General features: G+C 71.2%; 37 protein-coding genes and 1 rRNA gene. 15 read left to right on the top strand and 23 right to left on the bottom strand.

Translation table 11 applies throughout. The features are described from left to right. Positions 1–75: 75 nt before the first annotated feature. The 6 genes from ACWEVN_RS15000 to ACWEVN_RS14975 form a co-directional block, all read right to left on the bottom strand. Positions 76–1,371 carry a sensor histidine kinase gene (locus ACWEVN_RS15000; protein ID WP_452051598.1) on the bottom strand — a complete coding sequence of 432 codons (1,296 nt, stop codon included), beginning with the start codon at positions 1,369–1,371 and terminating at the stop codon, positions 76–78. Between the two features lie 2 nt (positions 1,372–1,373). Continuing rightward, positions 1,374–2,084, bottom strand: a complete 711-nt coding sequence (locus ACWEVN_RS14995) for a response regulator transcription factor (protein WP_452051597.1) — start codon at positions 2,082–2,084, stop codon at positions 1,374–1,376. A 47-nt stretch (positions 2,085–2,131) separates the two neighbouring features. After that, complete coding sequence (locus ACWEVN_RS14990) at positions 2,132–2,794, bottom strand: IclR family transcriptional regulator (RefSeq protein WP_449686377.1); 663 nt, start codon at positions 2,792–2,794, stop codon at positions 2,132–2,134. A gap of 51 nt (positions 2,795–2,845) precedes the next feature. Continuing rightward, the gene (locus tag ACWEVN_RS14985) at positions 2,846–3,658 is read right to left on the bottom strand and encodes a sugar phosphate isomerase/epimerase family protein (protein WP_452051596.1); all 813 of its coding nucleotides are present in this window, start codon (positions 3,656–3,658) and stop codon (positions 2,846–2,848) included. Then, positions 3,658–4,791 carry a DUF993 family protein gene (locus ACWEVN_RS14980; protein WP_452051595.1) on the bottom strand — a complete coding sequence of 378 codons (1,134 nt, stop codon included), beginning with the start codon at positions 4,789–4,791 and terminating at the stop codon, positions 3,658–3,660. Before ACWEVN_RS14980 ends, ACWEVN_RS14985 begins: the two co-directional genes overlap by 1 nt. Before the next feature lie 82 nt (positions 4,792–4,873). After that, the gene (locus ACWEVN_RS14975; RefSeq protein WP_449686380.1) at positions 4,874–5,914 is read right to left on the bottom strand and encodes a LacI family DNA-binding transcriptional regulator; all 1,041 of its coding nucleotides are present in this window, start codon (positions 5,912–5,914) and stop codon (positions 4,874–4,876) included. Positions 5,915–6,131: 217 nt separating this feature from the next. Here ACWEVN_RS14975 and ACWEVN_RS14970 point away from each other — a divergent pair, with 217 nt between their 5' ends. From ACWEVN_RS14970 to ACWEVN_RS14935, 8 genes are all read left to right on the top strand, one after another. Beyond that, entirely contained in the window at positions 6,132–6,536 is a 405-nt protein-coding gene (locus ACWEVN_RS14970) for a nitroreductase family deazaflavin-dependent oxidoreductase (protein WP_310971327.1), read from the top strand. Positions 6,537–6,605: 69 nt separating this feature from the next. Beyond that, positions 6,606–7,376: a lysophospholipid acyltransferase family protein gene (locus ACWEVN_RS14965; protein WP_449686381.1), complete on the top strand. Its 771-nt coding sequence runs from the start codon at positions 6,606–6,608 to the stop codon at positions 7,374–7,376. 31 nt (positions 7,377–7,407) lie between these two features. Further along, positions 7,408–8,271: an alpha/beta fold hydrolase gene (locus ACWEVN_RS14960; RefSeq protein ID WP_452051594.1), complete on the top strand. Its 864-nt coding sequence runs from the start codon at positions 7,408–7,410 to the stop codon at positions 8,269–8,271. A gap of 95 nt (positions 8,272–8,366) precedes the next feature. Next, positions 8,367–9,758 carry a dihydrolipoyl dehydrogenase gene (lpdA, locus tag ACWEVN_RS14955; RefSeq protein WP_452051593.1) on the top strand — a complete coding sequence of 464 codons (1,392 nt, stop codon included), beginning with the start codon at positions 8,367–8,369 and terminating at the stop codon, positions 9,756–9,758. A gap of 296 nt (positions 9,759–10,054) precedes the next feature. After that, entirely contained in the window at positions 10,055–10,951 is an 897-nt protein-coding gene (locus ACWEVN_RS14950) for an NADP-dependent oxidoreductase (RefSeq protein WP_452051592.1), read from the top strand. Positions 10,952–11,087: 136 nt separating this feature from the next. Further along, complete coding sequence (locus ACWEVN_RS14945) at positions 11,088–12,995, top strand: S8 family peptidase (protein ID WP_449686385.1); 1,908 nt, start codon at positions 11,088–11,090, stop codon at positions 12,993–12,995. 58 nt (positions 12,996–13,053) lie between these two features. Further along, positions 13,054–13,788 carry an SDR family oxidoreductase gene (locus ACWEVN_RS14940; RefSeq protein ID WP_452051591.1) on the top strand — a complete coding sequence of 245 codons (735 nt, stop codon included), beginning with the start codon at positions 13,054–13,056 and terminating at the stop codon, positions 13,786–13,788. Between the two features lie 21 nt (positions 13,789–13,809). Beyond that, on the top strand, positions 13,810–14,802 hold the full coding sequence (locus ACWEVN_RS14935; RefSeq protein WP_452051590.1) for an AraC family transcriptional regulator: 993 nt from the start codon (positions 13,810–13,812) through the stop codon (positions 14,800–14,802). A 102-nt stretch (positions 14,803–14,904) separates the two neighbouring features. Here the strand turns inward: ACWEVN_RS14935 and ACWEVN_RS14930 are convergent, their stop codons facing one another. Beyond that, complete coding sequence (locus ACWEVN_RS14930; protein ID WP_452051589.1) at positions 14,905–15,912, bottom strand: SDR family oxidoreductase; 1,008 nt, start codon at positions 15,910–15,912, stop codon at positions 14,905–14,907. Between the two features lie 70 nt (positions 15,913–15,982). Here ACWEVN_RS14930 and ACWEVN_RS14925 point away from each other — a divergent pair, with 70 nt between their 5' ends. Together ACWEVN_RS14925 and ACWEVN_RS14920 are read left to right on the top strand one after the other, a co-directional pair. Next, a complete protein-coding gene (locus ACWEVN_RS14925) occupies positions 15,983–16,861 on the top strand; it encodes a LysR family transcriptional regulator (RefSeq protein WP_449686389.1) in 879 nt (292 codons plus the stop codon). A 133-nt stretch (positions 16,862–16,994) separates the two neighbouring features. Continuing rightward, on the top strand, positions 16,995–17,873 hold the full coding sequence (locus ACWEVN_RS14920; protein ID WP_452051588.1) for a bile acid:sodium symporter family protein: 879 nt from the start codon (positions 16,995–16,997) through the stop codon (positions 17,871–17,873). 374 nt (positions 17,874–18,247) lie between these two features. Here the strand turns inward: ACWEVN_RS14920 and ACWEVN_RS14915 are convergent, their stop codons facing one another. Continuing rightward, positions 18,248–19,693 (bottom strand): peptide ABC transporter substrate-binding protein, encoded by a 1,446-nt coding sequence (locus tag ACWEVN_RS14915; RefSeq protein WP_452051587.1) that lies wholly within the window; start codon positions 19,691–19,693, stop codon positions 18,248–18,250. Between the two features lie 104 nt (positions 19,694–19,797). Here ACWEVN_RS14915 and ACWEVN_RS14910 point away from each other — a divergent pair, with 104 nt between their 5' ends. After that, on the top strand, positions 19,798–21,132 hold the full coding sequence (locus ACWEVN_RS14910) for an LVIVD repeat-containing protein (RefSeq protein ID WP_452051586.1): 1,335 nt from the start codon (positions 19,798–19,800) through the stop codon (positions 21,130–21,132). Here ACWEVN_RS14910 and ACWEVN_RS14905 read toward each other — a convergent pair. Further along, positions 21,027–21,311 carry an MmyB family transcriptional regulator gene (locus tag ACWEVN_RS14905; protein ID WP_452051585.1) on the bottom strand — a complete coding sequence of 95 codons (285 nt, stop codon included), beginning with the start codon at positions 21,309–21,311 and terminating at the stop codon, positions 21,027–21,029. The two genes, ACWEVN_RS14910 and ACWEVN_RS14905, sit on opposite strands and share 106 nt — an antisense overlap. 250 nt (positions 21,312–21,561) lie before the next feature. Here ACWEVN_RS14905 and ACWEVN_RS14900 point away from each other — a divergent pair, with 250 nt between their 5' ends. Continuing rightward, complete coding sequence (locus ACWEVN_RS14900; protein WP_452051584.1) at positions 21,562–21,984, top strand: VOC family protein; 423 nt, start codon at positions 21,562–21,564, stop codon at positions 21,982–21,984. Between the two features lie 49 nt (positions 21,985–22,033). On the opposite strand, the gene ACWEVN_RS14895 is transcribed toward ACWEVN_RS14900, so the two are convergent. From ACWEVN_RS14895 to ACWEVN_RS14865, 7 genes are all read right to left on the bottom strand, one after another. Then, on the bottom strand, positions 22,034–23,605 hold the full coding sequence (locus tag ACWEVN_RS14895; RefSeq protein ID WP_452051583.1) for a glycoside hydrolase family 13 protein: 1,572 nt from the start codon (positions 23,603–23,605) through the stop codon (positions 22,034–22,036). A gap of 31 nt (positions 23,606–23,636) precedes the next feature. Further along, on the bottom strand, positions 23,637–24,506 hold the full coding sequence (locus tag ACWEVN_RS14890) for a carbohydrate ABC transporter permease (RefSeq protein ID WP_452051582.1): 870 nt from the start codon (positions 24,504–24,506) through the stop codon (positions 23,637–23,639). After that, the gene (locus ACWEVN_RS14885; protein ID WP_449686397.1) at positions 24,503–25,471 is read right to left on the bottom strand and encodes a carbohydrate ABC transporter permease; all 969 of its coding nucleotides are present in this window, start codon (positions 25,469–25,471) and stop codon (positions 24,503–24,505) included. Before ACWEVN_RS14885 ends, ACWEVN_RS14890 begins: the two co-directional genes overlap by 4 nt. Beyond that, positions 25,449–26,825: an ABC transporter substrate-binding protein gene (locus ACWEVN_RS14880; RefSeq protein WP_452051581.1), complete on the bottom strand. Its 1,377-nt coding sequence runs from the start codon at positions 26,823–26,825 to the stop codon at positions 25,449–25,451. The genes ACWEVN_RS14885 and ACWEVN_RS14880 overlap by 23 nt, the downstream gene beginning before the upstream one ends. A 181-nt stretch (positions 26,826–27,006) precedes the next feature. Further along, complete coding sequence (locus ACWEVN_RS14875) at positions 27,007–28,014, bottom strand: LacI family DNA-binding transcriptional regulator (protein WP_449686399.1); 1,008 nt, start codon at positions 28,012–28,014, stop codon at positions 27,007–27,009. 77 nt (positions 28,015–28,091) lie between these two features. Continuing rightward, positions 28,092–30,272 carry a discoidin domain-containing protein gene (locus tag ACWEVN_RS14870; protein ID WP_452051580.1) on the bottom strand — a complete coding sequence of 727 codons (2,181 nt, stop codon included), beginning with the start codon at positions 30,270–30,272 and terminating at the stop codon, positions 28,092–28,094. 6 nt (positions 30,273–30,278) lie between these two features. Further along, the gene (locus ACWEVN_RS14865; RefSeq protein ID WP_452051579.1) at positions 30,279–32,525 is read right to left on the bottom strand and encodes a discoidin domain-containing protein; all 2,247 of its coding nucleotides are present in this window, start codon (positions 32,523–32,525) and stop codon (positions 30,279–30,281) included. Between the two features lie 198 nt (positions 32,526–32,723). Between ACWEVN_RS14865 and ACWEVN_RS14860 the strand changes: the two genes are divergently transcribed. After that, complete coding sequence (locus ACWEVN_RS14860) at positions 32,724–33,506, top strand: class I SAM-dependent methyltransferase (protein ID WP_449678957.1); 783 nt, start codon at positions 32,724–32,726, stop codon at positions 33,504–33,506. A gap of 32 nt (positions 33,507–33,538) precedes the next feature. Here the strand turns inward: ACWEVN_RS14860 and ACWEVN_RS14855 are convergent, their stop codons facing one another. The 5 genes from ACWEVN_RS14855 to ACWEVN_RS14835 form a co-directional block, all read right to left on the bottom strand. Continuing rightward, a complete protein-coding gene (locus ACWEVN_RS14855; protein ID WP_452051578.1) occupies positions 33,539–35,275 on the bottom strand; it encodes a choline/carnitine O-acyltransferase in 1,737 nt (578 codons plus the stop codon). Then, positions 35,272–36,081 (bottom strand): class I SAM-dependent methyltransferase, encoded by an 810-nt coding sequence (locus ACWEVN_RS14850; protein WP_452051577.1) that lies wholly within the window; start codon positions 36,079–36,081, stop codon positions 35,272–35,274. The genes ACWEVN_RS14855 and ACWEVN_RS14850 overlap by 4 nt, the downstream gene beginning before the upstream one ends. A gap of 11 nt (positions 36,082–36,092) precedes the next feature. Beyond that, on the bottom strand, positions 36,093–36,947 hold the full coding sequence (locus tag ACWEVN_RS14845; protein ID WP_452051576.1) for a HalD/BesD family halogenase: 855 nt from the start codon (positions 36,945–36,947) through the stop codon (positions 36,093–36,095). Between the two features lie 90 nt (positions 36,948–37,037). Further along, positions 37,038–37,436, bottom strand: a complete 399-nt coding sequence (locus ACWEVN_RS14840; RefSeq protein WP_452051599.1) for a DUF4232 domain-containing protein — start codon at positions 37,434–37,436, stop codon at positions 37,038–37,040. 174 nt (positions 37,437–37,610) lie between these two features. Beyond that, positions 37,611–40,208: a bifunctional FO biosynthesis protein CofGH gene (locus ACWEVN_RS14835; RefSeq protein ID WP_452051575.1), complete on the bottom strand. Its 2,598-nt coding sequence runs from the start codon at positions 40,206–40,208 to the stop codon at positions 37,611–37,613. A gap of 153 nt (positions 40,209–40,361) precedes the next feature. Between ACWEVN_RS14835 and ACWEVN_RS14830 the strand changes: the two genes are divergently transcribed. Then, positions 40,362–41,939 (top strand): IS1634 family transposase, encoded by a 1,578-nt coding sequence (locus tag ACWEVN_RS14830; protein ID WP_452051574.1) that lies wholly within the window; start codon positions 40,362–40,364, stop codon positions 41,937–41,939. 76 nt (positions 41,940–42,015) lie between these two features. Here ACWEVN_RS14830 and ACWEVN_RS14825 read toward each other — a convergent pair whose 3' ends face one another. Together ACWEVN_RS14825 and ACWEVN_RS14820 are read right to left on the bottom strand one after the other, a co-directional pair. Beyond that, the gene (locus ACWEVN_RS14825) at positions 42,016–42,777 is read right to left on the bottom strand and encodes an SDR family oxidoreductase (RefSeq protein WP_452051573.1); all 762 of its coding nucleotides are present in this window, start codon (positions 42,775–42,777) and stop codon (positions 42,016–42,018) included. A 30-nt stretch (positions 42,778–42,807) separates the two neighbouring features. Continuing rightward, positions 42,808–43,593 (bottom strand): alpha/beta fold hydrolase, encoded by a 786-nt coding sequence (locus ACWEVN_RS14820; protein WP_452051572.1) that lies wholly within the window; start codon positions 43,591–43,593, stop codon positions 42,808–42,810. A 449-nt stretch (positions 43,594–44,042) separates the two neighbouring features. On the opposite strand from ACWEVN_RS14820, the gene ACWEVN_RS14815 reads away from it, so the two are divergent. Continuing rightward, positions 44,043–44,221 (top strand): 16S ribosomal RNA (locus ACWEVN_RS14815); the annotation flags it as partial.

Here is a 44,221-nt window from a genome sequence, read left to right as displayed (position 1 = left end):
GTGAGTGGTAAGGAGGGTTCTAACCCTCCTTACCACTCACGACCAGCCGCGGCAGGCCACCTGAACCGTGGCCTGTCACTCCGGGTCGGTGGGTGGGGCGGCGGGGAGGAGGAGGGTGAACGTGGGTGGGGCGGGGCGGCTGAGGCGGAGGCGGCCGCCCTCGGCTTCGGCGAGGCTGCGGGCCAGGCGGAGGCCGATGCCGTGGCCGCGGGGCGTCGTCGCGAACGGGTCCGTTTCGCCCAGGTCCGGGCCTTCGTCGGTGACGTCGATCGCCAGCGCATCCCCGGCGTCGCGGGCCAGGACCGTGACCGTGCCGCGGCCGTGCGTCACGGCGTTGTCCAGCAGGACGCCGAGCACCTGCCGGACCGCCGCGGCCGCCACGCGGGCCGCCGGGGGGTCCTGACGGCTGATCCGCAACTCCCGCCCCTGCGGCCCGAGCAGCGCTTCGCCCGTCTGCCGGACTTCCTCGAGGAGCGCGCCGAGGTCCAGCTCGGCCCGCGGCGCGCGGCGTTCGCGGCCCAGCGCCAGGAGGTCCTCGATGGTGCGTTCCAGCCGGTCGGCGGACGCGATACCGGCGCGGATGGCCGCGTACGGGTCCGCCGCCGGTGTCTCCAGCGCGGCTTCGAGCTGCAGGCGCAGCCCGGTCAGCGGCGTGCGCAGCTGGTGGGACGCCTCCGCGGAGAACGCGCGCTCGCGCTCCAGGGTCTCGCCGATCCGGGCCGCGGTGGTGTCCAGCGTCTCGCCGACCTGGTCGATCTCGGGGATGCCCGCGCGCGGCGACCGGGCCGTGAAGTCGCCGTCGCCGAGCCGCTCGGCCGTGACGGCGAGCTCCTCCAGGGGCCGGACGAGCCGCCTCGTGAACCGCCGGGCCAGCAGCCAACTGACCCCGGTCGTCACGACCGCGAGCCCGGTCATGCCGACCCAGGTCAGGATGATCTGCAGCCGCAGCTGGGACAGCGGCCGCGCGGCGCGGACCACGCCCGTCACCCGGGAGCCGCTGACCACCGGCACCGCCAGCGCCATTTCGTCGTCCTCGCGGCCGATGACGACGTCCACCGTGGCCTTGGCGGCCTGCCGCTCGACCGCGCCGGCGACGGCGGGCCCGTGCCCGGCGAGGAGCCGCCCGTCCGGGCTGTAGACCGCGACGTCGGCTTCGGCTTCGTCCTCGTCCTCGGCTCGCGGCACCACGGGCGGCAGGCCGGCGTTCAGCTCGTGGGACACGGAGAGTGCGGCGGCGTCCGCCGCCCGCTCCAGGTCACCCTTCGCGTCGTCGTGGTAGTACTGCCACACCGCGAAGCCCAGCGGCAACGCGAACAGCAGGGTGGCGACGAGTGCGGCCAGCACCGTCAGCGAGGTGATCCGGCGGCGCACGGCTACCCCTCGGCGGCGGTCCGGGCCGGGTCTTCCAGCCGGTAGCCGTGCCCGCGCAGGGTGGCGATCCGCGGCACCTCGTCCTCGGGCCCGGCGGCCGCCGACAGCTTGCGGCGCACCGCCGCGATGTGCACGTCCAGCGTCTTCGTCGAGCCGTACCAGTGCGCGTCCCAGACCTCGGACATCAGCGTCTCGCGGCTGACCGCGACGCCGGGCTGCTCGGCGAGCCGGGCCAGCAGGTCGAACTCCTTGGCGCGCAGCACCACCTCGCGCCCGCCCAGGGTGGCGCGGCGGCCGGCGATGTCGACGGTCAGCCCGCCGACGATCACCGGCGGCCGGGCCCCGGCCGGCGCGCCGCGCCGCAGGTGCGCCCGCACCCTGGCCAGCAGCTCGCCCAGCCGGATCGGCTTGGTGAGGTAGTCGTCCGCCCCGGCGTCGAGGCCGACGACGACGTCCATCTCCTCCTGCCGCGCGGTGAGGATGACGAGCACCGCGGCCGGCAGCGTGGCCCGCAGCCGGCGGCAGACTTCGACGCCGTCGAGGTCGGGCAGGCCGAGGTCGAGCAGCACGAGGTCGAAGTCGCCGGACTCGGCGGCCTGCAGGGCGCTCCGCCCGTCGCGGCACCAGCACACCTGGTGACCGTGCAGCCGGAGGGTCGATTCGAGCACGCTGCCGATCGCGGCGTCGTCTTCCACCACCAGCAGGTTCGGCATGCCGGGAAGCCTAACCAACGACGCGCCGGATTCCGTCCGGCTGTGGCCTATTCCGCCCGCGTGGCGAGGCCGATCTGCGATATCCGCACCGAAGCGGCGGCCAGGGCTTCGGTGAACGCAGCGACTTCGCCGGGCCCGAACCGGCTGCTGGGCCCGGTGATCGCGAGCGCGGCCAGCAGCCGCCCGTCGCCGTCGTGCACCGGCGCGGCAACGCTGGACGCGCCCGCCTCCGGCTCACCGTGGCTGACCGCAGCTCCCTCGGTGCCGTCGAGGACCCGCCCGGCGGCCCCGGATCCGAGCGGCAGCTCGTCCCCGACGCGGCCGACGTGCCGGATCGCCAGCGGCCCCTCCTGCTGCGCCACGCAGACCAGCACGGAGGTGCTGCGGACGTAGAGGTTCACGGTTTCGCGGCATTCCCGGGCCAGCTCCCGCAGCACCTGGCGGACCGGCTCGGGCAGCTGCCACGCCGTGTTCGCCAGCTGCGCCCACCGCAGCATCCCGGGCCCGACGGTGATCCGCCCGTCCGGCCGCGTCCACAGCAGGCCGCGCTGCTCGCAGGTGGCGACCAGCCGCAGCACGGTCGTCTTCGCCAGCCCGCTGGCCGCGGTGAGGTCCTTGACCGCCCAGACCCGGCGGTGTTCCGTGAAGAGGGCGAGCAGGTCGAACGCGCGAAGCACGCTCCGCACCGAACCGTCGTCGTCTGCCTTCATGAGCGACCCCCGTCCGCCTGATGGACCCAGAGTACCGCCAGGCGGACCGGCTCAGCCCACGTATCGCTCGAACGCCGCAACGGTCTCCGCGAGCACCTCCGCCCCCGGCCGGGCCCAGAGGTCCGCGTTGAACACCTCGACCTCGATCGGCCCGGCGTACCCCGCCGCCTCGACGGCCGTGCGCAGGTGGCGGTGGTCGATCGGGCCGTCGCCGGGCAGCGCCCGGCCGAGCAGCGGGTCCGGGAGCGGCACCAGGACGTCGCACACGTGGAACCCGGCGATGCGCCCGGCGGCCGCGGCGATCGACTCCTCGATCCGGGGGTCCCACCACACGTGGAACTCGTCCACGATCACCCCGACCTGCTCGGCCGGGTGCTCGAGCGCGACCGCCAGCGCCTGGTCCACAGTGGACAGCACCGACCGGTCCGCGCACTGCATCGGGTGCAGCGGCTCCAGGCCCAGCCGGACCCCGCGCTCGCCGGCGTACGGCGCCAGCTCGCCCACCGCGTCGGCGACGCGCTGCCGGGACGCGGCCAGGTCGTTGCCCGCGATTCCGCCCACCACCAGCACCAGCACGTCGGCGCCGAGCGTGGCGGCTTCGTCGATCGCCTCCCGGGTCTGCGCCACTCCGTCCACAGGGGACCCTTCCGGTGTCACGCCGGTGAAGAACCCACCGCGGCACAACGACGACACCCGCACACCGTGTTCCTCGAGCAGCCGCGCGGCCTCGTCGGCGCCGGTTTCGGCGACCTTGTCCCGCCACAGCCCGATCCAGCCGACGCCCGCCTCGGCGCAGCCGGCCACCGCCTCGGGCAGCGACCAGGACTTCGTGGTGATCTGGTTGAGGCTCAGCCGGGGATCCATCACGCCACCCCCGCCACCTGCAGCAGCGGCCGCATCCGGACCTCGGCCAGGTCGGGGTCGGCCAGCACACCCGCCTCGTCGGCCAGCCGCAGCAGCGTCGCCAGGTGGGTGATCGTGCGGGCGGACTCCTGGCCGGCGATCATCCGGAAGTGGTCCTGGTGGCCGTTGAGGTGGGCCAGGAACACGACACCGGTCTTGTAGTGCCGGGTCGGCGCGCGGAAGATCTCGCGCGACAGCGGCACGGTGGGGTCGAGCAGCGCGCGGAACCCGGCCTGGTCGCCGGCGTCGAGGCGGGCCAGCGCCGCCGCGGCGACCGGGGCGAGCGGGTCGAAGATGCCGAGCAGGGCTTCGCTGTGGCCTTCGGCGTCCCCGGCGATCAACGACGGGTAGTTGAAGTCGTCGCCGGTGTAGCAGGCGACGCCGTCCGGGAGCGCCCGGCGGAACTCGACCTCGACCTCGGCGTCGAGCACCGACACCTTGACCCCGGCGATCGCGTTCGCGTGCTCGGTGCAGAGCGCCGCCAGCTCGCGGGCAGCGGCGCGGACGTCGGCGTGACCCCAATAGCCGGCCAGCGCCGGGTCGAACTGCTCGCCGAGCCAGTGCAGCAGCACCGGGCCGCCCGCTTCGGACAGCAGTTTCCCGTACGCCGCGTGGTAGTCGTCCGGGCCCGTGGCCGCCGCGGCCAGCGCGCGGCTGGCCATCACGACCGGGACCGCGCCCGCGCCGGCGACCAGGGCGAGCTGCTCGCGCCAGGCGTCCACAATGGACGCGACGGTGGCCGGTCCTGGCGGCAGCTGGTCGGTGCCGACCCCGGCGCACCAGCGCCGCCCGGCCGCGACCGCGCCGGTGCGGGTCACCAGCTCCCGCGTCGTCGCCCAGTCGAGGCCCATGCCGCGCTGGGCGGTGTCCATCGCCTCCGCGACGCCGAGCCCGGATGACCAGAGGTGCTCGCGGAAGGCCAGCGTCTTGTCCCAATCCACGGCGTACGGCTCGTCGGCCCGCGCGTCCGCGACGACGTGCGCGGCGGCGTAGGCGGTGCGCGAGGCCGGCGGAGTCTTCGGGGGCGCGGGGGGCCGTGGCCCGGACGGCGACCAGTTCAGCAGCTCGCCGCCGGGCGCCGGGAGCACGAGCATCGAAGACCTCCGGAAGGGTCAGAAAGCGCTTTCTCAACCCACGGTAGGGCCTGTGCCGCGCCCGCGGCAAGGCCCGGTGGGGTCACCGCTTGGGGCGGCCGGTGCTTTCGCGCAGGACGACTTCGCCGGACAGCCGGACCGTCCGCGGCCGGGCACCCGCGGAACCCTTGATCGCCAGGTCCATCGCGCGTTCGCCGAGTTCCTCCAGTGGCAGCCGCACGGTGGTCAGCGCCGGGGCGAGGTCGCGGACCACCGGGATGTCGTCGAACCCGGCCACCGAGATGTCGCCGGGCACCGACAGGCCTTCCTCGCGCAACGCCGTCAGCGCGCCGATGGCCATCACGTCGGTGACGGCGAACAGGCAGGTCGGCAGCTTGCGCTTGCGGCCGGCGAGCAGCCGTTTCGTCGCCTCGTAGCCGCCGTCGCGGCTGAACGCGGCCTCGACGACGTCCTCTTCGCGCAGCTCGATGCCGTGCGCGGCGAGCTCGCCGGAGAACCCGGCCAGCCGGTCGATCACGGTGCTCAGCCGCCGCGGCCCGGCCAGCACGGCGAACCGCTTGTGGCCGAGGCCGGCCAGCTCCTTCGCCAGTGCCGCGGCGCCGCCCTTGTTGTCCGGCTGCACGGTGTCGATCTTGAGGCCGCGGTGCCTGCTGACCGCCGCGACCTGGCCACCGCCGCGCCGGTAGGGCTCCAGCTCGGCGGCCATCGCGCGTTCCCACGCCCGGTCTTCGAACGCCGAGCCGATGAGCAGGATGGCCGCGGCCCGCTGCGCCCGCAGCGTCGAGACGTAGGCGACTTCGCGGTCCGGGTCGCGGAACGTGCCGGCCAGCATGACGAGCAGCCCGTTGTCGGTCGCCACCCGCATCACCCCGCCGGCGATGGCCGCGAAGTACGGGTCGCTGACGTCGTGGCAGATCACGCCGACCGTGCGGTGCGTGCCGCCGGCGAGGGCCTGGGCGTGCGCGTTGGGGGCGTAGGCCAGTTCGGCCGCGGCGGCGGACACCCGCTCCCGCAGGTCGGCGCGGACGGACGCGGTGCCGTTGAGCACCCGCGACGCCGTCGCGAGCGAGACGTTCGCGCTGCGTGCCACGTCTTCGAGTGTCACGTGCGGCCGGGCCTTCATGGCTGGCTCCTCCAAGATCGGTCTCGAGTGTCTCGGCGTGCTCGGTCGGTGCAATCTACTGGGAGGGGGGTGTGCCGGGAGAAGCCGCTGCTCGGGGGACCTCCCCCGAACGAGTGAAAACCGGCGGGAAGATCGCGCGCTTTGCGTGTGTTGCAAACAAGGAGAACCTTCAAGTGGTGAGCCCGCCACTGCCGACGACCACGAAAGGAAGCACCGCATGTTGTTCGGTGACGAGCACGTCCGCCGCTACGAGGAGACCGATGGCGAGGTCGGCCACGAGTGGAAGGAAGGCGTCCCGACACTGGTCTTGACCACCACCGGCCGCAAGACCGGGCAGGAGCGCAAGTTCGCGCTGATCTACCAGGAAGTCGACGGGAACGCGGTGATCGTGGCCTCCAAGGGCGGCGCGCCGAACCACCCCGGCTGGTACTTCAACCTCGTCGAGCACCCCGAGGTCGGCGTCCAGATCAAGGCGGACAAGTTCAAGGCCCGCGCCCGCACCACGTCCGGCGAGGAGCGCGCGAAGCTGTGGGACAAGCTGGCCGCCGTCTGGCCGGACTACAACGAGTACGCCAAGAAGACCGACCGTGAGATCCCCGTCGTGGTGCTCGAGCGGCTCTGAAAGTTTTCGCTGTGATCTGCGCCGCGTTCGGCGCGGGCGGGGGCCGATCCGGCCGGTCGTGGGCTACGAATGACACTCATGGACCGCTGGACCGCCCTGGACCTCGAGGGTGAACTGCTCACCCGACGCCAGATGATCGCCTACGGCCGGCGCTTCGCCCGCGCCGGCCGTGGCGCCTGGTACAGCTTCGCCATCGAGGTGGTCTGGCAGTTCCTGGTCCAGTCCACCCGGTTCCGCGTGCGGGGCTCGCGCCACCTTCCCAAGACCGGCGGCGTGCTGGTGGCGTCCAACCACCTGTCGTTCGCCGACCCGACGACGCTCACGGCGTTCTGCCTCGCCGCCGGCCGCGTGCCGCGCTACCTGGCGAAGGCGTCGCTGTGGAAGGTGCCGGTGGTCGGCCGCGTGATGCGCTCGGGCCGCCACATCCCGGTCTACCGCGGCGCGGCGACGGCCGCGGAGGCCTACCGCGATCTCGTGGCGTCGGTGCGGGCGGGCGAATGCGTCGCGATCTTCCCGGAAGGCACGTTCTCGAACGACCCGGACGGCTGGCCGATGCGCGGCAAGACCGGCGTCGTGCGGGCGGCGCTGGAGACCGGGGCCCCGGTGATCCCGGTGGCCAACTGGGGGACCCACCACCTGCTGCCGTCGACGGCGAAGTTCCCGCGGGTGCTGCCGCGCAAGACCGTGGAGCTGCTCGCCGGGCCGCCGGTCGACCTCTCCGACCTCGTCGGGCGGGAGCTGACGCGCGAGGTGCTGGAGGAGGCCACGGCCCGGATCATGGCCGCGATCACCGAGCTGCTGTCCTCCCTTCGGGGGAAGCGGCCGCCGCTGGCTGCCTGATTTTGTCGGTGGTGGGTGAGAGCCTGCCGGCATGACGATTTCCGGGTTCTCCTACGAGCGGATCCCCGTCGGGGATGTGCACCTCGGCGTCGCGCAGTGCGGCGCCGGGCCACCCGTGGTGCTGCTGCACGGCTTCCCGCAAACCCACCTCGCCTGGCGCGAGGTGGCGGTGCCGCTGGCGCGCGACCACCGGGTGATCTGCCCCGACCTGCGCGGCTACGGCGGCAGCGACAAGCCACCGGGCGACTACTCGAAGCGGCGGCTGGCGGCGGACGTCGTCGAGCTGGCCCGTGCGCTGGGGCACGAGCGGTTCGCGCTGGCCGGCCACGACCGGGGTGCGCTGGTGGCGTTCCGGGCGGCGCTCGACCACCCGTCGGCGGTCGGTCACCTGGCGGTGCTCGACGTGCTCCCGGCCGTGGACCTGTGGGAGTCGCTGACGGGCACCGGCGGCGTGTTCGCGTTCCACCTGTTCCTGCTCGCGCACCCGCCGCCGCTGCCGGAGCGGATGCTGGGCGCGGCGCCGTCGGTGTTCTTCGGGCACTTCCTCGACGCCTGGGTGCGCGACCCCGCGGCGATCCCGCCGGAGGTCCGGGCGGCGTACCTCGAGGCGGCCTCGACGCCGGAGGCGATCGCGGCGGTGTGCGCGGACTACCGGGCGAGCGCGACGGTGGACGCGGAGCACGACGCGGCCGATCGCGCCGCCGGGCGGCGGCTGGCGATGCCGGTGGCCGCGCTGTGGCAGCGGCCGGTGGGCGAGCTGCCGTTCGACCCCGCGGCGGTGTGGGGCTCGTGGGCGCCCGACCTGCGGACGCACGTGCTGGATGGCAGGCACTTCCTGCCCGAGGAACGGCCGGAGGAGGTGGTCGCCGCCCTGCGCGAGCTCATCGCCGCGTGAGGTGCGGGCCGGGCGCCGTGTGAGGTGCGGGCCGGGGCGCCGTGTGAGGTCCGGGTCACCCCGCCCGACGCGGCCCGGAAGGGTAGCTTCGAGGCATGAGTGCACAACACTTTGATGTCGTCGTGCTGGGGGCCGGGGTGGGCGGCTACGTCGCGGCGATCCGCGCGTCCCAGCTGGGGCTGAGCGCCGCGGTGGTCGAGGAGAAGTACTGGGGTGGCGTCTGCCTGAACGTCGGGTGCATCCCGTCGAAGGCGCTGCTGCGCAACGCCGAGCTGGCGCACGTCGTCACGCAGGAGGCGAAGGCGTTCGGCATCTCCTCCGACAGCCCGATCAAGGTCGACTACACGGCCGCGTACGAGCGGAGCCGGAAGGTCGCCGAGGGGCGCGTCAAGGGCGTGCACTTCCTGATGAAGAAGAACAAGATCACCGAGTTCGACGGGCACGGCACGTTCGTCGACGACCACACCCTCGAGGTCAACGGCTCGCGGATCACGTTCGATCACTGCGTCATCGCGACGGGTGCGACCACCCGGCTGCTGCCGGGGACTTCGCGCAGTGAGCGCGTGGTGACCTACGAAGAGCAGATCCTGTCGAGCGAGCTGCCGTCGAGCATCGTCATCGCCGGCGCGGGCGCGATCGGTGTCGAGTTCGCCTACGTGCTGCACAACTACGGTGTCGACGTCACGATCGTCGAATTCCTCGACCGGATGGTGCCCCTGGAGGACGCCGAGGTGTCGGCGGAGCTGGCGCGCCGGTACCGCAAGCTCGGCATCAAGGTGCTGACGTCGACCCGCGTGGAGTCGATCGACGACTCGGGCTCGTCCGTGCGCGTGACGGTGTCCTCGGAGAAGAACGGCGAGCAGGTCCTCGAGGCCGACAAGGTCCTGCAGGCGATCGGCTTCCAGCCGCGCGTCGAGGGCTACGGCCTGGAGAAGACGGGCGTCGCCCTGACCGACCGCGGCGCGATCGCGGTGGACGGCCGCGGCCGCACGAACGTCGAGCACATCTTCGCGATCGGCGACGTGACGGCGAAGCTGATGCTGGCGCACGCGTCGGAGTCGATGGGCGTGGTGGCGGCGGAGACGATCGCGGGCGCCGAGACGATGGAGCTCGACTTCCCGATGATCCCGCGCGCGACGTACTGCCAGCCCCAGATCGCCAGCTTCGGCTGGACGGAGGAACAGGCCCGCGAGAAGGGCTTCGACGTCCAGGTGGCGAAGTTCCCGTTCACGGCCAACGGCAAGGCCCACGGCCTCGGCGACGCGGCCGGTTTCGTGAAGCTGATCAGCGACGCGAAGTACGGCGAGCTGATCGGCGGCCACCTGATCGGCCCGGACGTGACGGAGCTGCTGCCGGAGCTGACGCTGGCCCAGCAGTGGGACCTGACGGTGCACGAGGTTTCCCGCAACGTCCACGCCCACCCGACGCTGGGCGAGGCGGTCAAGGAAGCGATCCACGGCCTCGCGGGCCACATGATCAACATGTAGGGACGTCGAAGCGGAGCTCCGGCCGGTCCCAGCCGACCTTCGGTGGGTTGGCGGGGATCGTGCCGGTGCGCCGCGCGCCCATCCGCACGTGGCAGAAATCGAAATCCGCCGTGCCACGCCGGACCAGGCGCTCGCCTTGACCGCACTGGTGCGCGTCCTCGGCGTACCGAGGTTGCTATGCGTCCATTTTGGACGGTTACTCATCGCACGCCGATGCCGCGGACGGTACGGCAGGGCACCGACGATTTCCGCCTCGTGCTTGACCTCCAGTGCGCTCGAAGTTCGAGACTGGGGCCATGAAAGCCGTAGCGTTCACCGAATTCGGCGGGCCCGAAGTGCTCCGCGTCCTCGATCTTCCGGAGCCCCACGCCGGGCCGGGGGAGGTGCGGGTGCGGGTCAAGGCCGCCGGGGTGCAGCCGTTCGATGCCGCCGTTCGGGCCGGGTGGGAGCCGCCGCACCTCGTGCTCGGCTGGCCGCGGGTGCCCGGGAACGAGTTCGCCGGCGTCGTCGACGAGGGCGACCTCGGCGCCGGTACCGAAGTTCTCGGCTTCACCGCCGTGCAGGCCGCCGCCGAGTACGTCGTCGTTCCCGCCACCGATGTCACGCCGAAGCCGCCGGAAATGCCGTGGGAGGTCGCCGGCGGGTTCACCGCCGGGGCGCAGACCGCGTCCATCGCGCTGGAAACGCTGGACCTGCGCGAAGGGGAAACACTGCTGATCCACGGCGCCGCCGGCTCGGTCGGCACCGTCGCCGTGCAGCTCGCCAAGCTGCGGGGCGCCCGGGTGGTCGGCACCGCGAGCGAGGCCAACCAGGACTACCTGCGTGAGCTGGGCGCAACCCCCGTCGTCTACGGCGAAGGGCTGAAGGAGCGCATCCTGGCCGCCGCGCCGCAAGGTGTCGACGTCGTGCTCGACGGGGCCGGCGGAGCGGCGCTGGACGTCTCACTCGAACTGGTGAGAGCGCGGAACCGGATCCTCACCCTCGTCGACCATGACCGGGCCGCCGGGCTCGGGGTGCTCGTCTCGAAGTCCGGACGCTCGGCCGCGCGGCTCGCCGAGCTGGCCGCCCTCTACACCAAGGGCGACTTGCGCTTCCTCGTGCGCCGGGCCTACCCGTACACCGAGGCCGTCGCCGCGCACCGGGAAATCGAAACCGGGCACGGCCGGGGAAAAATAGTTCTCACATTTCCCTGATCGTTCCAGTATGTGGACGCGAAGGCGTTCCCGACTTTGGTCGCTGGAATCCGGCTCGGTCACTCCTTAGATTCTCCCCATTACACCCGGTCGGGTGTCATTCGGTCGAGTGGCCGAGTACCACAGGGAGACATCGATGGTGAGATTCAGCCGGGTCGCCGCGCACGCGGTTCCGCTGACGGTCGGCGCGCTGCTGCTGACGACGGGGGTCTCGGCGGCGCAGCCGTCCACCGTGGACGCTGCGGCCGCGCGCACCGAAGCGGGCATCAACGCGCTGCAGAGCATCAAGAAGAGCCTGAGCTCCGCCGAGCGCAAGCAATCGAGCCAACTCGTCGTCGAGAAGCGGTTGCGGGCCGACCGGTCGCTGGCCGCGAAGCTGCCCGAATACCGCTCCGGCGTCGGCGTCAGCAACACCGGCACCGTCTCGGTCGACATCGCCGCGCAGGGCCAGACCGTCGCGAACGCCATCAAGGCGGCGGGCGGCACCGTGCGCTACGCCGCGCCGGACGGTGCCGTCCGCGCCGACCTGCCGCTGTCCGCCCTGGACGCGATCGCCGGCCGGGCCGACGTCACCGAGGTCAAGCCCGCCGCCCAGGCCACCACCTGGAGCGAGCCCGGCAACCGCGACTTCCGCAAGGCCGCGTCCGCGCAGGCCGCCGCCGCGGCGACGCAGGTGTCCGAAGGGGACAAAGCGCACGGCGCCGACACCGCCCGCACCACCTACGGCGTCAGCGGTTCCGGCGTGAAGGTCTGCGTGCTGTCCGACGGCGTCGACTCCCTGGCGAAGTCGCAGGCGGCCGGCGAGCTGCCCGCGGTGGACGTCCTGTCCGGCCAGAAGGGCAGCGGCGACGAGGGCACCGCGATGCTCGAGATCATCCACGACCTCGCGCCGAACGCGACCCTCGGCTTCGCGACCGCGTTCACCAGCGAAGCCAGCTTCGCCGCGAACATCCGCGCGCTGCGCACCACCGGCAACTGCAAGGTCATCGTCGACGACGTCTCCTACTTCGACGAATCGCCGTTCCAGGACACGCAGGTCGCGCAGGCCGTCAACGACGTGACCGCGGCGGGCGTGCTGTACTTCTCCTCGGCCGGCAACTCGGGCAACGCGACCGACGGCACCAGCGGCTACTACGAGGGTGACTTCCGCGCCTCGTCGTCGAAGATCAGCGGCGTCACCGGCACCCCGCACGACTTCGACCCGAGCAGCACCACGCAGAACTTCGACGCGCTTTCGGCGGGCTCGCTCGGCAAGCCGGTGACGCTGTTCTGGTCCGACCCGTGGGGCAAGTCCGCCAACGACTACGACCTGTTCATCCTGAACTCGTCCGGCAGCGTCGTGGCCTCCAGCGAGAACGCGCAGTCCGGTTCGCAGAACCCGTACGAGATCGCGAGCGTGCCCACCACCGGCTCCGGCTACAAGGTCGCGGTGGTCAAGTACAGCGGCGCCGACCGCTTCCTCGCGCTGAACGTGATCCGCGGCCGGTTCGTGGCTTCGGGCTCGCTCAAGGCGTTCAGCACCAACGGTGTCACGAACGGCCACTCGGCCGCGGTCAACGCGTTCAGCGTGGCGGCGGCCCCGGCGGCGGGCGCGTTCACCCGTCCGCTGGAGACCGGCGACCCGGCCAACCCGGCGGGTCCGTACCCCGGCCTCTACACGGCGTCGAGCAAGTGGGAGCGCTTTTCCTCCGACGGCAAGCGCCGGTTGTTCTACAACGCCGACGGCACGGCCATCACCCCGGGCAACGTCTCCTCGACCGGCGGCACGGTCCGCAACAAGCCGGACATCACCGCGGCCGACGGCGTCGCCACCTCGGTGACGGGCTTCCAGCCGTTCTTCGGGACCTCGGCGGCGGCCCCGCACGCGGCGGCCATCGCGGCCCTGCTGCTGTCGGGCAAGCCGACGGCGACCCCGGCCCAGATCCGCACGGCCCTGGTGTCCTCGGCGATCGACCTGGGCACGCCGGGCTTCGACACGGTGACCGGCAACGGCGTGATCATGGCCGGCCCGGCCCTGGCCGCGCTGGGCGTGGCGGCGAAGTAACGGATGTTCCGCGAAGAGGGCCCGGCACGCGCCGGGCCCTTTTCGTTAGGGTCGGGGCATGGCGAAGACCGCGGTGGTGACCGGAGCCGGTTCGGGGATCGGGCGGGCGGTGGCGCGGGCCCTCCTCGAAGACGGCTATCGGGTGGCGCTGGCCGGGCGGCGGGCCGACGCCCTCGCGGAAACCGCCGCGGGTTTCGAGAACGCCCTGGCCGTACCCACCGATGTTTCCGACGAACACGAGGTCGAAGCCCTCTTCCACGCCGTGCGGGAGCGGTGGGGGCGGCTCGACCTGCTCTTCAACAACGCCGGGATCTCCGCGGGCGGGACCGTGGCCGACCTGTCCGTCGAGGACTGGAAGCGGACCGTCGACGTCAACCTCACCGGGATGTTCCTCTGCGCGCGGCAAGCCGTGCTGGTCATGAAGGACCAGGACCCCCGCGGCGGCCGGATCGTCAACAACGGCTCGATCTCCGCCCACGTGCCGCGGCCCGCCAGCGTCGCCTACACCGCGACCAAGCACGCCGTCACCGGGCTGACCCGGTCGATCTCGCTGGACGGCCGGGCCTGGAACGTCGCCTGCGGGCAGATCGACATCGGCAACGCCGCCACCGAGATGACCGAGCGGATGGCCGCCGGCATCCCGCAGGCCGACGGCCGGGTCCTCGCCGAGCCGACCTTCGACGTCCGGCACGTGGCCGACGCCGTGCGGTACATGGCCGGGCTGCCGCTCGACGCCAACGTCCAGTTCCTCACCGTCACCGCGACGACCATGCCGTTCATCGGCCGCGGTTAGCTGCCTTCCGGGGGGAACGCGATGCAGCTGCTGTTCGAGGGGAACGACGTCGAAGAGCTGGACGAGGTGGTGACCCGCGAGTTCTCGCCCCACTGCCTGCGCGTCGGCCGGGGCGATCCCGCGCCCGGCCGCTTCCGGCGCCTGCACCGGCAGGGGCTGGCGCTCTACGAGCTGGGGTGGGGCCGCCCGGTCGAGGTCGCGGCGGGCGAGCTGCCCGACTTCTACAACGTCCACCTCCCGCTCGTCGGCGAGAGTGCGGTGCGGGTGGCGGGTCGCGAGGTCGCCGCGTCGTGCTCGATCGCCGGGCCCGGGATGACCCTGGGCATGTCCCTGCCGGCCGGGTCGGACACCCTCATCCTGTTCCTGCCGCAGGCCGCGGTGGACAACGCCGTCGCCGAGCAGACCGGTGAACCGCCCGCCGGCGCGCTGCGCTTCACCCCCGCCCTCGCGGACGGCGATCCCGCGGTGGCCGCGTGGCTGGCGACCGCGCGGGCCTTCGCGGAGTTCGCCGCGTCGCCGCTGGCGGCCCGGTCACCACTGGCGGCCGCGCACTTCGAACAGGTCCTTGTGCACGGCCTGGTGGACATCCAGCCGCACGACCACGTCGCCGCCCTGCCCGCCTACGCCCATCCGGCGCTGCCGCGGGTCGTGCGGCGGGCCATGGCGTACTGCGAAGAACACGCGGGCGAGCCGGTCTCGGTCGCGGACATGGCCGCGGCGGCGCGGGTCAGCCCGCGCACCCTCCAGGAGCGCTTCCGCCTCGACTTCGGCACCACCCCGGCGGCCTACCTGCGGCGCGTCCGGCTCGACCGGGTGCACCAGGACCTGCTGCGCATCGCGGACGGTTCGGCGTCCGGGACGGTCGCCGAGGTCGCGACCCGCTGGGGCTTCACGCACCTCAGCCGGTTCGCCGCGTACTACCGCGAGGCGTACGGGCAACTGCCGTCGCGCACCGCCGACCCGGGCCGTTCCGGCAATCCGGAATCCGCGGACCACTCGGCGGAAAACGAATAGAGGGCGCTCACGCGCCGTCCGTACGCTGGACGACGTCCGGGGGGTGTCCATGCCGGCATGGTCCGGGGGGTCCGTGCCGGCATGGACGACTGCGGATCCGCGCTAGGGGATGACCCGCGCCTTCCGGAACTCGTCGAACAGGCGGAAGAACATCTGCTCGGTCTCCACGTACTCGTGGAATCCCGCCCGGCGCGACTTCGACGTGTCGGCGAACATGTCGTAGTCCCAGCCGAACACGAAGTCGCCGAACGCCCACGACGCCGAAACGTCCCCATAGGACGCCGAGAGCCCGTGGTCGGCCGCCATCCGGGTCCACAGTGGACTTTTGTCCGCCATGACGTCCGCGAGGGACATCCGCAGCGGCGGCGCGACGTCGAGGCCGAAGTAGGCCGCCAGTTTCGGCCAGAGCTCGCGCCAGCGGAACAGGTCGCCGTTCGCGATGTTGAAGGCGCCCTGCTGCCCGGTCGCCCAGACCGTCGCCGAGGCCAGGAGGCCCGCGTCGGTCATCTCCAGCAGGCTGTCGTACGCGCCGGGCTTGCCGGGGAAGCGCAGCGGCAGCCCGAGTTCCTTCGAGATCGACGCGTACACCGCGATCACCAGCGCCAGGTTCATCGGGTTGCCCAGTGCCGTGCCGCCGACCACCGACGGCCGGATCGCCGACCACGTCCAGGACCCCGCCCGCCGCTCGAGGAACTGCTGCTGGTCGACGTTGAACTCCGGCGGCATGTGCCCGGCGTCGGTCTCGCGCGCCGGCGTCTTGAACGGCCCGAGGTGCGCGCCGTAGACCTTGTAGCCCTGCATCAGGCTGACGTGCTCCAGGCCGGGCGGGGCCGCGTCGACGAGGTTCGTCAGCATCGCCAGGTTCGGCGGGACCAGCTCCGCCCACGTCGGTTTGTCCTGGTAGGCGGCGTAGAAGAGGTGCGTGGCCGAGGTCAGCGGGGCGAGCTTGGCCCGGGTGTCGGCCGGGTCGAGGAGGTCGACGGCGATCGTGCCCGGGCCGCCGCGCCGGGAGAGGCCGGTGACGTCCCAGCCGTTCGTGCGCAGGTGCTCGGTGAGCGTGCGGCCGATGATCCCGTTCGCTCCGGCGACCAGAGCTGTCTTGCGTTCCATGCCTCCAGGCTCGGCTCACGGATTCGATAAGTCCAAGGCTTAGTTGTCACCAAGTCGATAAACTGAGTTCATGACAAGTCTGCGGCAGCTCGAGTACCTGGTCACGGTGGTCGACACGGGGTCGTTCACCCGCGCCGCCGAGCAGCTGCACGTGACGCAGCCGGCGTTGTCGCACCAGATGCGGGCCCTGGAACGCGGCCTCGGCGGGCCGCTGCTGGAGCGGCTGCCCCGGGCGGTCCGGCTCACGCCGATGGGCCGGGCGATGCTGCCGCACGCGCGGGCGGCGCTGGCCGACGCCGAACGAGCGCGCTGCGCGGCCCGGCTCGCGTCCGGGACGACGGCGGGCGAGCTGCAGGTCGCGACGGTGTATTCGGTCAGCCTGGGCGTGCTGCCGCCCGCGCTGCGGGTGTGGCGGCGCGACCGGCCGGAGGTCGACGTCCGGCTGATCGAGTTCCGGCACGCCGACGAGCTGCGCGAGGCGATGGCCGCGGGCGAGGCCGACGTCGCGCTCGGCCCGCGCCCCGGCGACTGGGCGGGCCCGATGCGGGAGCTGGGGGTGGAGGAGTTCGTGGTCGTGCTGCCGGCGGACGGCGCGACGGAAGGGGACGCCACCGGGGTCGTCGACCTGGCCACCCTCTCCGGCTGCGCCTGGGTGCACTACGCGCCGGGCAACGGCCTGGCGGAACTGGTCGACGCGGCCTGCGCGGCGGCGGGCTTCCGCCCCCGGGCGGCGGTCCGCACCGAGCAGACGGCGGCGGCCCCGATCCTGGCGGCGGCGGGCCTGGGGCCGGCACTGGTGCCGGCGAACGTCCTGCCGGCCCGCTTCGACGGCCGGGTCCTGCGGCCGGCGGTGCCGGTCCGCCGGGTGCTGACGGCGTACACCCGCGCGGCTCCGGACCCGCTGACCGCAGCGTTCATCGAGACGCTCGCCGCGCACGCGACGGTCTAGAACGCCAATTCATGACTCTGAACGGACCAGCGAAGGTTACGAATCGGGCATTCGACGCACAACGGGAGAAAGATCGCGCCCGAGTGGGAGCAGGATGGCAGCCGGTTCTCGCCTGGGACTCGCGGAGGTTCGGATGGGTGCGCAGATCGTCTCGATTTTCCTGCCGGCGGCGCTCGCGCTGGTGATGTTCGGCCTCGGCATGTCGCTGACCCCGGCCGATTTCGCCCGGGTGCTGAAGTATCCCAAGGCCGCGATCGTGGCGCTGGTGTGCCAGATGATCGTGCTGCCGGCCCTTTGCTACGGGCTGGTCGTGCTGTTCGGGCTCAACGGCGTGCTGGCCGTCGGCATGATGTTGCTCGTCGCCTCGCCCGGTGGGACGTCGGCGAACCTGTTCAGCCACCTCGCGGGTGGTGACGTCGCGCTCAACATCACCCTGACCGCGATCAACTCCGTGCTCGCGGTGTTCACGCTGCCGGTGGTGGTCGCGTTGTCGATGGCGCGGTTCATGGCCGGCGACGCGTCGGTCGGGCTGCAGCCCGCGAAGCTGGTGCAGGTGTTCGTGTTCGTGCTGGTCCCGGTGGCGATCGGCATGTTGGTCCGGCGCCGCTCCCTCGCCTGGACCGAGAAGATGCAGAAGCCGGTGAAGATCGCGTCGATCGTCGTGCTGGCGCTGGCGATCATGTTCTCCATCATCGGGAACTTCAAGCTGCTGCTGGAGAACGCCGACACGCTCGCGCCGGTGGCGTTGCTGCTTTCCGTGCTGAGCCTGGCGATCGGCTACGGCGTGCCGCGGCTGCTGCGGGTCGAGCGGCAGCAGGCGATCGCGTCCGCCATGGAGATCGGCATCCACAACGCCGCGCTGGCCATCACCGTCGCCATGTCGGTGCTCGGCAGCGAGGCGATGGCGGTCCCGGCCGGCGTCTACGGCTCGGTGATGTTCGTGCCCGCCGCGCTGGCCGCCTACGCGTTGAGCCGCAAGCGTTCCAAGGTCATGAGCGTCACGGGCGTCTGAGGTCTTCGGTGTTCCCGAGCCGGTGACGCCAGGGATGGTCCTCGTCGAGGGCTTCCGCGAGCCAGCGGCGCCCGCCAGGTAAGGGATTCCACCGGCCGAGACGCCGCCCAGCGACGCGATCCGGCGGCGCACCGCGGGGTTGCGGCGGGAGACCCACTCGTCGCCCTCGGCCTTGTCCAGCATGAACTGGATCCGCCACGGCGCGGCCGCCGACGGGCGGCACTGGTCACCGACAGCGCGGCTCATCGAGCGCGGTGCGGTGAAGGTGCACCTGATCGGCGGCCGCCCGTGCGCTTCGGTGACCTCCGTAGTGACCTCGCCGACTTTCCCGACCCGGATTTCACTCCGGCAACGCAGGGACGCCGGTTCCCAGCTCACGAGACGCCGATCCCCGCGAGAACCGGGCCGGTGAACGGCGTGGCCGGGACGTCGTCGACCCGCGAGCCCCAGACCGCGTGGCCGTGGCCGGTCCACAGGGGGGCCACCGGCAGGTCGCGCAGGAGCTGGTTCTCCGCCAGGCGGTACAGCTCGCCCGCCTCCTCCGGGGTGGCCGCCGCGTCCGCCAGGGCCAGGTTCTGGCGGAAGACCTCGTCCGCGTAGCCCGACTCCGCCGCCAGGCGGGACAGCAGTTCGTACGGGCTCGCCGTGGCCAGTTTGACGTCCAGGGTGGCCGGTCCGTCGAGCCGGCCCGTGCCCGGGGCGGCCTGTGCCGTCACGGAAACGTCCAGTGCCTTGTGCAATCCGACCACCAGGGTGCGCGTCCACGCCTCCGCGCCGGGTCCGAAGTAGACGGTTGCGCCGCCGGGGAAGGCCGCCTGCTTCAGCAGGGCCTTGCCGGCCGCCGCGTCGAAGCTGCAGGGGCGGCAGGTGCCCGTGCGCTCGCCCGGGGCGTCGGAGGGCGGCAGCATCGCCTTGGCCGGGTCGACCTGGTGCGCGAGCGGGCCTGCCTCCAGGGCCGCCCGGTCCACACCGAGGGCGAAGCCGTGGCGGACCGTCGCGTCGGCGAAGCGGGGGTTGCCCACCGGGAACGCCAGGTAGCCCGCCTCGGGCAGGGCCCAAGACGCGTGGCGGTCGGCGAAGTCGCCGTGCATGGCCTCGTGCCGTTCGCCCGGGACCTCGGTCGCCAGGTCGAGCGTGCCCGCCTTGACCGCGTCGTACTGGGCCGCCGGCTCGCCGACCCGCAGCTCGATCTCCTCGGCCTTCCCGGTGCCGACGCGTTTGAGCGTGCCGCCCGAGCCCGGGTGCCAGCCGCCGTCCAGGCGGTACGGGCCGTTGCCGATCGGCGCCATCGCGAACCCGTCCCAATCTCCGGAAGCCAGCACCGAGGCCGGCAGCGGGACCAGGCCCGGCGCGGCGAGCAGCGCGGGCACCTGGCCGGACGGCCGGTCGAGGGTCAGCGCGATCGTGTCCGGGGCCGCCGCCTTGATCTCGCGGGCGCGCAGGAGCTTCGTCAGCACCAGGGAGGACACCCAGTGCGCCGCCGCGACCGCCCGCCAGGTGTCCACATAGGACTGTGCGGTGACCGGGGTGCCGTCGTGGAACGTCGCCGGCCGCAACTTGACCGTCCAGTGCACCCGGTCGGTGCTCTCGATCGACGCCGCCGCGCGCGGGGTGACCTTCCCGGACGCCGCGTCGTAGTCGGCGAGCGGCGTCCACAGCGCGCCGGTCACCAGCCGGCCCGCTTGGTCGGCGAGGTCGGCCGGCAGCAGCGTCGCGGGCTCCCGGATGCCGACGGTCAGCACCCCGGGCCGGGCGGGGCCGGATCCCGAACAGCCCGTGACGGCGAGGACCACGACAGTGAGCAGGACGAACAGGCGCATGCGCCAGTCTTATCAGTCAGGAGGCAACGAAAGACGGTTGTGTCCGGTTGATCTCCGTCGTACCGTTCGGTGGGTCACGCTCGGAGCGTTCTGGGAGGTTTCGCGTGCGCACCTGGTTGCGGTCGTGCTTCGCCGCCGTCACCGTCAGCGCCACGCTGGTCGCGACCGGGCTGCCGGCCGCGGCCTGCGGCGAGGACGACAAGCCCGCGACCCCGGCCGCCCGCACGGCGGGTGACCCGGGCGCGATCAAGAACGTCAAGGCCGTCGGCAACGTGCCCGACGCCGCCGGCGCCATCTCGATCGGTTTCCTCGACTACGGCCGCCGGGACGTCATGGTCGTGTCCGGCGAGTTCGGGCTCAAGGTCTACGACCTGACGAAGAACCCGGCCGCGCCGAAGCTGGTCGGGCAGGTCAGCCTGCCGGGCCTGTGGGAGACCGAGGACACCGAGGTCGACCAGGACCGCAAGCTGGTCTTCCTGTCCCGCGACCCGCGCGCCTACGGCGGCACCACCCACACCGGCGAGTCCGGGATCTACGTCGTCGACGTCTCGAAGCCCGAGGCCCCGGCGATCCTCAGCTACGTGAAGGTGCCGGCCGGCCACACCACCAGCTGCGTCGACGGTTGCCGCTACCTCTGGACCGGCGGCCCGGCCAAGGCCGACGACCAGCCGGCCGACTGGGGCGGGCGGCCGATCTGGGTCACCGACCTCCGCGACCCGAAGCACCCGAAGGTGAACCCGCAGCCGATCGAGCTGGCCCGCAACGACGGCAAGACCGACTACGTGCACGACGTGCAGGTCGACGCCGACGGCGTGGCCTGGGTGTCCGGCCGCGGCGGCGTCCGCGGCTATTGGACGTCCGGCATCCACCGCGACCCGCTGTCCGGCAAGATCCGCCGCGCGACGGCGCACGAGCCGATCCCGTACGCGGGCGGCGGCATCGCCGAGACGGCGGCGCCCTCGCGGTTCATGCACAACAGCTTCCACCCGGCCGGCCACCGCATCGGCGACGGCGCGTGGCGCGGCCAGGACCTGATCTACGCGACGGAGGAGAACTTCGTCGACGGCTGCGCGGGCGACGGCGTCCTGACGATCTCGTCGTTGAAGGGCTCTTACCACGGGGAAGGCTGGCGTTCGACGCCGGAGCAGCCGTTCCGGTTGCCGAGCGTCGGAACGTGGAGCGTCAACGGCCAGGAGGGCAGCGACCCGGCCTCCGACGACTGCTCGGCGCACTACTTCGACGTCCGCGGCAAGATCCTGGTCCAGTCGTTCTACGCGCAGGGCACCCGGTTCCTCGACGTCAGCGACCCGACGAACCCGCGGCAGATCGCCTACTACCGCCCGGCCGACGCGAGCGCGTGGGCGCCGTACTGGCACGGGAAGTACGTGTACGTGGCCGACAACACCCGCGGCATCGACGTCCTGCAGCTCACGAAGTAGCCGGGGCCGGGGCCGCCGTGCTGGTGCTCGGCCACCCGGTGCTCCGCCCACAGCGCGGCGAACTCCGCCGACCGCGTGCACAGTTCCCCGGCGAGCCGGGCCAGTGCGTCGTCCGCGGGGCCGGACCGCAGGACGGCGACGACGCCGGCGGCGATCCGCGCCCAGTCGCGGTACACCACCCGGGCCCGCGTGGTTGATCGCGAGCACCTCCAGGCGCGGGCCGTGGATGACGGCCGGCACGGCCAACGCACCGATCATCGACCGCAACGCGGGCCGGGCGCGCGGGGGAGCGGGCACGGCGTGGCTGCCGGGCTGCAGCAGTGAACGGAGGTAGCGGGTCTCGACGTCGTCGAGCCGCAGGGCCCGGGCGATCGCGGCCGGCACCTGGCCGGAGACGTTGCCGGCGCGGCCCTGCTCGAGCTTGACGTAGTGGACGCTGACCCCGGCGAGGCCGGCGACCTCCTCGCGGCGCAGCCCGGGTACGCGCCGGCTCGTCGCCGGGCTGGGCAGGCCCACGTCCTCGGGCGACAGCGCCGCCCGCCGCGGGGTATGGCCGTACGGCGACCTGACCCTGGCCTGCGTGTTGCCGCCCGCCCAGGACTGGAAATACTCGGCGGCCCGGGCGCCGCGGCCCAGCCGCAGTTCGGCGACGTCGACGCGAGCCTGGCCGTGAACGGCTACAACCACGTCTGCCTGTCGGTGGCCAACGTCGACGAGACCCTGGCCGAGCTGCGCAAGCGCGGCGTCGAAATCGTCAACCCGCCGTTCGAGATCGCCGACATCAGCGCGCGGCTCGCGTTCTTCCGCGACCCGTGGGGCAACATGTTCGAGCTGTCCGAGCGCGTCGGGTGAGCCGCCGGAGGCCGCCGCGGTCCGGCTCGGCGGCGGCCTCCGGCGTGTTCTACTGCCGCAGCCAGACCGCGATGTCCGTCGGCAGCGTGTCGGTGACTTCGCCGCTGGCCAGCAGGATTTCGCCCGGCGGCAACTGCACCGGTTCCGGGGAGAAGTTCAGCGCGAACGTGAACCCCCGCCGGAACGCCAGCACGCCTTCCCCCAGCGAGAGCCATTCCAGCTCGGCCGCGGGGAAGTCCCGCCGCAGCCGGAGCCCGGTGCGGTACAGCGACAGCATCGACGCCGGGTCCGCCGCCTCCGCCTCGGCCGTGTAGTCCCGCCACGAAGCGGGCTGCGGCAGCCAGGCTTCGCCGCTGCCGAAGCCGAACGGGGGCTCGGACCCCGACCACGGGATCGGCACGCGGCAGCCGTCGCGGCCCGGGTCGGTGCCGCGGGTGCGGGCGAAGACCGGGTCCTGGCGCAGCTCGTCCGGGATGTCCAGGACCTCCCACAGCCCCAGCTCCTCGCCCTGGTAGACGTACAGCCCGCCGGGCAGGGCGAGCGTCAGGAGCGCCGCCGCGCGGGCTCGGCGGGTGCCCAGCCCGAGGTCGACCGGGGCCGAGTGCAGCCGGTTCGCGAACGAGAAACCCGTGTCGCCTTCGCGGCCGTAGCGGGTGACGTGGCGGGTGACGTCGTGGTTCGACAGCACCCAGGCCGCCGGGGCGCCGACCTCGTCGTGCGCCTTCAACGTCCGGTCGATCACGTCCCGGAAGCGCTTGCTGTCCCACGGGCAGACCAGGAAGTCGAAGTTGAACGCCGAATGCAGCTCGTCGCGGCGCAGGTAGCGCGCCGCCCGGGACATGTCCGGCAGCCACATCTCGCCGACCAGCACCCGCTCGCCGCCGTAGCTGTCGGCGATCTTGCGCCACGAGCGGTAGATCTCGTGCAGGCCTTCCTGGTCGGAGAACGGCGTCTCGTCGCCGTCGTCGACGTCGGGCAGGTGCGGGTCCTTGACCAGGCCGTCGGCGACGTCGATGCGGAAGCCGTCCACCCCGCGGTCGAACCAGAAGCGCAGCACGTCCTCGAACTCCGTGCGGATCTCCGGGTTGTCCCAGTTGAAATCGGGCTGGCGGGAGCTGTAGAGGTGCAGGTACCACTCGCCGTCCGGGACGCGCGTCCACGCGGACCCGCCGAAGCGCGACTTCCAGTTGTTGGGCGGCTCGCTGCCGTCCGGGCCGCGGCCGGGGCGGAACCAGAACCGCTGCCGCTCCGGCGATCCCGGGCCCGCGGCCAGCGCGGCCTGGAACCAGCGGTGCTCGTCGGAGCAGTGGTTGGGCACGATGTCGATGATCACCCGGATGCCCCGGGTGTGGGCTTCGGCGATCAGGTCCTCCGCCTCGGCGAGGGTGCCGAAGAGCGGTTCGATGTCGCGGAAGTCGGCGACGTCGTAGCCGCCGTCGTCCATCGGGGACGGGTACCACGGCGTGAACCAGATCGCGTCGATCCCCAGGTCGGCCAGGTGGTCCAGCCGGGCGCGGACGCCGGCGAGGTCGCCGACGCCGTCGCCGTTGCCGTCCGCGAAGCTGCGGATGTACACCTGGTAGATCGCCGCGCTCCGCCACCAGCCGGTCTTGTCGGTCACGTAGGTGCCCCTTCTGGTCGTCGTGGAAAACTCAGCCCTTGATGCTGCCGGCGGTCAGCCCGGCGAGGATCTGCCGCTGGAAGGCCAGGAACAGCGCCACCATCGGCAGGCTGGCCAGCACCATCCCGGCGACGAGCACGTTGAGCGGCATGTCGATCGCCACCCGCTGCAGCATCACCGAAAGCGTCTGCTTTTCGGTGTCCGGGAACACCAGCAGCGGCCAGATGAAGTCCTTCCACGCGGCGACCACCGCGAGGATCGACACCACGGCCAGGATCGGCCGCGAAATCGGCAGGATGATCCGCCAGAGCGTGCGCACCGGCCCGGCGCCGTCGATGCGCGCCGCCTCGATCAGCTCGTCGGGGATCTGGTCGAAGAACCGCTTCAGCAGGTAGATGTTGAACGCGTTCGCCGCCGCGGGCAGCCAGACCGCGGCCGGCGAGTTGATCAGGTTGAGGTGCAGCAGCGGCAGGTCCGTCACCGTCACGTACGTCGGGACGAGCAACGCCGTGGCCGGCAGCATCAGCGTGGCCAGCATCAGCCCGAGCACGACGTTGCCGAATTTCGGCCGCAGCTTCGACAGCGCGAACGCGGCCGGGACGTCGATGGCCAGCTGCGCCAGCCACGCGCCGCCGGCGACGATCAGCGTGTTGAGGAAGTACTTGCCCAGGCTGAGCTGGCTCCAGGCGTCGGCGAAGGTCTCCGGGTGCCACTCGCGCGGGACGAGCGTCGCCGGTGTCTGCGCCAGTTCCTGCGGTGACTTCATCGCGCCCGTCACGACCCAGTAGAGCGGGAACATGAAGGCGAGGATGAACACGGCGAGCGTGGCGGCGAAGACGACGGCGTAGACGAGCTTGCCGCGCGGGCTGCGCAGCGCGCCGGGGGAGACTAGGGTTCTCATGCTTGGTCCGCCTTCCGCGTCAGCCGGACGTACCACGCCGAGAACACGCCCAGCGCCACGAACAGCAGCAGGCTCATCGCGCTCGCCGAGCCGAAGTCGTTGTAGACGAAGGCGTACCGGTAGAGCAGCAGGAGCACGGTCACCGTGGAGTCGTCCGGGCCGCCGCCGGTCATCACGTACGGCTCGGTGAACACCTGCATGGTCGCGACGACCTGCAGGAGCAGGAGCACCAGCAGGACGAACCGGGTCTGCGGGAACGTCACGTGCCGCAGGCGTTTCCACAGCCCGGCGCCGTCGAGCTCCGCGGCTTCGTAGAGCTCGCCGGGGATCGTGCCGAGCGCGGCGAGGTAGATGAGCGTGGTGCTGCCCATGTTGGCCCACGTCGAGACGAACACCAGGCTGAGCATCGCGGTGCCGCTCGAATCCAGCCACTGGCCGCCGGGGAGGCCGGCCGCGCCGAGCGCGGAGTTGAACAGGCCGGGACCCGGGTCGTAGAACCACTTCCACATCAGCGCGGTGACCACGGGCGGCAGCATCACCGGCAGGTAGACGGCGAGCCGGAAGAACGCCTTGGCGTGGCGGAGTTCGTTGAGCAGCACCGCGGTGAGGAACGGGACGGCGAAACCGAAGACCAGCGCGAGCCCGGTGAACAGCAGCGTGTTGCGCCAGGCGACACCGAAGAGCGGGTCTTCGAAGAGCCGCGTGAAGTTGTCGAAGCCGACCCATGTCGGCGCGTTGACGAAGTCGACCTGCTGGAAGCTCAGCAGCACCCCGCGCACGATCGGGTACCAGGAGAACAGCGCGAACACCACGAGTGCGGCGCTGAGCAGGCCGTACGCGGTGACGTTCTCCTTGAGCTTGCGCTTCAGCCGGGTCCGGTTCGCCGCCGTTGCGGCCGGGCGCCCGGCCCGCGACGGTTTCGCCGCGGGCCAGGCGAGCAGGCTACTTGACCTGGGCGAGGACACTGTTGACCTTCGACGACGCCGACGACAGCTGCTGATCGAGGTTGGCGTTCTGGTCGGTGAGGACGGCCTGCATGACGCTGTCGAGCGCGGCGTAGATCTGCTGCGCGTTCGGCGGCTCGATGCTGCCCTTGATCTTGCTGGTGGTGTCTACATAGGACTGGAAGTTCTTGGCGGGGACGTTGGCGTACTTGGCCTTGAGGGCCAGCTGCTGCTCGCGGACCGAGCCGGTCCAGACGTCCGGGGTCGGCTCGGCGGGCAGGCCGACCGGCTGCTTGCCGTCGACGTACTGCTGGATGTGCTTCTCGAAGCGGTCCGGGTTGAGGTACTTCCACTGGATCCACTCGAGGCCGGCTTTGACCTTCTCCGGCGAGGCCTTCGGGTTGATCATGTAGCCCTCGCCGCCGAGCAGGGTGCCCTGGCCGCCGGGCATGCCCGCGATGCCGTAGTCCTCGTACTTGCCGTTGAACTGCTTGACCAGCACGGGAACGTTGTCCGGGGCGGCCATGTACATGCCGAGCTGGCCGGCGCCCATCATGCGCTGGACGTCCTGCGCTTCGAGCAGCTGCTTGGCGCCCATGGAGTTGTCGGTCCAGCGCATGTCGTGCAGGTACTGCAGGGCTTGCTTGCCCTTCTCGTTGGCGAAGTCGGCGACCCACTTGTCGCCGTCCTTGCGGGCGATGTCGCCGCCCATCGAGTACAGCCAGCCAGTGAGGTGCCAGCCGCCCTGGTTGTTCTTGCTGTAGTCGGCGTACCCGACGACGCCGTTGCCGAGCGCGGAGATCTTCTTCGCGGCTTCGCGCACTTCGTCCCAGGTCTGCGGCGGCTTGTCCGGGTCGAGCCCGGCCTTCTGGAACAGCGGGCGGCTGTAGAGCAGGCCCATCGTGTAGTTCATGGTGGGCAGGCCGTAGAGCTTGCCGCTGGAGTCGCGGAAGTTGTCGAGGAGTTCCGGCTTGATGTCGCTGACGTGCGGAACGCTCTTCGCCGCTTCCGTGATGTCGGCGGCTTGGTGGCGGGCGATGATCTGCGCTGGATCGGTGAAGTAGACGTAGTAGACGTCTTCGAGCTGCCCGCCGGCGAGCTTGGCGGAAAACGTCTTGGGGTCCATGAACCCTTCGTGCGGATCGATGTCGATGTTCGGGTGCGAAGCCTCGAACTCCTTGACGTCGGCGTCGAACACGCTGCGCTCGAACGGCTGGCTGGTCGGCGGCTGCCCGGTGACGGTGATCTTCACCTTGCCGCCGGTCTGGGCGGCGGTGTCGCCGTCTCCGCAGGCGGTGGCGGTGAGGGCAAGCCCGCCGGCGGCGAGCAGGCAGAACATCCGTCGGGTGGCGGTTCTGGACCAGGGACTGCTCATCTCAAGCCTCTTCTCGGGGTCGCGACGGCTGTCACGTGATTGCGGTCACTCTAAAGTGGTAGACCGGATCGGCGCAATAAGGCGACGAGAAGTTGCAAGTTACGAACAGGACGCGCGGCAGCGTGAGCGCGCGAAAAAGCGCGACGGCTCGCGAGCCGTCGCGCCTCTGAGGGGTCGGACGTCAGTCGATGCGGCGCGCGGTCGAGCCCCGCACCACCAGCTCCGGCGCGAACAGCAGCTCCTCGGCTGCCACCTCGCCCCCGTTGATCCGCTTGACCAGCAGCTCGACCACCGCGCGGCCCATGGCCTCGATCGGCTGCCGCGTGGTCGTCAGGGGCGGGTCGGTGCAGTTCATCAGGGCCGAGTCGTCGTACCCGACCACCGAAATGTCCTCCGGCACCGACAGCCCCTGCCGCCGCGCTGCCCGCACCGCGCCCAACGCCAAGAGGTCACTCGCGCACAGCACCGCCGTCGCCCCTCGCGGGTACAACCGGGCCGCCGCCGCGTGGCCGCCTTCGATCGAAAACATCCCGTGCTCGACCAGCTCGTCCAGCACCGGCAGGCCCAGCTTCGCCGCGTACGACCGGAACGCCTCGAGCTTGCGCTGCGACGGGACGTGGTCCGACGGGCCCAGCACCAGGCCGATCTTCTCGTGCCCGAGCGAGCTCAGATGCCCGACGACCTGCTCCACCGCCACCGCGTCGTCGCACGACACCTGGGGCAGCCCGAGGTGGTCGACCGCCGCGTTGATCAGCACCGTCGGCAGCCGCCGCTCCACCAGGTGGTGGTAGTGGGAGTGGACCGCGTCCGCCTGCGCGTATAGCCCGCCGGCGAACACCACGCCGGACACCTGCTGCTGCAGCAGCAGCTCGACGTACTCCGCCTCGGACACCCCGCCCGCGGTCCGCGTGCAGAGCACCGGCGTGAACCCCTGCTGGGCGAGGGCGTTGCCCATGATCTCGGCCAGCGCCGGGAAGATCGGGTTCTGCAGCTCCGGCAGCACCAGCCCGACCAGCCGGGCGCGCTCGCCGCGCAGCTGGGTGGGCCGCTCGTAGCCCATCACGTCCAGTGCGGTGAGCACGGCGGCGCGGGTGCTCGCGGACACCCCGGAGCGGCCGTTGAGCACCCGGCTGACCGTGGCTTCGCTGACCCCGACCTGGCGGGCGACTTCGGCAAGACGACGCGTCATGGTCGAAACTTTACAGCAACTCGGCGCAAAAGTAAGACAAGCCCGGACCGGTGGCGACACCGGTCCGGGCTCGGAGACTACGCGGCCGCGACCTCGAACTCCGACACCTGACCGGCGGGCCAGCCGGTGTTGCCGGTGAACGTCAGCCGCACGAACCGCTGGGACGTCGTCGCGAACGACGCCGACGCCGTGTTGCCGGACGCCGGGTCGAACGTGTAGCCGCGCGCACCCACCAGCGTCGTGTATGCGCCGCCGTCGGTGCTGCCTGAGATCGTCACTGTCTGGGTGCGCGCGCCCCACGCCGAGGACGGCGGCAGTTTCAGCGTCACCTTGTTGATCGACGCCGCCGCGCCGAGGTCCACCGTCAGCGTCTGCGGGAACGCGTTGTTCGCGCTCTCCCAGTACGAATTCGCGTCACCGTCGTTCGCGTTCGACGGCGGGAAGCCGCCCTGCGCGCCGGACGCGCCGATCGCCTTGCCGCGCGCCAGGTTGGTGCCGGACTGCGGGGGCTGCGGCGGGCCCGAGTTCGGCGCGGGCCAGGTCGAACAGTCGCCCCAGGTGCCGGTCCAGCCGCTGTTGCCCGAGCCGCTGAAGGTCATGCGCGGGATCGACGTCGGGTACGGGCAGTTGTACGTCCCGGTGACGCCGACGCCGGACGCCGTCAGGTTGCTGATCGACACCGCACCCTGCGTCTGGGACTGCGCGACGAACGTGCCGGCGCCCTGCACCGTGACGCCGTCGATGGTGATGCCCTGGATCGGCTTCCCCGCGCCGTTGCCGTCGATGAACTGGATGGCCTCGTACGGGCTCTGGATCGCGGTGAAGCCGGTGACGCGGATGGTCACGCCGGTGATCGCCTGGTCGCGGGCGTCGAACCAGAGCGCGCCGACGCCGAACTGCCAGTTCGGGTCGAGCGCGCCGGCCCGCAGCGCGGTGTTGTTCGACAGCGTCACCGTGCCGGACAGCGGTACCGAGCTGAACCGGTTCGCGACCAGGTAGCCGCCGCCGAGGGCGTTGGTGTCCTGGACGAGGTTGCCGCTCACGGTGTTGTTCGAGCCGCCGTACAACGCGATGCCGTTGGCCAGGTTCGGCTGCACGACCGTGTTGTTCACCAGCGAGTTGCCCGAGTCGGCCTGGCCGTTGGACCACAGGGCGAGGCCGTCGTCGCCGTTGTTGCGCAGGTAGTTGTTGCGCAACGTCGAGTTCGTGACGGCGCCGTCGAAGTTGACGCCGTCGGCCTGCGTGTCGAGGATGCGGTTGTTCTCGATGGTGACGTTCGACGAAGCGCCGTTCATCAGCCATAGCCCGCATTTCGTGTCCTGGATCCACAGACCGCTGACGACCGAGCCGGTGCCCAGGACGCCGTGGAAGGCGTTGTCGGGGCTGCCGTCGTTGCGCTCGGTCACGTCACCGAACACGGCGAAGTCGTAGAGCTTGATGTTCCCGGACGCGCTGCCGTTGTTGAAGATGTTGTTGCCGTGCAGCACGGTGTACCACTGACCCGCGCCGCGGACCGTGGTCTGGTCGATCTGCAGCGCCGACCCGATTTCGAACCGCCCGGACGGCACCCACACCTCACGCCCTTGCGAGCGCGCGGCCGAAAGGGCGTTGCGGAACGCCTGCGAGTCGTCCGACGAGTCGTTCGCCGTGGCGCCGTAGTCGGTCACCGACAGCGCGTTCGCCGGTTTCGTGCCCGCGCCGCCGACCTGCTCGAAGTCGGCGAGGTCGATGGTCGCCTGACCGACGTCACCGGAGTCGGCCTGCACGCGCACCTTCGCGCCCGCCGCCAGGTTCTGGCCCAGCAGGAGCCGGGCGTCGTCGAAGAAGTGGTGCGTCTTCGCGCCGGGGATCCAGCCGGTGTCCACGTAGGAATAGCGGGAGGTGACCGGCAGCGCCAGCCTGGTCCCGTTGACCGACACCGTGAGGCGGCCGGACGAGCCGTCCGGGACGTTGTAGTGGACGTTGATCGAGTTGGCCGCGGCGGGCAGCGTGAACTCGACGTACTGGCCGGTCGTGATCCGGACCGCCTGCCGCCCGGACGCTTCCGAGGCGATCGACGCCTGGGTGTAGTCGGGGCCGACAGCCGAGCCGTTGGTCGCCGAGCACTCGGCCTCGACGGTCCGGAACGGCACGCTCGCGCCGCCGGACGCCGTCGTCGGGCAGGTCGCCGCGGCGGCCGGGGTGGCGCCGGACAGCACGGTCAGGCCGGACGCGGCGAGCGCGGCGGCGAGCAACGCCGGGATGCGGGACATCGTCATCACCTCTCAGGAGGAATAGGCTTCGAGTTCGGACAGCTGCCCGGCGGGCCAGCCGGTGTTTCCGGTGAAGGTGAGCCGCAGCGTGCGCACCGACGTCGCCGGGAAGGTCACGGTCGCGGAATTGCCGGACGCGGGGTTGAACGGGTAGCCCGCCGCGGCCTTGACGCCGTCGACCGAGATCGTCTGCGTGCGGGTGCCCCACGCCGAGGACGGCGGCAGTTTCAGCACCAGCCGAGAGACGGTGACCGTGCTGCCGAAGTCGACGGTCAGCGACTGCGGGAACGCGTTGTTCGTGCTCTCCCAGTAGGAGTTCGCGTCGCCGTCGACCGCGTTGCCCGGCGGGAAACCGCCCTGCGACCCGGACGCGCTGACGTTCTTGTGCAGCGCCAGGTTTCCGCCCGGCTGGGTCGTCGTCGTGGTCGGCGGCGGGGTGGTGGTCGTCGTGCCGCCGTTGTCCGAGCCGTACACCGGTGCCGGCCACGAGCCGCAGTACGTCGTCGTCCAGCCGGAGTTGCCGCCCTGGTCGGCGAGACCCGCCATCGCGTCCGGGCCCATGCAGTTGTAGACACCCGCGCGGCCGACCCCGGTCGCGACGACGTTCTTCACCGACCCCGTCGGCTTGGCCTGGATCTGCCAGGCGAACGTGCCCGCGCCGGTGATGCGCACGTTGGTGAAGTGCACGTCCGTGGTCGCGCTGTCGATGAACTGGATGGCCTCGTAGTTGTTGTCCTGCAGGTCGAGGTCGGTGACGTCGATCCGGCCGGTGATGGCGGAGTCGCGGCCGTCGAACCACAGCGCGCCCACGCCGAACTGCCAGTTCGAGTCGAGCACGCCGGTGCGGATGGCGGTGTTGCGCGCGACCGTCGTGGTGCCCGACAGCGGCACCGCGCTGAACCGGTTCGCGACGTGGAGGCCGCCGCCCTGGTCCTGGTTGTCGGCCACGACGTTGTCGGACACGGTGTTGTCGTGCCCGCCGTAGACCGCGATGTTGTTGGCGAGGATCGGCAGCAGCACGGTGTTGAAGGAGAACGTGTTGTGGTGGTCGGCGTCGTGCTCGGACCACATCGCCAGGCCGTCGTCGCCGGTGTTGCGCAGGAAGTTGTTCGTCACCAGCGTGTTGCTGATGCCCTGGTGCAGGTTCAGGCCGTCGGCGGTCTGGTCGAGGATCCGGTTGCCGGACACGGTGAGCCCGTCGAACGGCCCGTCGAGCCACAGCCCGACCTTCGTGTGCTGCAGCCACAGGTTCTGCACGACCGAGCCGCCGCCGAGCGCGCCGCCGATGGCGTTGGACTGGTCGCAGTCGACGCGGGCGTCGACCTGGCCGATGATCGCGAAGTCGAACAGCTTGACCGCGCTGCTGGCGCCGGGGACGGCAGGGTTTCCGGGATACGTCGGCGTTCCGCAGCTCGCCGGCTCGCCCTTGCCGAAGATCCCGGCACGCGGCCCGGTCAGCACCGAGTACCACGGTCCGGCACCGCGGATCGTCACCTGGTCGACGGTGATGTGGTGGCCGAGGGTGAAGGTCCCGGCCGGGATCCAGACCTCCTTGCCCTGGCTGCGCGCCGCGGCCACGGCGGCGTCGAACGCGCCCGCGTCGTCGCCGGCGTCGTTCGCGGTGGCGCCGTAGTCGGTGACGGACACCGAGTTCGCGGGCCGGGCGGCGGCCGCGCCGACCTGCTCGAAGTCGGCGAGGTCGACGGTGACCGGGGTGACGTCGCCCGCGTCGACCTGCAGCCTGATCTTGGTGCCGGCCGGGTAGGACGTGCCGAGCAGCGCGCGGGTCTCGTCGTAGAAGTGGTGCGCGTGGCCGTCGCCCGGGTTGTTGGTGAACGGGTACGAGCCGTAGTACCAGGCCCACTTCGACGTCAGGGCGATGTCCCGGCTGTGCGAGCCGCCGACGTACAGCGAGATCGTGCCGTTGACCGAATCCGGGACGCTGTAGCGGACGTCGATCGAGTTCGCCGGTGCGGTGAGGGTGAATTCGACGTACTGGCCCTGGCCGGAGAGCGTCACCGCCTTCCGGCCGGAGGCTTCGCCGGCGAGAGTGCCGGCGGCGCGGTTCGGGCCGATGACCGACCCGTTCGTCGCCGCGGTTTCCGCTTCCTGTTCGAGGAAGGGGACGGAGGCGCCGCGGGCGGCCGCGAGCGCGCCGGCCGGAGCCGCGGCGATGGTGACGCCCGCCGCCGTGACGACGGCGAGGGCGAGAGCGCCGAATCTGAATTTGGGCGCACTGAAGACAGAGCTGGGAGACATGGGCAGCACTGGCCTTTCCGCAGCTGGTGGGGACCTCTGTGATCGGGATCATACGAATCTCGGACAAGAAACCGCAATAGTTGAACGAACTTACGCAAGTTTGCGACAGGAATTGACGACTGGGCCGCATGTCCGACGGCTGCTTACGACCGGCGGAGCAACGCCTCCGCCGCCGCCCCGCGCTGATAGTTTTCCGGCATGAGCCAGCGACGTGCGGACGGGAGCGCCGGGGACGCCGACTACGGCGCCATCGGCGGGGTCTACACCGACTACCGCAAGCCGGATCCGCGGATCGGCCGGTACATCCTCGACGCGCTGGGCGAGGCCCGGACGGTGCTGAACGTCGGCGCGGGCGCCGGTGCGTACGAACCCGAAGACCGCGAAGTGACCGCGGTCGAACCGTCGGCGTCGATGCGCGCGCAGCGGCCGGCGGGCCTGCCGCCGGCGGTGGACGCGGTCGCCGAGAAGCTGCCGTTCGGCGACCGGGCGTTCGAGGGCGCGATGAGCACCTTCAGCGTGCACCAGTGGAACGACCTGTGGACCGGCCTCAAAGAGCTGCGCCGCGTCACCCGCGGCCCGATCGCGATCCTGACCTGCGACCCGGACCTGCTGCGCCGCTTCTGGCTGCTCGACTACGCACCCGAGGTGATCGAGACCGAAGCCCGCCGCTACCCGTCGGTCGACGACATCGCCGACGGCCTCGGCGGCCACACCTCGATCGTCCCGGTGCCGATCCCGATCGACTGCACCGACGGCTTCAACGAGGCCTACTACGCCCGCCCGGAACGCCTGCTGGACCCGGGCGCCCGGCTGTCGTGCTCGGCGTGGAGCTTCGTCGACGACCGCGTGCACCACCGCTTCGCCGCGGAGCTGCAACACGACCTCGACGACGGGACGTGGGAGCGCCGCTACGGCCGGCTGCGCGAGCAGCCGACCTTCGAAGGCTCCCTGGTGCTCGTCGTCTCGAACCCCACGGCCTGAGTACCGCGGGTTCGCCCGCCCGGCTGCGCCGCCTACTCGGCCAGGAGCTCCTGCAGCTCCCGCACCGCGACGGCGAGTTCGTCGGCGAAGCGGTACATCTCCGCCGAGACGTGCTTCGGCGTGCTCAGGTAGATGTTCCAGCGGTCCGGCAGCAGCACGTACGCGATGCCGATGCACTGCGGGCTGGTCGAGCCGAACCCGAAGTACTGGATGTTGACCGACGGCGCCGAACTGGTGCTCAGGTAGTCGTCGCGCATCTTGAGCCAGCCGGGAGAGGTGTATAGGGCCGGCGTTTCGGTGTCGCCACGGCGTTTCCCGATCAGCTGCAGCTCCCACAGGTGCTGCTCCGGCGCGTCCCCCGCCTGGCATTCTTTCGCGCGGGCGACGTGCTTCGCCGCCGCGGCGCGGAACGCTTCGCGCTTTTCGTCCGCGGAGGCGTCGGAAGTCAGGACGTCGGCGAAGCGCACGACCTCCGGTGTCACCACGCGCATGGCCTCGGTCCGGCCGTTCTGGAACTGCCGGGTGGCGATCGATTCGTACGTCGCGCCGGTCAGGCCCTTCGCCCGGCGATGGGCCAGCTGGTACGACATCTGCGCGAAGGCGTCCGGGGACATCCCGAGTTCTTTCGCTCGGTTGGCGCCGAAGTCGAACGACACCGTCTGCGTCGCAGTGGCCTCCCCGTACGCCTGGTAGGCGGCTCCAGCGGCGCGCGCGTCTTCGCGGAGTTCGCCGGTCAGCTTGAACTCGACGACTTCGTAGCCGGGGACCCCGTCAGCCGGTTCGCGTTCCGCGCGCGGGCCGCTCAGGATGGCATCGGTGAAGCCGAGGATCGTGGTGCCGTCGAGTTCGCAGTGCTCGACGTTGATGCCCGCGGTGCCGTCTTCGAACACGATCAGCGACACGGCCTTGTCGTACCAGCGGTTGTCGCCGTACAGCAGCCGGTCGCCGGCCTCCAGCGCGTTCGACGGCGTGAAGTCGTCCAGGCACAAGCAGAACAACGCGGTTTCGATGGTCTCGAGCGCGTCGGCGTTGCCGGCTTCGAACAGCGCGGCCCGCGAAGCCGCCCACTCGGCGCGGGCCTTCGTGGTGAAGTGACCGGCCGGGACGTCGGCGCGGTGGTCGTCCTTGAGGATCGCGTGCAGCCCGTCGGCGATCTGGGCGGGCGAGTGCGGGCGGCCGTCTTCGGCGATGACGTCCATCCGGAACGGCGTGCCCTTCGAGAACACGACGATGTGCCGCTCGCCGGACGGGTACCGGGTGCGCGCGGTGTCGAGTACTTCGCCCGGGATGCGCGTCGCCGAAAACAGGAACTTGTGCTGCACCATCGACTGCGGCGTGCCGCGCAGCAGTACCGGCGGCACCAGCTCGTCGTCGAGCTTCAGCTTGTAGTCCACGGCGGACGCGGCCAGCTCGGCCGCGCGTTCCACCTGGCCCAGCGGGGAGTCCTGGAACAGGAAGAAGAAGTTCGCGTTGAGCGCGATCCGGTCGCGGCGGCCGAGGTAGCGGTACGGCCAGAACGTGTCGAGCCAGCTGCGCACGCCGGGCGAGCGGTCGTACTCCTCGAGCCGGGCGTGCAGCTCCGGGCCGGGACCCGCCTGGAACTCCGCGACCGCTGCTTCGGTCTCCGCCAGCTCGTCCGGCGTCAGCAGCGGGGCACACCACTCGAGGAAGCGGCGGCAGCTGTCCTCCAGCGTGGGGAGCGGGACGCGGGGGAGCCGGTCCTCGTTGCCGAAGGTGCGGGTGGACCATTCCGGACTGCTCACGGTCATCCTTCTGGGTCGGGGAGTTCGAGTTCGGCCAAGCCTGCAGGACGGGAAACATACAGCCGGGCGTAGAGCCACCCGTCGGACTCCAGTCCGGTGGGGTCGACGCCGGCCGCGCTCAGGGTGTCCAGGATCTGTTCCTGCTCCTCGGCGGAGGCGAACTGCCGCTGCCGGAAGACGCCGTCGACGCTCGTGGTCTCGTACCCCAGCTCGGCGAGGCTCTCGGCGATCGGCTCGTAGGAGAACATCCGCAGCACGAAGTGCGCCATCCACGGCCGCGCGCCGCGCGCGACGCGGGTGAGGGTCTTCTCGGTTACGTATCCGACGCAGCCGGTCGAGATGACGAGGTCGACGTCGTCCAGGAGCTTCTGCTGCGTGCTGTCCGGGTCGTCGCGTTCGAGGTCCGCGTGGAGCGCCTCGTCCAGGAAGCCGGCGGAAAGCGCGTATTCGAGCGCCGGGGCCGAGCTGTCCAGGCCGTAGAACCGCGGGTTGCCGGTGCGTACGCGCTTCCGGTCCGCCTCGACCAGCGCCGCGTGGTCCAGCGCGCGCACGGCCGGGTCCGTGTAGTGGGCGTAGAGGTCGTCCATGGTCGCTTCGCAGCGCTGCAGGGCCGCGTTGACACCGTACGAGCAGCCGACGTCGAGCACGGTCGGCTGCTCGGCGGGGTGTTCGGCGAACAGCCGCGCGAAGTACGGCTTCGCCAGCTGCGGGATGCCGTAGCCGACGCGCTTGAGCGTGCCGAAGAACGGACGCGGGTCGGGCGCGGTGTAGATGTGGTCGAACGAGATCTTGCCGGTCGAGTCGAAAGGCACGGGCCAGGCTCCTAGTCGAGCAGTTCGTCGCCGCGGGCGGTCCGCTCCGCGAGGTGGGCGGGCAGGACGCGGCCGAACAGCTGCCGCGTCCGCTCCGCGCTGCCGATCACACCGGGACGCTCGCTGTAGGCGAAGATCGCGGAGTGCCGCGCGATCGCGCCCTCCACGGTACTGACCCGGTGCAACGCGAAGCGACCTTTGAACAGCTGGAGATCACCGGGCCGCAGGTCCAGGCGCCGGACCAGCCGGGTGTCGCCGGCGAGCACCGAGCGCACGGCGGCGAAGTTCTCGTCCGCGGCGGACCGGATGTTCGGGCAGTACTCGAAGATCCCGCCGGCGTCCGCGGTCTGCGTCAGCATGCTGACGGTGTGGGTGTTCGTGTCGAAGTGCCACGGGTGCGCGCGGCCGGGCGCGATCACGTTGAGCGTCAGCCCCGACAGCGGGTCAGCGAGTTCGTGCAGCTCCGGCCGCCCGAAGCAGTCCGCGACGAACCGGCGGAACACCGGGCTGGTGTAGAGCCGGTTGATGATCGCCGAGGCCGGGATGCGGTCACGCGCGACGAAGGCGTTGCCGCGTTCCATGATCGTCCGGCCGGGGTGGTCTTCGGGCAGCGGCTCGTCGATCGCGGTGTTGTAGGCGTTGACCTTTTCGATCTTGGTGTACGCGTGCGGTTCGAGCGCGGCGCACTCCGCGCGCAGCACGTCGTGCAGCTCGGCACGGATGAAGTCGGGGAGCACGCTGCAGCCGGCGTCGGCCAGCTCCGCGCGGGTGCGGCCGACGACCTCGCGCCAGGCAGGATTGTCCGGGTCGGTGAGCGGGTAGCGGTCGGTGTCGACCATTTCCAGTGGCGCTACGGAGGTGCTCATCGTCGAGGTCCCTTCCGGCGGGTGAAGGAACAGAGGTAGCACAGAAGCCCGCCGGCCAACCGTTGGTTTGTGAGCGGTGACACAAAGTGGTCAGTTGCCGATTTCGGTGGCCCACGCGCTGAGCTTGACGGTGTCGGTGGTGCCGAGGTCCGTCTCCAGGGGCTGCTTCTGCTCGGGCTCCCCGGGGATCGGGACCACCGCGATCGCGGCACCGGTGTGCTGGTCGCCGCTGGTGACGGTCGCCGACCAGGCGAGCACCGAAAGCGCCTTCTCACCCGGCTGGAGAGTCAGGTTCCGGGGCCCCGGATCGGCGGCGAAGTAGGACGTCTCGTGCAGCACCCGGACGTCGAGCGCGGTGCCGTCACCCGCGAGGACCTTCAGGTCCGGGTAGCCGGTGACCTTGCGGGGCACGGTGTCCCGGTTGGTCAGTGTGAGGACACTGGCGCGGTGCCCGAGGCCCGCTTCCACCTGACCGACCGAAAGCGACAGTCCGGTCGACGGCGGCGGTCCGTACGTCGGGCTCGGCGTCGGCGTGGGTACCGGCGGCGCGGGTGGCTGGCTGTCACAACCCGCGAGAAGCGCTACGAACAGAAGTGGTGCGAAGCGGGAAACCCCCATGCGCCGGAAGGGTAGCGGGCGCCCCGGAAGGCGCCCGCCACCACCTCACGGCGTCAGCAGGGGAAGCAGCGGCTTGCGCACGGCGGTCGCAACACCGTCCGACGCCTCCGCGGCGGCGATCCGCTCCGGCGACGGCCGTCCGTAGCCCGTTGTGCGCTGGACCAGCGGGCGGCCGAGCGGCTCGACCATCGCGCGCATGTCGCTGATCGTCTTGTACGACCCGTGCGACGCGCCGGCCATCCGGCTGATCGTCTCCTCCATCAGCGTGCCGCCGATGTCGTTGACGCCGCCCTGCAGCACCGCGCGGCTGCCCTCTTCGCCGAGCTTCACCCAGGAGCTCTGGATGTTGTCGATCATGCCGTGCAGCAGCAGCCGGGCCAGCGCGTGCACCGCGCGGTTCTCGCGCAGCGTCGTGCCCGGGCGGGCGAGGCCGGCCAGGTAGATCGGCGCGCTCTGGTGGATGAACGGCAGCAGGACGAACTCGGTGAACCCGCGCCGCCCGTGCTTCTCCAGGCCTTCGCGCTGCAGCCGGGCGAGCAGCTTCAGGTGCGCGACCCAGTGCGCGGGCGTGTCGACGTGGCCGTACATCATCGTGGACGTCGTCGGCAGCCCGACCTCGTGCGCGGTCGTGACGACCTTGATCCACTCCGACGTCGGCAGCTTGCCCTTGGTGAGCACCCAGCGGACGTCGTCGTCCAGGATCTCCGCCGCCGTTCCCGGCAGCGAGTCCACGCCGGACTCCTTGGCCTTGATGAGCCAGTCCTTCAGCGAGAGGTTGGTGCGCGAAGCGCCGTTCACGACCTCCATCGGGCTGTAGGAGTGCAGGTGGATCTCCGGCTGACGGCGCTTGACCTCGGCCGCGAGGTCGAAGTACGCGGTGCCCGGCAGGTCCGGGTGGATGCCGCCCTGCATGCAGATCTCGGTCGCGCCCGCGGCCCACGCCTCGTCGACGCGGTCGCCCACCTGCTCCAGCGAGAGCGTGTAGGCGTCGGCGTCGGTGCGACGCTGCGCGAAGGCACAAAAACGGCAACCCGTGTAGCAGACGTTCGTGAAGTTGATGTTCCGCGTGACGACGAAGGTGACGTCGTCCCCGACCGTCTCGCGCCGCAGGTCGTCGGCGATCCGGGTGAACGCGTCCAGCTCCTTGCCGTCGGCGTGCAGGAGGGCGAGCGCGGCGTCGTCGGAGAGCCCGGCCGGGTCCTTTTCCGCGCCGCGCAAGGCTTCCAGGATGTCCGTGTCGAACTTCTGCGGCCCGGTCTTGATCCGGTCGCCGATCTCCTTCCAGTCCCCGTACACCGAGTCGAAGTCGCTGCGGCGGTCTTCGGTGCGGCCGCTGGTGTCGATCTCGGTGTGCAGGTCGGTGCGGCCGGACTCCTGCCAGCCGCCGTCCGGCTCCTGCCACGGGAGGCCGACCGGCATCGCGCCTTCGCGGGCCATGCCGGTGTCGTAGTCGACGAGCGCGGCGACGTGCCGCGTGATCCGCGGGTCCAGCCACGGCTCGCCCGCCTTGACGTACTCCGGGTAGATGGTGAGCCGTTCCTTCAGCTCGAAGCCGGCCTTCTCGGTGCGGCGGGCGAGCTCGTCGATTTGCGGCCACGCCCGTTCCGGATTGACGTGGTCCGGGGTCAGCGGCGAGACGCCGCCCCAGTCGTCGATGCCGGCGCGGATCATCAGGTCGTACTGGTTGCCGATCAGGTTCGGCGGCGCCTGGATGCGCATCTTCGGGCCGAGCACCAGCCGCGCGACGGCGATGTTCGCGGCGAGCTCCTCGAGGTCGGCGTCCGGGGTCGCGCGCATCTTCGTGTCCGGCTTGGCCCGGAAGTTCTGCACGATGACTTCCTGGATGCCGCCGTAGGTCCGGGCGACCTTGCGGATCTCGAACAGCGCGTCCGCGCGCTCCTCGAACGTCTCGCCGATGCCGATGAGGACGCCGGTGGTGAACGGGACACTGCTGCGGCCGGCGTCTTCGAGCACCCTCAGCCGGACGGCGGGATCCTTGTCCGGCGAGCCGTAGTGCGGGCCACCCTTTTCGCTCCACAGCCGGGTCGCGGTGGTCTCCAGCATCATGCCCATCGACGGCGCGACCGGCTTGAGCCGCTGGAAGTCCTGCCAGGTCAGCACGCCCGGGTTGAGGTGCGGCAGCAGGCCGGTCTCCTCCAGCACCCGGATCGCCATCGCGCGGACATACGAGAGCGTGTCGTCGTAGCCGTGGGCGTCCAGCCACTCGCGGGCGGCCTTCCAGCGGTCCTCGGGCCGGTCGCCGAGCGTGAACAGGGCTTCCTTGCAGCCCATCTCCGCACCCTTGCGGGCGATGTCGAGCACCTCGTCGGGCGAGAGGAACGGCGATTCGAGCCGGCCGGGCACGGTGACGAAGGTGCAGTAACCGCAGCGGTCCCGGCACAGGCGCGTCAGCGGGATGAACACCTTGCGGCTGTAGGTGATGACGCCGGCGCGGCCGGCCTCGGCCAGGCCCGCGTCGCGGATGCGCGAGGCGTACTCGGACAGCTGGGTGAGGTCGTCACCGCGGGCGTGCAGCAGGACGCTCGCTTCGGCTACGTCGAGTGTCTTCCCGTCGCGCGCCCGGGCGAGCGCGCGGCGCATCGCGGAGGCGGTCGGGGCGGTGGCGTCGGGTTCGGGTCCCATTCCGCCCACGCTAGGACCGCCCTCGCGCGACCAGCCAGGGTGTGTTCCGCACCCGGCTCACCCGATCGGTTCGCGTGGTCGTCGCCGCAGGTCAACGGGTCCGCGTAGTTGTCGATCAGCACGCCGGCGTGTATTACCTAAAGGGTGGCATCGGTGGTCGGGAAGAAGATCGGCGGACGGACGTACTACTACCTGGCGGAGTCCGCCCGGGTCGACGGCAAGCCGCGGGTGGTGACCCAGCGTTACCTCGGTACCGCCGACGAGATCGCCCGCGCCGTCCCGGGCGGCGAACCCGCTGCGGCGTCGTACCGGACGTACGGCGACGTCGCCGCGGTCTGGGCGACGCTTTCGCGCCTGGACTTCGTCCGCCGTGTCGACGACGTCGTCCGCTCGAAGCCGGGCCTGGGGCTGACCCTGGCCATCGCTGTCCTGCACCGCGCGACCGCTCCCGCAACGCCGATCGGCGAGTGGTGGGCTTCCGGGGCGGCCGTGGACCTCGTTCGCCCCCGGATGGCGACGGTCGACGGGCTGTGGCGGGCCCTCGAACGCCTCACGCCCGAGCGCATCGCGGGAATCGAGGACACCGTCGCCACCGCAGTCCTGGACATGCTCGACGACCACGCCGCGCTCGCCGTCGACGTCCCGCAGTTCGCCGCGTTCGCCCCAGCCGACTGCACGCTGCCGTCCGCCTGCCAGGGCGTGCTCGCCGGAGCGGGCCTGCGGGTGACCCGCGACGGTGCGATCCCGCTCGAATCGCGGCTGTACCGGCGTGACGACGGCACCGCGCCGACGTTCGCCTCGCTGATGGGGGAACTCCGCCGCACTCGAGAACACAGCCCGGCGACGCTCGTCTTCCACGCGGGCCAGGCGGCGCAGCTGGACCTCGGCTCGCGAAGCGGCTTCGTCGGATCGTTGCCGTTGACCGACCACCCCGAGCTGCTGACCCAGCCGGCGTCCGCGCGCAAGCGCGTCGACCCCGAACGGTTCGCCGGCCTCACCGCGCTGGACACCCACGCGGTCGTCGACGGCGTCCGGCGACGGGTGATCCTCACGCATTCGGCGACGCTGCACGCGGCGCAGTCCCGCGCGTTCGCCGACGAGCTGGCCACCGCGACCCGGGAGCTGGACGGCCTGGCCGAGGCGCTGGCCGCGGGCACCCACCGCGGCGACCGCGCCCAGGTGCACGCCGAGATCGGCCGAGTGACGCGGGGACGGCGCGTCGAGCGCGTGCTCACCGCCGTCCTGAGCGGGAACCGGCCCGGCGAGATCCGGCTCGAACGGCGGATCGACACCGCCGCGGTGGCGCGGCTCGACGAGGAGTTCTTCGGCAAGCAGGTGCTGGTCACCGACCGGGACTGGCCGGTCGCCGAGGTCGTGACGGCCTACCGGGCCCGCACCCACCTCGAATCGACGTTCCGCTGGCTCACCGGCCCCGCCGTCACCGGCCCGACCCCGCGCTGGGAGTGGACGCGGCAGCGGATCGCCGCGCACGGCCTCGTCTCGGTGCTCGCCGCGACCGTGACGCACCTGATGCGGCGCGAGGCGGACCGGGCGGGGATGAACCTGTCGGTGCGCGAGCTGCTCGACCAGCTGGCCGGCATCGGCGAGCTGGTGCTGCGGTACCCGTCGACCGGCGGCCGGCCGCGGACCAAGCGCCTGCTGACCGAGCTGGACCCGGGTCAGCAGGCGCTGGCCGGCCTGTTCGGCCTGGGTCAGGCGACGTCGGCGTAGCTGCTGCCGAGCTTCGCGTTGTCGAGCAGCGCCGTCGCGTGGCCGCTGTTGCCGGCTGCCTGTCCCGGCGCGGAGGTCAAGAGTTGTCGCGGAAGATCTGCAACGGGGAAAAACTCTGCACGACCGGCATCAGCTCGATGACGTTGATGTTCACGTGCTTCGGCTGGGACGCGGCCCAGTGCACCGACTCGGCGACGTCGTCCGCCGTGAGCGGTGTCGTGCCTTCGTAGACCTTGTCCGCCTTGGCCTGGTCGCCGTCGAAGCGGACCTTCGAGAAGTCCGTGCCGCCGACCATGCCGGGCTCGACGTTGGTGACGCGCACGCCGGTGCCGTGCAGGTCGCTGCGCAGGTTGAGGCTGAACTGGTGGACGAACGCCTTGGTCGCGCCGTAGACGTTGCCGCCGGGGTAGGGGTAGGTGCCGGCGATCGAGCCGATGTTGATCACGTGGCCGCGGCCGCGCTCGACCATGCCCGGCAGCAGCGCGCGCGTGACGTGCGCGAGGCCGCGGACGTTGGTCGCGATCATCTCGTCCCAGTCCCGCAGGTCGGCCTGGTGCGCGGGCTCGAGCCCCTTCGCCAGGCCGGCGTTGTTGACCAGGACGTCGACCTCTCGCCAATTTTCGGCAAGACCGTCGACGACGGTCTTGACCGCTTCGGGGTCGCTGACGTCGAGGACCACCGGGAGGACGGCGTCGCCGAGCTCGGCGGCCAGCTTCCGGAGCTTGTCCGCACTGCGGGCGACGGCGATCACGCGGGCGCCCTCGGCGACGAACCGGCGCGCGATGGCGTCACCGAAGCCGGCGCTCGCGCCGGTCACGAACACGGTCTGCTGGGTCATGGGGTGAACCTTATTCCGGTCAGGCCGGCGCTACCGATCGCAGCTACTGGTCAGGAACGTGCTGAGTGCCTCGTCGAACTCGGTTTCGCGCTCCAAGTTGGGTAGGTGGCCCGCGCCCTCGATCACCACCAGGGTGGAACCCCGGACCTTCCGGTGGATCAGCTCGGCGTCGGCGACCGGGGTGAACTCGTCCTCACTGCCGACGACCACCAGGGTCGGGACGCTGATGTTTTCGAGGCCGTCGGTGTAGTCGGGGCGTCCGGCGCGTCCCCTGAGCGCGGCCGCTGCGCCATCCTTCGGAGCGTTACGCATCATCTTGCGGACGTGCGCTTCGACGTCGGGCCGGGTCTCGCGGGTCTGTTTCGAGATCATCTTGGGGAGGAGCTCCTCGGCGTAGCTCTCCATGCCTTCCTCGGTGATCCGGTCGGCGGTGTCGTAGCGGGCCTGCTTGGCCTGAGGCGTGTCTAGGCCCGCGAAGGTGTCGGCGAGCACGAGAGCCGCCACGCGGCCGGGGTGGTCGGCGACCAGTTGCATGACGATCTGGCCGCCCATGGAGAGGCCGCCGAGGACGAACCGCTCCAGGTGCAGGCGGTCCGCCAGCTCGACGAGGTCGTGCGCGAAGACGTCGAGGCCGGTCTTGGTGTTCTGGCTCTTCGACTGTCCGTACCCGCGGAGGTCGGGCGTCACGACGCGGTAGCCGCTGCCGGTGAGGCGCTCGACCTGGGGACGCCACATCGAGCGGTCGAAGGGGTGACCGTGGACCAGCAAGACGGGCTGTCCGTCGCGAGGTCCGAGGTCGTCGTACGCGAGTGTCATGCCGCCGACGCTAGGCGGAGCTTTGACGCGGAGCAATACGATGCAATGTACTCGGAGCAATGTTCTTTCGGTGGCGCTCGCGGCCGGTTCGGGGCAGACTGAGCCGTGGACGGGCTTCGTCATGGGGTCTGACCTGCGCTGATCTTGTTAACCGACCCCCCTGTTCCGGGTCGTTTTCGGGCGTGTAATCTTCTCTTCGTCGCCAGGGAAACCGAGCGACAGGGACACGAACCAAGCTCTCGCGGATCGCGATTGAGTGGGTGTCCCACCAAAAACTGCTAGGAATGACTCGCTTCGAGCGAGCCGCTTGATCGCGGCGGATTCGGGGTGTGTTGCTTGAGAACTCAACAGTGTGCTAGTGAACTAAGCCAGTAGAGCTTATATTGAAACCCCCTCGTCGGGGTTTCCTTTGAGAGCAAGAAAATTTGCCTCGATTGAATTCGAAGACATTGTTGGAGAGTTTGATCCTGGCTCAGGACGAACGCTGGCGGCGTGCTTAACACATGCAAGTCGAACGCTGAACCCACTTCGGTGGGGGATGAGTGGCGAACGGGTGAGTAACACGTGGGTAATCTGCCCTGCACTCTGGGATAAGCCTTGGAAACGAGGTCTAATACCGGATATCACC

It is taken from the genome of Amycolatopsis sp. NPDC003861, assembly GCF_053605405.1.
The sequence above is the reverse complement of the archived record's forward strand: the minus strand, read 5'-3'. Positions and strand labels throughout refer to the sequence as shown.

What these genes read in the sequence shown, in the direction of transcription:
- ACWEVN_RS14995 (WP_452051597.1), bottom strand. Translation starts at nt 2,084, where the DNA reads ATGCCGAACCTGCTGGTGGTGGAAGACGACGCCGCGATCGGCAGCGTG.
- ACWEVN_RS14990 (WP_449686377.1), bottom strand. Translation starts at nt 2,794, where the DNA reads ATGAAGGCAGACGACGACGGTTCGGTGCGGAGCGTGCTTCGCGCGTTC.
- ACWEVN_RS14985 (WP_452051596.1), bottom strand. Translation starts at nt 3,658, where the DNA reads ATGGATCCCCGGCTGAGCCTCAACCAGATCACCACGAAGTCCTGGTCG.
- ACWEVN_RS14980 (WP_452051595.1), bottom strand. Translation starts at nt 4,791, where the DNA reads ATGCTCGTGCTCCCGGCGCCCGGCGGCGAGCTGCTGAACTGGTCGCCG.
- ACWEVN_RS14975 (WP_449686380.1), bottom strand. Translation starts at nt 5,914, where the DNA reads ATGAAGGCCCGGCCGCACGTGACACTCGAAGACGTGGCACGCAGCGCG.
- ACWEVN_RS14970 (WP_310971327.1), top strand. Translation starts at nt 6,132, where the DNA reads ATGTTGTTCGGTGACGAGCACGTCCGCCGCTACGAGGAGACCGATGGC.
- ACWEVN_RS14965 (WP_449686381.1), top strand. Translation starts at nt 6,606, where the DNA reads ATGACACTCATGGACCGCTGGACCGCCCTGGACCTCGAGGGTGAACTG.
- ACWEVN_RS14960 (WP_452051594.1), top strand. Translation starts at nt 7,408, where the DNA reads ATGACGATTTCCGGGTTCTCCTACGAGCGGATCCCCGTCGGGGATGTG.
- lpdA (WP_452051593.1), top strand. Translation starts at nt 8,367, where the DNA reads ATGAGTGCACAACACTTTGATGTCGTCGTGCTGGGGGCCGGGGTGGGC.
- ACWEVN_RS14950 (WP_452051592.1), top strand. Translation starts at nt 10,055, where the DNA reads ATGAAAGCCGTAGCGTTCACCGAATTCGGCGGGCCCGAAGTGCTCCGC.
- ACWEVN_RS14945 (WP_449686385.1), top strand. Translation starts at nt 11,088, where the DNA reads ATGGTGAGATTCAGCCGGGTCGCCGCGCACGCGGTTCCGCTGACGGTC.
- ACWEVN_RS14940 (WP_452051591.1), top strand. Translation starts at nt 13,054, where the DNA reads ATGGCGAAGACCGCGGTGGTGACCGGAGCCGGTTCGGGGATCGGGCGG.
- ACWEVN_RS14935 (WP_452051590.1), top strand. Translation starts at nt 13,810, where the DNA reads ATGCAGCTGCTGTTCGAGGGGAACGACGTCGAAGAGCTGGACGAGGTG.
- ACWEVN_RS14930 (WP_452051589.1), bottom strand. Translation starts at nt 15,912, where the DNA reads ATGGAACGCAAGACAGCTCTGGTCGCCGGAGCGAACGGGATCATCGGC.
- ACWEVN_RS14925 (WP_449686389.1), top strand. Translation starts at nt 15,983, where the DNA reads ATGACAAGTCTGCGGCAGCTCGAGTACCTGGTCACGGTGGTCGACACG.
- ACWEVN_RS14920 (WP_452051588.1), top strand. Translation starts at nt 16,995, where the DNA reads ATGGGTGCGCAGATCGTCTCGATTTTCCTGCCGGCGGCGCTCGCGCTG.
- ACWEVN_RS14915 (WP_452051587.1), bottom strand. Translation starts at nt 19,693, where the DNA reads ATGCGCCTGTTCGTCCTGCTCACTGTCGTGGTCCTCGCCGTCACGGGC.
- ACWEVN_RS14890 (WP_452051582.1), bottom strand. Translation starts at nt 24,506, where the DNA reads ATGAGAACCCTAGTCTCCCCCGGCGCGCTGCGCAGCCCGCGCGGCAAG.
- ACWEVN_RS14880 (WP_452051581.1), bottom strand. Translation starts at nt 26,825, where the DNA reads ATGAGCAGTCCCTGGTCCAGAACCGCCACCCGACGGATGTTCTGCCTG.
- ACWEVN_RS14875 (WP_449686399.1), bottom strand. Translation starts at nt 28,014, where the DNA reads ATGACGCGTCGTCTTGCCGAAGTCGCCCGCCAGGTCGGGGTCAGCGAA.
- ACWEVN_RS14870 (WP_452051580.1), bottom strand. Translation starts at nt 30,272, where the DNA reads ATGACGATGTCCCGCATCCCGGCGTTGCTCGCCGCCGCGCTCGCCGCG.
- ACWEVN_RS14865 (WP_452051579.1), bottom strand. Translation starts at nt 32,525, where the DNA reads ATGTCTCCCAGCTCTGTCTTCAGTGCGCCCAAATTCAGATTCGGCGCT.
- ACWEVN_RS14860 (WP_449678957.1), top strand. Translation starts at nt 32,724, where the DNA reads ATGAGCCAGCGACGTGCGGACGGGAGCGCCGGGGACGCCGACTACGGC.
- ACWEVN_RS14855 (WP_452051578.1), bottom strand. Translation starts at nt 35,275, where the DNA reads ATGACCGTGAGCAGTCCGGAATGGTCCACCCGCACCTTCGGCAACGAG.
- ACWEVN_RS14845 (WP_452051576.1), bottom strand. Translation starts at nt 36,947, where the DNA reads ATGAGCACCTCCGTAGCGCCACTGGAAATGGTCGACACCGACCGCTAC.
- ACWEVN_RS14835 (WP_452051575.1), bottom strand. Translation starts at nt 40,208, where the DNA reads ATGGGACCCGAACCCGACGCCACCGCCCCGACCGCCTCCGCGATGCGC.
- ACWEVN_RS14825 (WP_452051573.1), bottom strand. Translation starts at nt 42,777, where the DNA reads ATGACCCAGCAGACCGTGTTCGTGACCGGCGCGAGCGCCGGCTTCGGT.
- ACWEVN_RS14820 (WP_452051572.1), bottom strand. Translation starts at nt 43,593, where the DNA reads ATGACACTCGCGTACGACGACCTCGGACCTCGCGACGGACAGCCCGTC.